General features: G+C 42.1%; 45 protein-coding genes and 6 tRNA genes (2 of these 51 running past the window's edge). 37 read left to right on the top strand and 14 right to left on the bottom strand.

Annotated features, from left to right (window positions below; translation table 11 throughout):
• Window positions 1-4,072, top strand: partial view of a hypothetical protein gene (locus L3V41_RS03160; protein ID WP_237127150.1) — the 3' portion only. Its footprint begins 1,016 nt before the window's first position; only the last 4,072 of its 5,088 coding nucleotides appear in the window; the start codon falls outside the window, past its left edge; it ends in the stop codon at window positions 4,070-4,072.
• A gap of 249 nt (window positions 4,073-4,321) precedes the next feature.
• Complete coding sequence (locus L3V41_RS03155) at window positions 4,322-4,468, top strand: hypothetical protein (RefSeq protein ID WP_157066207.1); 147 nt, start codon at window positions 4,322-4,324, stop codon at window positions 4,466-4,468.
• On the opposite strand, the gene L3V41_RS03150 is transcribed toward L3V41_RS03155, so the two are convergent.
• Entirely contained in the window at window positions 4,456-5,583 is a 1,128-nt protein-coding gene (locus L3V41_RS03150; protein ID WP_062569559.1) for an FAD-dependent oxidoreductase, read from the bottom strand. The two genes, L3V41_RS03155 and L3V41_RS03150, sit on opposite strands and share 13 nt — an antisense overlap.
• Before the next feature lie 100 nt (window positions 5,584-5,683).
• Between L3V41_RS03150 and L3V41_RS03145 the strand changes: the two genes are divergently transcribed.
• From L3V41_RS03145 to rimI, 4 genes are all read left to right on the top strand, one after another.
• Window positions 5,684-6,586 (top strand): LysR family transcriptional regulator, encoded by a 903-nt coding sequence (locus L3V41_RS03145; RefSeq protein WP_062569560.1) that lies wholly within the window; start codon window positions 5,684-5,686, stop codon window positions 6,584-6,586.
• 185 nt (window positions 6,587-6,771) lie between these two features.
• Window positions 6,772-6,848: transfer RNA gene (locus tag L3V41_RS03140), tRNA-Trp, on the top strand.
• Between the two features lie 68 nt (window positions 6,849-6,916).
• On the top strand, window positions 6,917-7,219 hold the full coding sequence (locus tag L3V41_RS03135; protein ID WP_193987716.1) for a hypothetical protein: 303 nt from the start codon (window positions 6,917-6,919) through the stop codon (window positions 7,217-7,219).
• Window positions 7,206-7,652 (top strand): ribosomal protein S18-alanine N-acetyltransferase, encoded by a 447-nt coding sequence (gene rimI / locus L3V41_RS03130; RefSeq protein ID WP_062569562.1) that lies wholly within the window; start codon window positions 7,206-7,208, stop codon window positions 7,650-7,652. The genes L3V41_RS03135 and rimI overlap by 14 nt, the downstream gene beginning before the upstream one ends.
• Before the next feature lie 5 nt (window positions 7,653-7,657).
• Here rimI and L3V41_RS03125 read toward each other — a convergent pair whose 3' ends face one another.
• The gene (locus L3V41_RS03125) at window positions 7,658-10,312 is read right to left on the bottom strand and encodes a hybrid sensor histidine kinase/response regulator (protein ID WP_237114371.1); all 2,655 of its coding nucleotides are present in this window, start codon (window positions 10,310-10,312) and stop codon (window positions 7,658-7,660) included.
• Window positions 10,313-10,559: 247 nt separating this feature from the next.
• Here L3V41_RS03125 and prfC point away from each other — a divergent pair, with 247 nt between their 5' ends.
• The 4 genes from prfC (at window position 10,560) to L3V41_RS03105 (ending at window position 15,689) form a co-directional block, all read left to right on the top strand.
• Window positions 10,560-12,143, top strand: coding sequence for a peptide chain release factor 3 (gene prfC / locus L3V41_RS03120; RefSeq protein ID WP_237114370.1), 1,584 nt, complete (start codon window positions 10,560-10,562; stop codon window positions 12,141-12,143).
• A gap of 60 nt (window positions 12,144-12,203) precedes the next feature.
• Window positions 12,204-13,946: an arginine--tRNA ligase gene (gene argS / locus L3V41_RS03115; RefSeq protein WP_237127149.1), complete on the top strand. Its 1,743-nt coding sequence runs from the start codon at window positions 12,204-12,206 to the stop codon at window positions 13,944-13,946.
• A 330-nt stretch (window positions 13,947-14,276) separates the two neighbouring features.
• Window positions 14,277-14,915 (top strand): pyridoxamine 5'-phosphate oxidase, encoded by a 639-nt coding sequence (gene pdxH, locus L3V41_RS03110; RefSeq protein WP_237127148.1) that lies wholly within the window; start codon window positions 14,277-14,279, stop codon window positions 14,913-14,915.
• Complete coding sequence (locus L3V41_RS03105) at window positions 14,916-15,689, top strand: TatD family hydrolase (RefSeq protein WP_062569567.1); 774 nt, start codon at window positions 14,916-14,918, stop codon at window positions 15,687-15,689.
• On the opposite strand, the gene L3V41_RS03100 is transcribed toward L3V41_RS03105, so the two are convergent.
• A complete protein-coding gene (locus L3V41_RS03100; RefSeq protein WP_130149613.1) occupies window positions 15,656-16,276 on the bottom strand; it encodes an AhpA/YtjB family protein in 621 nt (206 codons plus the stop codon). The two genes, L3V41_RS03105 and L3V41_RS03100, sit on opposite strands and share 34 nt — an antisense overlap.
• Before the next feature lie 133 nt (window positions 16,277-16,409).
• Here L3V41_RS03100 and serB point away from each other — a divergent pair, with 133 nt between their 5' ends.
• On the top strand, window positions 16,410-17,429 hold the full coding sequence (gene serB / locus L3V41_RS03095; RefSeq protein ID WP_237114366.1) for a phosphoserine phosphatase SerB: 1,020 nt from the start codon (window positions 16,410-16,412) through the stop codon (window positions 17,427-17,429).
• Here serB and L3V41_RS03090 read toward each other — a convergent pair.
• Window positions 17,412-19,889 (bottom strand): PilZ domain-containing protein, encoded by a 2,478-nt coding sequence (locus L3V41_RS03090; protein ID WP_237127147.1) that lies wholly within the window; start codon window positions 19,887-19,889, stop codon window positions 17,412-17,414. The genes serB and L3V41_RS03090 overlap by 18 nt on opposite strands.
• A gap of 337 nt (window positions 19,890-20,226) precedes the next feature.
• Between L3V41_RS03090 and radA the strand changes: the two genes are divergently transcribed.
• A complete protein-coding gene (gene radA / locus L3V41_RS03085; protein ID WP_062569571.1) occupies window positions 20,227-21,612 on the top strand; it encodes a DNA repair protein RadA in 1,386 nt (461 codons plus the stop codon).
• A gap of 82 nt (window positions 21,613-21,694) precedes the next feature.
• Window positions 21,695-22,627 (top strand): hypothetical protein, encoded by a 933-nt coding sequence (locus tag L3V41_RS03080; RefSeq protein WP_062569572.1) that lies wholly within the window; start codon window positions 21,695-21,697, stop codon window positions 22,625-22,627.
• Window positions 22,628-22,667: 40 nt separating this feature from the next.
• On the opposite strand, the gene L3V41_RS03075 is transcribed toward L3V41_RS03080, so the two are convergent.
• Window positions 22,668-23,006, bottom strand: a complete 339-nt coding sequence (locus tag L3V41_RS03075; protein WP_062569573.1) for a hypothetical protein — start codon at window positions 23,004-23,006, stop codon at window positions 22,668-22,670.
• A 221-nt stretch (window positions 23,007-23,227) separates the two neighbouring features.
• Window positions 23,228-24,460 (bottom strand): ATP-dependent RNA helicase SrmB, encoded by a 1,233-nt coding sequence (gene srmB / locus L3V41_RS03070; RefSeq protein WP_062569574.1) that lies wholly within the window; start codon window positions 24,458-24,460, stop codon window positions 23,228-23,230.
• A gap of 76 nt (window positions 24,461-24,536) precedes the next feature.
• Between srmB and L3V41_RS03065 the strand changes: the two genes are divergently transcribed.
• Both L3V41_RS03065 and L3V41_RS03060 read left to right on the top strand, forming a co-directional pair.
• Window positions 24,537-25,235, top strand: a complete 699-nt coding sequence (locus L3V41_RS03065; protein WP_193987709.1) for a methyltransferase — start codon at window positions 24,537-24,539, stop codon at window positions 25,233-25,235.
• Between the two features lie 70 nt (window positions 25,236-25,305).
• Window positions 25,306-25,734, top strand: a complete 429-nt coding sequence (locus L3V41_RS03060; protein WP_193987708.1) for a DUF2147 domain-containing protein — start codon at window positions 25,306-25,308, stop codon at window positions 25,732-25,734.
• 44 nt (window positions 25,735-25,778) lie between these two features.
• Here L3V41_RS03060 and fldB read toward each other — a convergent pair whose 3' ends face one another.
• Window positions 25,779-26,300 (bottom strand): flavodoxin FldB, encoded by a 522-nt coding sequence (gene fldB, locus L3V41_RS03055; protein WP_062570025.1) that lies wholly within the window; start codon window positions 26,298-26,300, stop codon window positions 25,779-25,781.
• 92 nt (window positions 26,301-26,392) lie between these two features.
• Here fldB and xerD point away from each other — a divergent pair, with 92 nt between their 5' ends.
• From xerD to L3V41_RS03000, 11 genes are all read left to right on the top strand, one after another.
• Window positions 26,393-27,316: a site-specific tyrosine recombinase XerD gene (xerD, locus tag L3V41_RS03050; protein WP_228074317.1), complete on the top strand. Its 924-nt coding sequence runs from the start codon at window positions 26,393-26,395 to the stop codon at window positions 27,314-27,316.
• A gap of 59 nt (window positions 27,317-27,375) precedes the next feature.
• A complete protein-coding gene (dsbC, locus tag L3V41_RS03045) occupies window positions 27,376-28,110 on the top strand; it encodes a bifunctional protein-disulfide isomerase/oxidoreductase DsbC (protein WP_062569578.1) in 735 nt (244 codons plus the stop codon).
• Between the two features lie 71 nt (window positions 28,111-28,181).
• Window positions 28,182-29,903 carry a single-stranded-DNA-specific exonuclease RecJ gene (recJ, locus tag L3V41_RS03040; protein WP_237127146.1) on the top strand — a complete coding sequence of 574 codons (1,722 nt, stop codon included), beginning with the start codon at window positions 28,182-28,184 and terminating at the stop codon, window positions 29,901-29,903.
• Between the two features lie 143 nt (window positions 29,904-30,046).
• Window positions 30,047-31,145, top strand: a protein-coding gene (gene prfB, locus L3V41_RS03035) for a peptide chain release factor 2 (RefSeq protein WP_130149625.1) whose coding sequence is annotated in 2 segments (ribosomal slippage) — window positions 30,047-30,121 and window positions 30,123-31,145 — 1,098 coding nt in all. Because the reading frame shifts where the segments join, the coding sequence is not laid out codon by codon here.
• A gap of 26 nt (window positions 31,146-31,171) precedes the next feature.
• Window positions 31,172-32,707 carry a lysine--tRNA ligase gene (gene lysS / locus L3V41_RS03030; protein ID WP_062569581.1) on the top strand — a complete coding sequence of 512 codons (1,536 nt, stop codon included), beginning with the start codon at window positions 31,172-31,174 and terminating at the stop codon, window positions 32,705-32,707.
• A gap of 250 nt (window positions 32,708-32,957) precedes the next feature.
• Window positions 32,958-33,155 (top strand): hypothetical protein, encoded by a 198-nt coding sequence (locus L3V41_RS03025; RefSeq protein ID WP_062569582.1) that lies wholly within the window; start codon window positions 32,958-32,960, stop codon window positions 33,153-33,155.
• A 113-nt stretch (window positions 33,156-33,268) separates the two neighbouring features.
• Window positions 33,269-33,361, top strand: a tRNA-Ser gene (locus L3V41_RS03020).
• Between the two features lie 34 nt (window positions 33,362-33,395).
• Window positions 33,396-33,472, top strand: a tRNA-Arg gene (locus L3V41_RS03015).
• Window positions 33,473-33,494: 22 nt separating this feature from the next.
• A tRNA-Arg gene (locus L3V41_RS03010) sits at window positions 33,495-33,571 on the top strand.
• A 40-nt stretch (window positions 33,572-33,611) separates the two neighbouring features.
• A tRNA-Arg gene (locus tag L3V41_RS03005) sits at window positions 33,612-33,688 on the top strand.
• A gap of 98 nt (window positions 33,689-33,786) precedes the next feature.
• Window positions 33,787-33,863: transfer RNA gene (locus tag L3V41_RS03000), tRNA-Arg, on the top strand.
• Window positions 33,864-34,090: 227 nt separating this feature from the next.
• Here the strand turns inward: L3V41_RS03000 and L3V41_RS02995 are convergent.
• A complete protein-coding gene (locus tag L3V41_RS02995; protein WP_237127145.1) occupies window positions 34,091-36,106 on the bottom strand; it encodes a TonB-dependent receptor in 2,016 nt (671 codons plus the stop codon).
• A 264-nt stretch (window positions 36,107-36,370) separates the two neighbouring features.
• Here L3V41_RS02995 and L3V41_RS02990 point away from each other — a divergent pair, with 264 nt between their 5' ends.
• From L3V41_RS02990 to L3V41_RS02960, 7 genes are all read left to right on the top strand, one after another.
• Window positions 36,371-37,747 carry an SH3 domain-containing protein gene (locus L3V41_RS02990; protein WP_237127144.1) on the top strand — a complete coding sequence of 459 codons (1,377 nt, stop codon included), beginning with the start codon at window positions 36,371-36,373 and terminating at the stop codon, window positions 37,745-37,747.
• Between the two features lie 8 nt (window positions 37,748-37,755).
• The gene (locus L3V41_RS02985) at window positions 37,756-38,868 is read left to right on the top strand and encodes a dipeptide epimerase (protein ID WP_193987704.1); all 1,113 of its coding nucleotides are present in this window, start codon (window positions 37,756-37,758) and stop codon (window positions 38,866-38,868) included.
• A complete protein-coding gene (locus L3V41_RS02980; protein ID WP_083515321.1) occupies window positions 38,865-39,614 on the top strand; it encodes a L,D-transpeptidase family protein in 750 nt (249 codons plus the stop codon). Before L3V41_RS02985 ends, L3V41_RS02980 begins: the two co-directional genes overlap by 4 nt.
• 80 nt (window positions 39,615-39,694) lie before the next feature.
• A complete protein-coding gene (locus tag L3V41_RS02975) occupies window positions 39,695-41,263 on the top strand; it encodes a sodium:solute symporter (RefSeq protein ID WP_237127143.1) in 1,569 nt (522 codons plus the stop codon).
• Complete coding sequence (locus L3V41_RS02970) at window positions 41,264-42,175, top strand: BadF/BadG/BcrA/BcrD ATPase family protein (RefSeq protein ID WP_237127142.1); 912 nt, start codon at window positions 41,264-41,266, stop codon at window positions 42,173-42,175.
• Window positions 42,165-43,100, top strand: a complete 936-nt coding sequence (gene murQ, locus L3V41_RS02965; RefSeq protein ID WP_062569589.1) for an N-acetylmuramic acid 6-phosphate etherase — start codon at window positions 42,165-42,167, stop codon at window positions 43,098-43,100. Before L3V41_RS02970 ends, murQ begins: the two co-directional genes overlap by 11 nt.
• Window positions 43,100-44,278 (top strand): DUF1343 domain-containing protein, encoded by a 1,179-nt coding sequence (locus L3V41_RS02960; RefSeq protein WP_237127141.1) that lies wholly within the window; start codon window positions 43,100-43,102, stop codon window positions 44,276-44,278. Before murQ ends, L3V41_RS02960 begins: the two co-directional genes overlap by 1 nt.
• 324 nt (window positions 44,279-44,602) lie before the next feature.
• Here the strand turns inward: L3V41_RS02960 and L3V41_RS02955 are convergent, their stop codons facing one another.
• Both L3V41_RS02955 and L3V41_RS02950 read right to left on the bottom strand, forming a co-directional pair.
• Window positions 44,603-47,656 (bottom strand): carboxypeptidase regulatory-like domain-containing protein, encoded by a 3,054-nt coding sequence (locus L3V41_RS02955; RefSeq protein WP_237114354.1) that lies wholly within the window; start codon window positions 47,654-47,656, stop codon window positions 44,603-44,605.
• Between the two features lie 362 nt (window positions 47,657-48,018).
• Window positions 48,019-48,864: a MurR/RpiR family transcriptional regulator gene (locus L3V41_RS02950; RefSeq protein ID WP_062569591.1), complete on the bottom strand. Its 846-nt coding sequence runs from the start codon at window positions 48,862-48,864 to the stop codon at window positions 48,019-48,021.
• 327 nt (window positions 48,865-49,191) lie between these two features.
• Here L3V41_RS02950 and pbp4b point away from each other — a divergent pair, with 327 nt between their 5' ends.
• Entirely contained in the window at window positions 49,192-51,639 is a 2,448-nt protein-coding gene (pbp4b, locus tag L3V41_RS02945; RefSeq protein WP_237127140.1) for a penicillin binding protein PBP4B, read from the top strand.
• 94 nt (window positions 51,640-51,733) lie between these two features.
• On the top strand, window positions 51,734-53,110 hold the full coding sequence (locus tag L3V41_RS02940) for a Na+/H+ antiporter NhaC family protein (RefSeq protein ID WP_237127139.1): 1,377 nt from the start codon (window positions 51,734-51,736) through the stop codon (window positions 53,108-53,110).
• 151 nt (window positions 53,111-53,261) lie between these two features.
• Here L3V41_RS02940 and L3V41_RS02935 read toward each other — a convergent pair whose 3' ends face one another.
• Complete coding sequence (locus L3V41_RS02935) at window positions 53,262-54,398, bottom strand: PQQ-dependent sugar dehydrogenase (protein ID WP_193987699.1); 1,137 nt, start codon at window positions 54,396-54,398, stop codon at window positions 53,262-53,264.
• A gap of 278 nt (window positions 54,399-54,676) precedes the next feature.
• Between L3V41_RS02935 and L3V41_RS02930 the strand changes: the two genes are divergently transcribed.
• The gene (locus L3V41_RS02930) at window positions 54,677-55,423 is read left to right on the top strand and encodes a hypothetical protein (RefSeq protein WP_237127138.1); all 747 of its coding nucleotides are present in this window, start codon (window positions 54,677-54,679) and stop codon (window positions 55,421-55,423) included.
• Window positions 55,424-55,677: 254 nt separating this feature from the next.
• On the opposite strand, the gene L3V41_RS02925 is transcribed toward L3V41_RS02930, so the two are convergent.
• The 3 genes from L3V41_RS02925 to L3V41_RS02915 are packed head-to-tail and all read right to left on the bottom strand — an operon-like array spanning window position 55,678 to window position 57,472.
• On the bottom strand, window positions 55,678-56,277 hold the full coding sequence (locus tag L3V41_RS02925; protein WP_237127137.1) for a hypothetical protein: 600 nt from the start codon (window positions 56,275-56,277) through the stop codon (window positions 55,678-55,680).
• Window positions 56,267-56,818 (bottom strand): sigma-70 family RNA polymerase sigma factor, encoded by a 552-nt coding sequence (locus tag L3V41_RS02920; RefSeq protein ID WP_237127136.1) that lies wholly within the window; start codon window positions 56,816-56,818, stop codon window positions 56,267-56,269. The genes L3V41_RS02925 and L3V41_RS02920 overlap by 11 nt, the downstream gene beginning before the upstream one ends.
• Before the next feature lie 6 nt (window positions 56,819-56,824).
• Window positions 56,825-57,472, bottom strand: coding sequence for an energy transducer TonB (locus L3V41_RS02915; RefSeq protein WP_237127135.1), 648 nt, complete (start codon window positions 57,470-57,472; stop codon window positions 56,825-56,827).
• Between the two features lie 119 nt (window positions 57,473-57,591).
• On the opposite strand from L3V41_RS02915, the gene L3V41_RS02910 reads away from it, so the two are divergent.
• Window positions 57,592-57,671, top strand: the beginning of a protein-coding gene (locus L3V41_RS02910) for a DUF3087 domain-containing protein (RefSeq protein WP_237127134.1). The gene runs 427 nt beyond the window's last position; only the first 80 of its 507 coding nucleotides appear in the window; its start codon is at window positions 57,592-57,594; the stop codon falls past the right edge of the window.

The raw sequence follows: 57,671 nt of genomic DNA, 5'->3' as shown, positions 1-57,671 counted from the left end.
TCAAGTATACAATGGTCATGGTTCTGTTAGTTTGACTGCCGAGGTTAATGGTGGCAAAGGGCCTTTTACCTATAAATGGACGCAAACAAAAGGTCCAGACGCTATGATAAGTAGTGTTAATGGAAAAACTACCGAGGTTACGCCGCCAGAGGTTACAACCGACACCGATTTTCAATGGGTAGTACAAGTAACTGATGCCGATGGCCATCAAGTGAGTATTACACACGATATTCAAGTGAAGGCAACTGCGCCTTTGTCGGTACAGATTATTAAACCAAAGGGCTGCACCACCAACTGTTTAGTTGAAGAAGGGGATTTTGTATATCCTGCAGCAACTATCACCGGTACGCTTGATCGTGTATCAGTATTGTGGGAGAGTAGCGATGTTGCCTTTACAGATGCGACAACAGAGCACCCTGTGTTTGTTGTGCCTAATGTCAATTCAGAAACAGGTATTAGAGTCAATGTTACTGTGACAGATGGCACCAATACTGTTTCCGATTCGCTACTTTATACCGCTAAACCTGTATTTAAGCTGGCACCTCATCAAAACCAAATAGGTAGTCACTTGGCAACAGGCCCTGGAGTCAGTACAGCAGCTCCCGTTCAGGTAGAATCCGGCAAAACTTTTAAACCAAGCATCGATATCCATGTCCCCCCTTTAGATAACGGGGCATCTCTTTCTTACCTATGGACGGTGATTGAGCCAAATCCAAAACCTAATGACTTGATAATTGCTGGTGACAATACAGCTCAGCCCATCATTAATGCGCCATCAGTAAGCAGTAATACCAACATTAAGCTTCAGGCAACCATTACCTATACCTCACCTGAAGGTAAAGTGATTACTAAAACTACTGATACTCAGTTTCAGGCAGTACCTGTTAATGCGCCAAGCAGACCCACACTTGCGCTCAGTATGGCTGGGCATGAAAGCGTATACAGTGGTCATGTGGTGCACCCTAAAACGACAGTGATGAACGCCAGTGGTCCCTTAAACTATCAGTGGGCGCAATTAAGTGGCCCAACCATTACGATTGCAGATGATAAAACGGATTCGCCAAGTTTCACTGCTCCTAGTGTGAGCGGCCATCAAGATATTGTAATAGAAGTCGAAGTGAGCGATGGGTCAGCCGTAGCAAAAGCACAAATGACTGTGACAGTTGATCCAGTAGTCGCACCACCGAAGTTGCCGTTAATGGTAACCGCCTCTAATGATGCGACCGTAACTGCAAATGAGACAGTGAAGCCGAGAGTCAGTCTTGGCAACACCTTTGGTTCACTCAGTTATTTATGGGTAGAAACCACTAGTATAGGCATTAGCCTTACAGATCCAAACACCGCTACTCCAAGCTTTATCGCACCGAATGGCCCTGCTACTGTGACCCTTGAAGTGACAGTAAATGATACGGCTAACGGCTCTGCTACCGATAGTGTCACTTACCATGTGAACAATGCTTTGCAAGTAACAGCTGGTGCAGCAACACGCACATTGGCTGAAGGTAATACCCTCAATTTATTGGCATCGGCTAAAGATGCCGATGGTGCGGTAAGCTATGCATGGACTCTTGCTGATGCCGGCACAACATCACTGACGACAACAAACATTATCAACGGATCCTCAGCGAATGCAAGCTTAGACCTTCCCAATGTGGATGCTGATACTACGATCAAACTGCAAGTTACGGCAACGGATTCGGTCAATGCGGCTACCGCCACGGTTGCAGTGACCATTCAAGATCGCCACATGAGTGTCGACTTGGGCGCCGACTTTGATTTATCACCCACACAAACGGGGTACTTAAATGCGAATGTTGCAGGAGGGAAACCGCCCTACACCTATAGTTGGACAGATGATACGAATGCCGCACTAAGCAGTATCAGTGATGCGAACCCATCATTTATCGCGCCGTCTCTGACCCATGAAGTAGAGCTTAACTACAACCTGACGGTAATCGACAGTTTGGGTAATACGGCTAAAGATAGCGTTGTCGTGACCGTACCCGCTTTACCTTTACTGGTCAGCGCTGGTAATGATTTTTCTATTGCTGAAAGTTTAAGTGATGTACAGTTGCACGGCAGTGTGCAACATGCCAATGAACCAGTTTATACTTGGACGCAGATTTCAGGCTCAGATGTCACCCCTTTAAAAAATGCAAATACTTTGAATGCATCATTTACCTCTCCAGCTAAAGCTGCGGGCACCAGCGAAGACCTGGTATTTGAACTCTCGGTTACTAGTAATGGTCGAGTCAAAAAAGACCAAGTAACAGTTACAGTGCAAGGCCAGCCCGATATATCGGCACATGTTACTCCTGTTCTTTATGTCAATGAAGGACAAATCGTTAGTTTAGTCGGTACGGTGATCGATGCAGACTCAAGCAGCCCTGCAACGGTGCAAAGTTTAACGTGGAGCCAACTTCCTACGGCGGCCAGTACCATTACGCTCAGCAATAGCAGCGTCAAGGGCGATGTTCGCAGTTTAACCAGTACCTTTATCGCTCCAGCCTATGGAAACGAGAACCAATATATCTTCACTTTTGCCGCACAAGGAACAGGTAATAAAGTATCACAAACGGCGATGGTGGAAGTATTGGCTGCGCCTAGTATTAGTGCTGGTGCTGATCTGCGCGTGCGCGCAGGGCAAACAGTTATTCTAAATGCAACGGGCAGCAGTCTCGCCAGTTATCAATGGACGCAAACGGCAGGAATACCAATAGTTGCGCTAAGTGGTGCCAATCAATATAACGCCTCATTTACGGCACCTGATGTGACGAGCGATACAACGCTCACTTTTACTGTGGTCGGGATGCCAATAGTAGGTGGTGCTTCGCAGCAAGACATGATAAATGTCGTGGTTTATGAACCGACTATTGTTGTAATGCCAAAAAGTGCAACAGACATAACCTTAACTGAAGGTGATCCAAAGTTAGATGTTACTGTAGATTTTATAAGCAGCGTAGGTTCTGCACCGATAACGCCAACGACTATTTCGTGGACCGTTACGCCGAGTACCGCGCCAGCCGATACCTTCGCTCCTCTAAATGCAGCTACCATCAGCATCAACCCGCAAACAGGCACTGCTGGTACCTATAAACTCGACATAGTAGCTGGTGATACGCCAGGTCATTATCAGGCTGGCAACCAAAGTTATACAGTGCTGATCAAACCAGCAGCTCCGGCAACTTTACCGTTAGTCGACAGTCGCAAACTGACAGCCGCACTTAAAAGCATAAACGCGGATCTGACTTCGCTAAATGGTATCGATAAGTTAGTAAGTTTGCATGCACCGGTAATTACCGGTGGCACACCACCCTACACCTATAGCTGGACACCGCCAGCCAAAGGCGTGGTGCTAAGTGGTGAAACAACCGACAACCCAACGGCAACCATTAGCAAACCTGCGAGTGAATGCACCTATATCGGAGGGGATATTACGCTGACGGTCACTGATACTAAAGGTCAAACGGTCAGCGCCACCTTGCCTATCAAAAACAGCCGTGGAGGAGATGCGGTTAACCCAACACCGACATCACCAGTATCATGCGATGTGTGCCGTGGACCGAAATTTATCTGCGAGCGCTCGCACAAGACTGCTGTTTGTGGCTCTGATGCTGCTGGTAATCCTGAATCATTGGCTTCCGCTGAGTTTTACAAATATCAATATTGCATCAATGATGTCGAAAACCTCATTGATGGATCACGTTATGTGACACGTCGATGTGCCACCGCTGAAACAGTGAATAAAGAGTTGGAGAGTCGGGCAAAAAACCCTGCATGGTTAGGTAAACTCATTTCCGTTGGCACTGACCCCGCTGTTGGCTGTCAGCAGTATAACGTGCACGATTTACAAGATGCGCACTTTAGTTGCTCCTTCATTTGTAAAGGTAAAGTCGGTGGTGGCTTCGATTCAGGTGGCGCTCGCGGGTGTAATATTGAAACCGTACCGGCAGTCAACCACAATTCCATACAATTACTAGAGAGCGATTACCCAGTGCCAACAGTGCCGGCCACTATTCCAGGCACAGGCTCACCAGGTGCTTGCCCTAACGGCATTCAACCTGCTATGTAAATAGCCTATTACATAAAGTTCCCCACACATCAGAGAGTGTGGGGTTTTATCTCGAGCTTTGTAGCGGTCAACTAATTCCCGACAGTAAGTTAAGCCGATTCACGGCCTAAACAGAATTATCGTCTCCAATATATCGATGGGACGGTATCGATTGTAATAGTGGATATATGAACCCTTTGAGGCTTCTTGCTGGTAACCAATGTTTTGATGCGCTATCTAAAATGTACAGCGACAAGTTGGCGACACAAGGTGGATAGAACCACTTCTGCTCCGTGGAGGCTTAGTATTAAAGAGAAACAAGAACTTCGTCGTGATATGACAGAATTTTCTACTTGGGCCAAAGCCCGCTTTTTTGAAGCGGGTTTTTGTTATTTAGACGGTTATCATTTGGTATGAGTTAAGTCTAGTCCTTGCATATAGAGTTGACTGAGCTCTTCTGCGGATATACTTGGTGCATCTGTGGCCGAATTAGATGATTGTTGAAAGATATGCTGAGCTATTAGTCTACCCATGTTTTGGGCGCTGGAGGTTTTATGAATACGAGTTTCATAAAACTTCTTCAAAATAACATTGAGGCTAAATTCGGTCTTAAATAATTGAGCTAGATGCCAAGCATCTTCAAGCGCTTGGCTAGCACCTTGCCCCGATGTGGGTAAGGAAGCATGTGCAGCATCTCCGATAATAATGAGATTCTCCTTGTGCCAATAGGGAAGTGGGTCGATATCATGTACAAATATGCGTTTTAAACTGCGTGGATTATAACTATTAAGTACCTGTTGAACTTTTTTAGGCCAATCTTGAAAACGCTCATGCATTTCTTCAAACCACTGCTCCATTGGTTTCGTTTTATCAAGGTTACTAGGCCATGCAGCAGCCCAGTAACAATGTTGGTTTGCTACAGGTACTATACCAAAGCGTTCATTATTAACTCTAAAGTCATGAATTGTCTGCTCAAAAGGGGTCAGATCAATTTCACTGGTACCAATTATATTAATGAAGCCTTGGTATTTAGTTGGCATAGGCACTTTATACAGATACTCTCGAGCTTTCGATTGCATTCGTCCATCGCAGCCTACTACAAGATCAAACTTATCTTTTAATTGCGCAATGTCCTGAGTATTGACGGCTTGGTTGAAGTGAATAGTGGCACCCAGTTTCTCTAGTCGCTCGGCGAGTATCTTTATTAAGTCACGACGTAATATGCTAATAGTTGGAAAGCCGCACAGAGAGTTTAGTGTTTGAATATTAAACTCACCCAATTGAGTGGCTTGTTTGTCGTACTGTCGCATAGCAACTGGCTGACCCCCACACTGGGTGAAATCATCTATTAGACCTAGCTGCTCAAGCACAAAAGTCGCATTAGGCCATAACGTAACGCCAGCACCGATTGTAGAAAAGCTGGTGTTTCTTTCGAATAAGGTAACCTTGATACCTTGTTTTCTTGCAAATATCGCTAACGCAAGGCCTGCAACACCTGCACCTATAATGGCTATATTTTTAATTGAACTCATTTAAATCTTCCCAGTTTAAGAAAAAAATGATTATTACTGGTCCAATAAATAGGATAAATATGGTAGTTTTGGTTTGTAAATCCCATTTGATGAGATAGTTTTGCTAAACAATATTGAATTACAGTGGCTTCTTAGCTTCCAGAAGGTATTTGAACAATTAAGTTTTAAGCGGGCCGCAGAGCTGTGCCAAATTCCCAAATCAAATGTGAGCCGTCATGTTGCACTTTTAGAACACGCGTTGAATGTACGGCTATTGGAACGTACAACACGAAAAATGGTCGCGACAGAAGCGGGAGAACTTCTTTATCAAAACTTAACTCCGCTGCTTGTTGCGATGGGGGATGTTTTACAAGAAACCTATCAAAATAGTGATTTAGTTTCGGGGCATTTAAAAGTCATTACACCTGATTTACCGTTTTTGGCAGAGGCTATGGCTGAGTTTTGTTATAAACACCCTAACATTCAGTTAAGTTGTGATACTCAGCTTAATCCCGAAGAGGGGCTATTAGAAGGGTTTGATATAGTGATACGTTTTGGACGAGGCCCTGTGGAGGATTCTGGATGGGTTGCAAAAGAGCTAGTGCGTTGGCCAAGTTGTGTCGTAGCTTCTCCTTTTTTACTAGATAAACATCCTAAACCAAATTCAACGACTGAACTTGGTAAGCTTCCCTGTATTACAAGTTTATCAGTCTTACAAGGAATGCCATGGAAATTCAAACGAGCAGGCACAGTTAATGTTGCATCCCGTTATAAAGTAAATAGTGGGCATATGGCAAAGTCTGCTGCACTCAAAGGGTTAGGTTTTGCGATACTTCCTTTTGAAGCGTGCAGACAAGAGCTAGAAGAAGGGCTGTTAACAAAAATAGATTCCTTAGCTGATGAGCCTGAAGATTTGGTTTTGTATGCTTTTTATTCTGGGCGTAGATATCCGTTCAAAAAAGTAAAAGCATTTATTGAGTACCTTCAACTTGTTATTCAGCAACATTATCTTTCAAGCGAATGAAGTGCTTTAAATGATTATAACTGTGTTTGGCTCTTTTACTTTTTGCAGATAGCTTGGGTATGTTTAAAAAGAGCTTTGTTAGCTTGCTAATTCGCCGTTTTGTTTATTTTGAAAGCAATTGAACTGCAAATCGTGTTTTTTTACTTTACCTTTATAAAAAGCTCTATATAATTCACCGTCATTGCAGGGGCGTAGTTCCAATTGGTAGAACAGCGGTCTCCAAAACCGACGGTTGGGAGTTCGAATCTCTCCGCCCCTGCCATTTCTTCCTACTTTACTTTAATCGCAAATCTTCTTATATTACTTGCTCTTAATCATGATTGAGTCGTTATGAACCCAAGTTACGCTGCGATATTTTCTGTACAACCTTTAGAGTTAAATCAACACTTTCAAACTGTGTCTGACGCTCCGCTTGAACACATATCTACGCCTCAACAAACACCCATAACGCTTCCGTTACAGCTTCATCAAGATCTTGAAAAAGCGTTGTCTCCTTTAGTAATAACGCAGATTGTTAAGGCTACCAGTATAAGTTGGCAAGAGGGCTGTTTAAGCTTGCCAAGCGATAAGCTCACTAATGAGCAGAAAAAGCAACTTTGGTCTTTAATTGGTGAACAACTTGATAAACTTTAGAGCTGTTGATGCAAATGATATTGCACAGCTAATGGTCATTGAAAATGCCTGTCATAGTCATCCGTGGACAGAAAAAACCATGTTATCGTGTTTAGCGGGTCGTTATTTTAATCTTGCTGCTTTTCAAGGCGACGACATGCTGGGTTTCTATATCGGTGAGAAGGCAGGCCCTGATTACACCTTGATGGATATTTGTGTTGCACCTAAATACCAAGGGCAGGGAATAGCAAGGCAATTACTAGCGGCGTTTATTGAGTATGGCGAACAGCATGAAGCTGAGAACCTATTTTTGGAAGTACGCGAATCTAACAATCGTGCGATTGCTTTATATGAACGTGCGGGCTTCTCACATATGTCAGTGCGAAAAAATTACTACCCAACTGCAACAGGCAATGAAAACGCAATTTTAATGGGGTTAACGCTGCGTTTTTAAGCCCATTAGGCGGCGTTTTCAAGTGCACTGATAAGTGATTCATAGCTTGCATCAACCTGCTCAGTATCATTACTACGTAGCGCGCTTTCAAGTTGCCCTGCGGTTTTATGAATAGCTTCAAAGCCAAAACATCCCGCACTGCCTTTTAAGCTGTGTGCTAATGAGCGCAGTGCTTCCCATTCCTTAGCACGATAAAGCTGAATAACTTGACCCAAATAATCTGGTAACTTTGAGCGGTAATTTTCATTAATTTGTTGAAACTTATCACTTTTTAGTAAGTTTTCCCACTTATTCTGGCTGTCTTTTTCTATATTTAAATAACTAACTAAAACTTGTTCTAGGGCACTTTTGTCAATGGGTTTTGCTAAAGCTTCGTTGCAGCCAGCTTTGATATACCTGTCTACATCAGTCTTCATGACATTGGCTGTTAACGCAATGATAGGGCCATCATAGGCTGCGTGTCGAAGCATTTGGGTCGCTTCTAAGCCACCCATTACAGGCATTTGCATATCCATTATAATTAGTTGGTAGTCATTAACTAATGCCATTTCTACAGCTTCTGCGCCATTTTTGGCTATATCAGGCTCAAGCCCCCATGTCTGCAATAATAGCTTGATCAGTAACTGATTATCGGGATTATCTTCAGCAACCAAAATACTGGCATCAAAGTTATTTTCAGCAAATGATAAGAGTAAGTCTTTATCCGGTGAAAGCTGTTTATGGTCATAGATAAAGGCGTCATCCTGTAATTGTTTAGCATTTAGGTGGCAAGCTACTTGAATTGTGAAACAACTTCCATTGCCAGGCTCACTAATTAGGTGCACATCACCCCCTAATAATTGCGCTAAATTCTTTGAAATACATAACCCAAGTCCCGTGCCACCAAAGCGGCGAGTTGTCGTCGCATCAGCTTGTTCGAATGGCTTAAATACCCTTTCGACTTCACGCTCAGACATGCCAATACCGGTATCTTTAATTGCAAATTCTAAGAATTGTTTGCTGCTGTTGTAACAAATGCTAATAGAGATAGAGCCGTGCTCAGTAAACTTCACCGCGTTACTAGCAATATTGATCAAAATTTGTTTTAAACGAGTAGTGTCGCTGTTGATGATTTTGGGGATGGGTAAACTGTAATCGATATCAAATTGCAGTTGTTTTTCATTCGCCAAAGGGCGAATAATTGAGTCTATGTCATGTACAAGCTGCACAACGTGACAGGGGCTACACTCTACGGCCAGTTTTTCGGCTTCAATTTTAGACAAGTCGAGAATGTTATTAATCAGTTCAAGTAGGTGTTTTGAATTACGTAAAATGGTGCTTAAGTGCTGCTCATCATTGACTGCATTTTTATTATGTAAGAGTTGCTCTGTAAAACCCATAATTGCGGTGAGTGGTGTACGAATTTCATGACTCATATTAGCTAAAAAGCGGCTTTTTAATTGGTTTGCTTGTTCAGCTTGCGCAATGGCCACCTCAAGCTTGCTGTTCATAGCTTCAAGGGCTTTTGTACGGCTTTCTACCTTTTCTTCTAAGTGATGTTTATATTCTTCAAGCTCATCTTGATAATGACGAATTTGATTCACCATGTGGTTAAAGTCGTTGAAAAGCACGCCGACTTCATCGTTTGTATGGGCTGGCAGATACACGGATAAATCGCCATCCCCAACACGGTGGCTCGCTTCACCAAGTAACTCAACAGGGGTGAGGAGTAGGTTGCGAACAACAATATAAATAAGAATGGGTAAAGCGATCACTGAAATAATGACAATTAAAGCGGTGATCAGGCTAATCGCTTTGCCAGACTGGTAGAGAAGGTTTTTAGGTGTGGTTGATACAAAGTAATCACCATCGGTCATTTGTACTGCGTAAATAATACGCTCTTCTTTATCAATGCTAGAAAGTTCAATACTGGCAAGTTTGCCATAGTCAGCAAGACTCTTAATTTGCTCTAGTTCATATTCACTTAAATAACTACCCCGTAAATCATAGTCAGAGCTAAAAAGAATTTGCCCTTTAGTGGTTAAAAACAAATTTAAGGTGTTATTAAAAGGCGCTTCGAGGATGCTGGTGTTTAAAATCGAGGGCTCAACATGTACAACAATAAAGCCTAGTTGCTGCGGGCGCTTCAAATAATAGTCTATGTTGTAAATTGGATGCACAAAATACAGGCTGGTGGAGCCATCCTCTTTTGGGATCATAAACTGTTGTTGTCGTAAGTTTGACTGCTGTACTTGTTTAAAAAATGGATACTCTTTTGGAGCGGGTGTTAATTGACTCGAATAGAAAGCATCACTTGTCCCATCTGGCGCTAAGTAGTTAATACTTACGATATCAGGATAGGCTTCCGAATAGCTTGCAAATACATTCATTAACTCACCCAAATGTTCAATATATTGGGTTTTTGAGTCTGTATCGCGAGCTAAAAAATCAGCAAGCACAGGGGATGTTGATAAAAGTCGGGTGATCGAGTGGAAGGAGTCAATATAGTTAAATATTTTTTGTTGTTGTTGCTCAACAAAGCGGCTGACAATAAGTTCAGCTTGTTTTTTTGTGGAGTTAGTTACATTGGTCAGCGTAAACCCGCCTAAAAATAACAAAGGTAATATCACAAGTGGCGTGATATACCATAATAATCGAATGCTGAGTTTACTGGTTTTCATGACCTAACTTTATTTCCCTCCGTGTAATTTACCAATAGTATGCGTTACAACTTGATTACACAAGCTTAGAAAAAGATGAACAACTAAAACAACAAAAAGGTTGAATAATTACTTACAATCGCTGCTTTTTTGGCTAAGACAAACAGGGTATAATGGCCACAATTCTATTTTATTTTTACAGTGTGCGCTGCTTACTTTTTATGGAGTGAGTATCAGTGGCACTTTGTTCTGACTAAAAGCGGCTTACATGTCTAATTTAACTACCGAAATTAATAAACGACGCACCTTTGCGATCATCTCGCATCCAGATGCGGGTAAAACCACCATTACAGAAAAAGTTCTGTTATTCGGACAAGCGATTCAAAAAGCCGGTACCGTAAAAGGCCGTGGCTCAAACCAGCACGCAAAATCAGACTGGATGGAAATGGAAAAAGAACGTGGTATCTCGGTAACCACGTCTGTTATGCAATTTCCTTACAATGAGCGTCTAGTTAATTTACTTGATACCCCAGGACACGAAGACTTCTCTGAAGATACTTACCGTACATTGACTGCGGTTGATTCATGTTTAATGGTAATCGACGCGGCGAAAGGTGTTGAGGATCGTACTCGTAAATTAATGGAAGTAACACGCTTACGTACTACACCTATTGTAACCTTTATGAATAAGTGTGACCGTGATATTCGTGACCCAATGGAGCTATTAGACGAAGTCGAAACTGAGCTAAACATCGCCTGTGCGCCTGTTACTTGGCCAATTGGTTGTGGTAAAGAATTCAAGGGTGTGTATCACATTCACCGTGAAGAAACGATTTTATACAGCACAGGCCAAGGCCATACAATTCAAGAAGTGCGCGTTATTAAAGGGTTAGACAACCCTGAACTTGATAATGCAATTGGTAGTGATCTTGCTGAGCAACTACGTGAAGAGCTCGAGCTTGTTATTGGCGCATCTCACGAGTTTGATTTAGAGCTGTTCTTAGCAGGTGAACTATCACCTGTGTATTTTGGTACCGCACTTGGTAACTTTGGTGTTGATCATGTTCTTGATGGCTTAACTGAGTGGGCGCCTGCGCCATTACCGCGCGAAACAGAAGACCGCCAAGTTGTAGCAACCGAGGAAAATTTCTCTGGTTTCGTATTTAAAATCCAAGCGAACATGGACCCTAAACACCGTGACCGTATCGCCTTTATGCGTATTGTATCGGGCAAATATAGCCAAGGTATGAAAATGAACCATGTGCGTATTGGTAAACAAGTGAGTATTTCTGATGCGGTAACCTTTATGGCCGGTGATCGTGAGCGAGCGCAAGATGCTTACGCGGGCGACATTATTGGTTTACATAACCATGGTACGATTCAAATTGGTGATACTTTCACGCAAGGCGAAAAAATGAAGTTTGGTGGTATTCCTAACTTCGCACCAGAATTATTCCGTCGTATTCGCTTAAAAGATCCATTAAAACAAAAGCAATTGTTGAAAGGCTTAGTTCAGCTCTCTGAAGAAGGCGCTGTGCAAGTATTCAGACCGCTTATTAATAACGACCTTATCGTTGGTGCGGTCGGTGTACTACAGTTTGATGTAGTTGTTGCACGCTTAAAAGCAGAATACAACGTTGATGCGATTTACGAAGGCGTGAGTGTTAACACTGCACGTTGGGTAAGCTCAGACGATACCAAAAAGCTTGAAGAGTTTAAGCGTAAGTGCGAAAGCAACTTAGCGCTTGATGGTGGCGATAACCTTACTTATATCGCGCCAAGTCGTGTAAACCTAAACTTGTCGATGGAGCGCTATCCAGACATCAAGTTCAACCATACACGCGAAAACTAATACGCTAAGTCTGCTTCAAATTTAAGTGCCCGCACAGCGGGCCATAAAGGTAAAATTACAATGAATATTCGTACTCTTTTAATCGAAAAGGCAATTGCTGCTATGGTTGCAGCAGGGTTACCTGAAGACACTAACCCAGCGGTCACGCAGAGCACACGCCCACAGTTTGGTGATTACCAAATCAATGGCGCAATGGGCGCGGCTAAAAAATTAAAATCAAACCCGCGTGAACTAGCACAAAAAATAATCGATAATCTAGACCTTGCTGATATCGCAGAAAAAACTGAAATCGCAGGCCCAGGTTTTATCAACATTCATTTAAAGCCTGAGTTTTTATCAGCTAGCTTAAAAGCAGCAAATGAAGACGAAAAGCTGGCTGTTGCGCCACATGCAACGGCGCAAAAAGTGGTGGTAGATTACTCATCTCCTAACCTTGCGAAAGAAATGCACGTAGGTCACTTACGTTCAACCATCATTGGTGATGCAGTTGTTCGTGCCCTTGAGTTCCGTGGCGATGACGTTGTTCGTCAAAACCACATGGGTGACTGGGGTACGCAGTTTGGTATGCTAATCGCGCACTTAGAAGATCAAATCAAGCAAGGTGTTGATTTAGAATCTGTGGCGTTAGCTGATTTAGAAACCTTCTACCGTGATGCGAAAAAGCGCTTTGATGATGAAGAAGGCTTTGCTGATAAAGCCCGTGATTACGTTGTTAAATTACAGGGTGGCGATGCACACTGTGAAAAACTATGGAAGTTATTTATTGCCACGTCTGTAAAGCACTCTGAAGAAGTTTACAAGCGTCTGAACGTGACACTTACGCAAGATGACATCATGGCAGAAAGTGCCTACAACAGCGAACTTGCCAACATTATCGCGCTATTAAAAGACAAAGACATTGCCGTTGAGTCTGAAGGCGCACAAGTGGTGTTCTTAGATGAACTGGCTAACAAAGACGGTGAGCCTTCAGTGTTTATCGTACAGAAATCAGGTGGTGGTTTCTTATATGCAACAACTGACTTAGCTGCTTGTGATTACCGTTCGAATAAACTGGGTGCTGATCGTATCTTAATCTTTGTAGATGCTCGTCAAAGCTTACACTTCAATCAAGTTGAGCTAACAGCACGTAAAGCGGGTTTATTACGTGATGAAACAAGCTATGAATTTTGCCCATTCGGTACCATGATGGGTGAAGACGGCAAGCCATTCAAAACACGTACGGGCGGTACAGTTAAACTTGCTGATTTACTTGAAGAGTCAATTACCCGTGCAGCAGCTAAACTTGCTGAGCGTGAGTCAGACTTAAGCGACGAAGAGCGTAGCGAAATTGCCCGTAAAGTAGGTATTGGCGCAGTGAAATATGCGGATCTGTCTAAGCACCGCACAAGCGACTATATTTTCAACTGGGATACTATGCTGAGCTTCGAAGGTGCGACAGCGCCTTACTTACAATATGCATATACGCGTGTTCGCAGTATCTTCCGTAAATCAGGTATCGATGCTGCGTCATTAATAGCAGACGTTGCAATCAACGAGCCACAAGAAAAAGCGTTGGCACTTAAACTTCTTCAGTTAGAAGAAGTACTTGATCTAATGATCAGCGAAGCAACACCGCACGTATTATGTGGATACCTATATGAACTAGCAAGCCTATATATGACGTTCTACGAAGCCTGCCCAGTTCTAAAAGAAGGCGTAGAGCCAAGTGTTCGTGACAGCCGTTTAGTACTGTGTAATTTGGTTGCGAAGACATTGAAAACAGGGTTGGATCTTTTAGGTATCGAAGTCATGGAGCAAATGTAATCACCGTCGTATTTTAACCTAATACTGCGTTGTCAAACCGACTGACCCTAATCACATACAAACCACGTATGCTCATAGGGATAAGTCGGTTTTCCGCCTTGTCTTAAGCTAAACTACTTAGGTGAATTCTGCTTCGTGTAGTTCGCTTTGACAGAACACTTGCAGGAGGCTTAAGTACTCAACGATAAGTCGGTTTTTCGCCTTGTCTTAGGCTAAACTACTTAGGTGAACTCTGCTTTGTGTAGTTCGCTTTGAGCGCAGCGAAACCCAACAAAATTGACAGCTCAATAACCTTGATTAATCTTTAGCCGATAGCGTAGAGGGAATTTTATGAAACTTGAAGATATTCGCCGTGAATATTTACAGGATGGTTTATCTGAAGAGATGCTTGATGCATCTCCAATCAAGCAGTTTGAAAAATGGCTTGAGCAAGCTGTTGCAACTAACTTACCTGATCCTACGGCGATGGTGGTAGCAACGGTTGATGAACATGGTCAGCCATCGCAGCGTATCGTGCTGTTAAAGCATCTTGATGAAAATGGCTTTGTGTTTTTTACCAATACCGGCTCGCGCAAAGCGCAGGAGCTCAAAGGTAATAACAAAATTTCTCTTCACTTTCCGTGGCACCATATGGAGCGACAAGTCATTGTCTATGGTGAGGCTAAATCCTTACCAACAACGGCTGTGGCTAAGTACTTTTTATCGCGTCCTAAAGAAAGCCAGTTAGCTGCATGGGCATCAGAGCAAAGTCGCCCAGTGTCATCACGCAAGGTGTTGATGGAAACATTCGCGAAAATGAAGCAAAAGTTTTCTGAGGGTGAAATTCCACTCCCCGATTTTTGGGGAGGCTATTGTGTTGAACCGACTAAAATCGAATTTTGGCAAGGTGGTGCGCACCGCTTACACGATCGCTTTATGTATCAACGCCAAGCCGACGGTAGTTGGCAGTTTGGTCGTTTAAATCCTTAAATGCGTTTTATCGATTCCCACTGCCACCTTGATTTTAGCGAATTTGATGAGACTCGCACAGAGCTCATCAAAGCATGCAAGCAAATAGGGATCGAGCACTTTATTGTGCCGGGTGTGAGCTTGGCACAATCTACAAAACTATTCTCTTTTGCTAAATCAGAGCCAAGTATCTCAGTTGCTTTAGGCTTACATCCTTATTTTTTATCTGATCACCAATCTCATCACCTTGCTGAATTAGAGCAGCTAGCAAAAGCCCATTTAGGGCAATTTATTGCCATCGGTGAATGTGGCCTAGATCGTAGTATTGATGACCTTGATAAACAAACGCAGCTTTTTGAAGGGCAAATAGAGCTTGCAAACCAACTTGCTTTACCACTGATTGTGCATCACAGACAAAGTCACGATTTAATTGCTCGCTCATTTAAGCGCTGTAAACCCAAATACGGTGGTGTTATTCATGCCTTTTCAGGCTCTGAACAACAAGCCCAGAGTTATATAAAACAAGGTTTTAAGTTGGGGGTCGGTGGCGTGATAAGTTACCCACGTGCAGCTAAAACTCGTAAAGTTATAAGCGCAATTGAGCCTCAGCATTTAGTGCTTGAAACCGATTCACCATCAATGCCGTTGGCAGGGTTTCAAGGGCTGGTAAATACACCACTTAAAGTGCGTGATGTATTTACTCATTTGTGTGAACTTAAAGATGTAACGGGCGATGCGCAAAAAGAGCTTGCTCAGGCACTTTATGAATCTTGCTCCGCACTTTTTCGCATATAACGATTGACTTGCCAGCGTTTTAACCCTCGGCCAAGTTGCCAAGTAAAAATACAAGTAATTACAAGCATAAGAAGCACTTGGCGGCCTAAATCATGAAAGCTGCTGTGGCTTGTCGCTATAGAAGCTTGTGTTAAATAAGTAATAGCAACAAAGCCAATAGGGCGCTCGTCATCACTTATCACAGGTTCTACGAAAGGAGTTTTTAAGCGGCTAATACCTGGTGTTGAATCTGGCAGTAAGCCAAAGGTGTGATGGCTTTGCCAGTTATCACTTGCGGCTATTTGTATCCCTTGTTGATCATAGATGGTTGCTGCTAAAACAAACTCATCTTCAGCAATGTTATTGCACAGCATATTCAGCGCAGGCTTATTCTTCTCCTGTAAAGGGGTCTGTGCATTGAGTGCCATAAATTTAGTGAGGCTGATAGCGGTGCTATTTGAACTGTCATAAAGTAGTTGATGAGATTGAAAACTACTATTAACCGCAACCCAACTTAAAAGCACAAAACATGCGGCCGCTAAGCTTAATCGCACCAGTCGTTGGCGATAGCTGGCGGAAAAAGGAGGCTTAAGATGGTTATTTTTCATAGTCACCGAATGCGCTGCTGACAGCTTTTATGATTGATGATACAACTAAGTCTGTATAATAACCTTATTAGTTAATTGATTACGAGTAGCAAATACGCGTTTAATCACAGACATAAGTCTAATTGGAGCCACTATGTCACAGCTTAGCTTAGCTGCAACCAGTTCAGCAAATTTAGCCGAAGAAATAATACTAAATTGCTGGTATGAAATTAAAAATAATCATCTTATTCAGACCAATTTACTACCTAAAGCAAATCATGGCGTAGCAAGTGTTGCATTTGGTTGTGAATTCTCAGCAGCTAAATTGCTTAACCTTGTAGAGTTTTTGTCGCAACATGGTTTTAGTAATCTCTCTATTTGTTGCTATCAGCCTACAGAAACACTGTTACCAGCATGGTGCCTATACAGTGATTCAGCAAAGCCATTGAGTCCTTTGTTATTGCAAGCGTTTTCTGCTGAGCAAGGTTATCAGTTAGTGCAGCTTACAAACCCTGCTAATGTGAATGAAGCAGGGCTCTTATTAATGGATATGGACTCTACAGCGATTACGATAGAGTGTATTGATGAAATAGCACGTTTAGCTGATGTGTACGATGAGGTTGCAGCTGTCACTGCGCAAGCGATGGCAGGTCAACTTGACTTTACACAAAGCTTAAATCAACGAGTAGCAAAGCTTGCAGGTATCGATGTAGCGTTAATCAATGAGCTAAAGCTAAATCTACCTCTGATGCCTGGCATTACCGAATTGTGCCAGTATCTAAAAGCGCATAATTGGCACCTTGCCATTGCTTCTGGTGGTTTTGTGCCATTTGCAGAACACGTTCAATCACTTATTGGTCTTGATGAAGTGCACGCCAATACGCTCGAATTTAAAGATAACCGCCTGACAGGTAAAGTAACTGGAACGATTGTTGATGCCGAGCAAAAAGCACGCGTGCTCGAGCAAATTCAACAAAGACTCGGGCTTGATAACCGTCAAACCGTTGCCATGGGTGATGGCGCGAATGATTTAAAAATGATGGCTAAAGCAGGGCTTGGCGTTGCTGTTCATGGTAAACCTAAAGTAGTCGAACAGGCAGATACAGCAATTAATGAAGGTTCTCTGTTACAAGTTGCATACCTACTAGCAATCCCATTAGATTACACGCTTTAACCATATTTTTTTACGCTTATTCATTTCTGTTTTGAGTACCTCATCAATATCAAAATGAGTAAGCGCTTCATCTGTTATGTCAATTACATCCCCAACCCCTGCAACAGCCCAGAGTGCTTCTTCAAGGTCTTTTGCTTTATGTAGTGCATACTGGCTTACATATTTAAGCTCATTTGATAAATAGTCTATGTCTGGACGGCCAGTGCGAGACACATACAAACGAAAGATAAACACTAAATCATTTTTGAGTGCTTTTTTTATAAATAAGGTCTGTGGCTGATAGTCATCTTCACTAATACAGCGGCTGGTTATTGCTTCGTTGATTGTTGCTTTACGTGGATCAAAACGTACAAATAAAGTAAATGGTAAAGGTGGATCTTGGCGACTACGATCTTTAATCAGTGGTGTGATCACCTCTGTGATCTGATCGGTAGATAAAAAGCCATCGATCTGCGTTTGCTCATTTAGCAGGGCAAAGTTTTGTAAAAGTATATGTAATGGCGTCGGGTATAAGCCAAGCCCGATCGCGCCTGCTTTAAAATGAGCGGCTTCCTTATGGAAGTACAACGGAAGCTGGCAAACACTTTTAGTCACCATGTTTCTTAGTGCTGTAGAAAGCCCTGGTATTTTGGGGGACTCTTCACAGGCGTGCAACTTATCTTTATTGTTTTCAATAAGTGCCGTGAAAAATTGAATGCCCATATGGGGTAAGTCAGTAAGACGGTGTACTTTTAAGTTAACAGTTGTTAGTGATTTGCTTATCGCCATCACTTCATAAGCAAGGCTTGATAAGTCATGTTTTTTAGTTATTTTTTGTAAATCGGGAAGGCTTAACTTAATTATATCGCCTTTTTTAAACTCAACAGGGTTATCACACTCAATTTGTAGACCCATGACCGATAGATCACGAGTATGGCCTGAAATTATTTTGTCATTATGAGTAACAGAGACCGCTGTTTTATATAAATAACGTTTATGAGCGCGTAAATTGACGTATTCAAGCGCGACAGGTGTAAGTGGCGGCGGCGTTTTATGTTTAGTATGACCAAACTGCTTTAATTGATTCACTAACCGCTTGTCGAATGTACGTTGCTGGTAAGTGTGTTGCTCATACTTCGAACCAACAGCAGTTAGAATTAATAAGTACTTAACATCTTTAATAAGCCCCTGAACTCTAGGGCTTGGTGGCTTATTTAGCTTTTCGATATCCTTACCTGCACTACTCGGTAAAGATAGCGGAATATATGAATCTTCAGGGTGGCTTGGCATTAATTGTAACTTAAAGCATTGCCAGCTCTCTTTTTGGCTACCAAAACCAAAAAATAAATTTCGAATTTCAGGTTGGCTATCAAGTTCCGTTCGTGTGGCTGAGTAATAATAAATTTTTCCAGCGACCACATGCGTAAAGGTATACAGGTACTCCTCTTTTACTGCATCGACAGTACTTAAAAGATGACCTATTCGCTGTTGGTTTATAATGCTATATAAGCATGACAGCTTACGTTCATCACAAAAATAACGATGTATAAATGCATTATTTTCGGTTGTTAACGCTAAAGTGGGGTATAACTTATTACCTTGTAAGCTTAAAAAAGTGTAAAGCGAGGTAACACGCGGGATATAATATTGTTCATAGCCTTTCGAAACAACTGCATCCAAGGTGTTATCGAGGTTAATCTTGTAGCGGCGCTTATTGCCGTGAATAAAGCTTTTTAGAAAGCTATCGAATTGTTCATTATTCTCAATAAAGGTGCGTTTTAAGCGAACATGATTGTACTCACGCGACACTTGCTCTACAGCAACAACTTCGTATTGAATGCCGTTTTTTAAACCTAACTCAAAGTCTTGTTCAAGCCCAACTAAGCGTAAACCAATTAATTGTCCCTTGGTGACTTTATATTTAGGTGAGAGCTTGATTTTTGCGCCGCTTAGGGAGATGTCTGAAGTCGAAGCCGATATTTTGCCGCTCTTATCTAGCTCAACAGTAATTTTTATTGAGTAGTTCATGCGCTCTTCACGACGACTTTCATAAGAGGCAAATTTAATTACTTTGGCAGGTAAGTCGCCGTTATCTTCGATTGAAGAGGTATTTTCGTTTGCTTTTTTTTGCATTACTCTGTGGTTATTTTCGGTATTCATAACCGCTTCGTATACAGCAAGCGTGTAACCACCGTGGCGTTTGATTGCGTCTTCGAACACCTCAATGGCCATGTCGTCCATAAAATGTTGCTTGCCTTCGTGTTCGTAAGGCCTAACTTGACCGGTAACTTGACCTCGTAAATCTATAAAGCGAGCCACAGGCTGAGATAAACGTGACATTTCCATTTTGATCAAAAACTGCTCTGGCTTTGTTAAGCTAGCTGTCTTTGATTTAAATAGTTTGTCGAACTGGGGAGTGCCTAAATGTGCCTTGAGCTCTTCAACAAGGTCTTCATATTTAAGCAGTATGTCTTCAGCCATTTATAAAACCATCACCGTCAATCGAAAAAAGTAGGTATACTAGCAGGCAACCACAGTGTTAAAACGCCTTGCGAACCACTTTTTATTTCATTAGTTATTGTTATAGGTATTCGCCAAATAAATGGCAAGCACTGTAAAACTTTATTTGTAAGCAAAAACTATGCCCTAAAATATAGCGTTATTACGCAGTTAAGCGAATAAAGCCTTAAGGGAATTGATTTGAGGTACGTCCGTTGTGTGTCGTCTCTAGAGATGCCGACATCTTAAATCGTTAGTTCAGTTGTCTATTGTACATTTAAATACATCACAAATCAGCGACCAAAATAGGTAAAGCTCAATGGCAAAATCAGCAAAAATCGAATTTGTCTGCACAGAGTGCGGTATGAACTATCAGCGTTGGCAGGGGCAGTGTAAATGCGGTGCTTGGAATACACTGGCAGAATTTAAACCTTCAGCAGGGCAATCTAAACAAGCTGCAAGTCGCGCAGCGGTGGCAGGTTATGCCGGAGGCGCTGGTGGCGGTTCTAAAAAAATTAATGAGGTCGAAACGGCTGAAGCTGAAAAACGTCTGACTGAAATTGGCGAACTTGATCGCGTGCTTAGTGGCGGTGTCACCACAGGTTCGGTGAATATTATTTCTGGTGATCCAGGAGCAGGTAAAACGACCTTGTTGTCCGATTTAATTGCGCGTATGTCAAAATTAATGCCCTCTTTGTACTGTACCGCTGAAGAATCATTATCGCAGTTTAAAAACCGAGTTAATCGCTTGCGTTTGGATTATAACCAAGATGAGCTTTACTTACTGTCTGAAACCAGTGTTGAAGCGATTATCGAAGAGCTTGATAAAAATAAAATTAAATTTGCTGTTATTGACTCAATTCAGGCTGTGGTAACTGAAACGGCAAACGGCAGCCCCGGTTCACCATCGCAAGTTAAAAGCGCAGCACAAGCGTTAACACAATACTGTAAGCAACATGACGTGACTATGTTTATCATTGCTCATGTTAATAAAAACAATGAAATAGCGGGTCCACAAACGTTAGTGCATATTGTTGATGCACTGCTTCATATAGATACTAACGACGGACAAATACGTACCTTACGTGCTAACAAAAACCGTTTTGGTGATATTGATACGGTGGGGATTTTCAGAATGTGTGAGCGCGGTATGCTCAGTGTTGATAACCCAAGTGAGATATTTTTATCGGGTTCAAGTACTGAATCGCCAGGTTCAGCAATCACTTGTATTCGTAAGGGGAACCGTAACCTCCTCCTAGAAATTCAATGTTTAACAACAGAAACCGAAGCAGAGTTTCCACAACGTGTTTGCGTTGGATTGAATATGAATCGAATTAAAATGCTTACCGGTATATTACGCAAACATACAAAAACGAAAATTTTCCATGATACTTTTTTCAATATTGTTGGCGGCTTAAAGATAGATGAGTCAGAGACTTGTATTGACCTTGCTTTAGTCGCGGCACTGTTAAGCAGTCTCAATGAATTTGTTGTGCCTAGGACAACTTGCATCATGGGGGAACTGAGCTTAAACGGTGATGTCAGACCTATAGATAGTGGTGTGCCGCGAGTAAAAGAGGCTGCACAGCATGGTTTTACAGAAATATTTATTCCATATCGAAACTACCATAAATCAATGGAAGGTTTAGGAGCAAAAATTACGCCTGTGAAAACGGTGCATGAGCTCTTGTCATTAATTAATTAGTGACAATTTGATAAGCTAGGGTTGTGTTGAACCTTTAAGCTCAACATTCTCAAGAAATTAGCACCAACTTAAAGGAAATAAAATGAAGAAGTTAGTAATTGCAGTTGCTGTCGCAGCTGTTGCCGGTGGCGCATATTATGCGAACTACACAGCAACACAGGAAGTGAAAAAAGTGGTTGATCAGCAAATTGCTGCACTATCAGCCCAAAGTGGTGTTGAGGTGATGTATGATGATATTTCAGCGAGTGTATTTAATAACAGTGTGCAGCTATCTGGCATCAAAGTGCAAAGTGTTGAAGGTGATGAGCAAGTTGCCAGTATTGATACCATTAAAGTAACAGGCTATGAGGAAGATGCCATTCCTCCGCACACTGGGTTTGTAATGACTAACTTTCGCTTTAGCGATTCTTTCTTGGCACAGCTGCCACAAAGCGCCAACAGTAAGCTAGCCTCTAAAAGCTATAATGTAGACTCATCGCTTGATTACAATAAAGACTCAGGTGATAGTGACTTTGCGCTGAAAGTAACCGCAGCGGATGTAGCTGATGTGACGTTTAATTTAGGGTTAGCCAAGTCTACCCCTTTGATGGAAGCATCACTTGCTATTAGCCAACAACAAAAAGCTTCTGGCGGTGCACAACCAACTCTTGAGCAACAGCTTCAGCAGCAGTCAAAGATGATGGCTGCCATGTCTGAGTTGGAGCCTCGCAGTGTAGAGTTTGCGATTGAAAATCAAGGTGAATTAAAAGCGGTAGTAGAAAGCTTTTTAAAAGCGCAAGGTATGACCCACGAGCAATTTCAGCAAATGGTCACAATGCAGCTGCAACAAGCTCCTGTTAGCGCAGATTTAGCGACAGCGATTACTAATTTTGCCAACGGTTTATCTTCATTATCTTTGTCTGCAAGTTTACCTGAGGGCAAAACGATGCTAGAAATTAACCAACAAATTATGAGCCTAGCAGGTCAACCAGAAGAACTTGCTAAATTTATCAATTTAGACGCTAAAGGAGAATAAGTAACTAACGTTAAGTTACTTATTCTTTTAGAAAATAACCTTAAAACTTAGCGGTATCAGACTGGCTGACTTTAAGGTTATTTTTCACACGGCTAACTCCTTGGCTGTGCTCTAAAAACTTTTGTGCCAATGCGCGTTTAAAGCCCGTTTCCGTGGAACCGTATAATTCAATCGTATCACCGTTAACAATAACTTGTAGGTTCTCGATAGAAAAATTAGGATTACTCATCAGCTTGTGAAGTGCTAATTGCTGAAGTCGAGGTTGAGCCGATGTGCTAGTAGTTAATACACTGGTATTAGCGCTAACTTGTGTTGCGCATGCAAGTAAAAAAATACAACAAAATGATGTAAGTACTACTGTTAGTTTAAAACGGTTCATACGATTCCCTCGTGAATGATGAGCATATGCTGAACCAGTTACAATTTTTATTCCAATATTTAATATGTTGATTTTAAAGGATAATATATTTTAACTAGTTATTTCAGGAAAAAAAGCTATGAATTAATTACACACTAGTTAGTAAAAACGGCAGCAAAAAGTACACACAAAAATGCCGTGACAAGCACGGCATTTTTTAGTTATTACAGTATCTACGAAGATTATTTTTTCTTTTTCGCTTTTACCTTTGCTTTCTTTTTAGCCTTCATCTTTACTGGATCCTTTTTCTTTTTCGACGGGATCTTTGCTTCTTTGTGTTGTGGCTCTAACCCTTTAATAACACGACGCTTTAACTTTTGTTCAATATAACGTTCAACCTTACCCAAAATAGCAACGTCATGTGCTTCTACAAATGAAATTGCTGTGCCTTTTTTACCTGCACGACCTGTACGGCCAATTCGGTGCACATACACATCTGCTGTACGGGGCATATCAAAGTTAATTACATGGCTAATATCAGCTACATCAATACCACGTGCCGCTACGTCAGTTGCAACTAAAATTTTATTGCGACCAGAATGGAAATTTTCCATTGCTTTCATGCGTTTATCTTGTGGCATTTCACCACGTAGCCAAGCTACACGAAGTCCTTCGTTGTTTAGAGCGCCAATCAGAGTTTCAAGGCGCTCACGTGTTTTTACAAAGACAATGGCTTTTTGCAGCTCGTCACTGTTAAGCGTATCAATGAGCATCTTTAATTTGTGATTATAATCATCAGCTAAGTGCACCCACTGGTGAATTTTGCCTTTTTCTTTACGTGACGACTCTGCTTCGAGTAGTGCAGGGTCATTCAAAATACGCTCGGCAAACAACTCAACGCTGTCGCCTTCTAACGTGGCAGAGAATAAGAAGCATTGACGACGATTACGTGCTTCATCACAGATACGTAGCATTTCTTTACGAAAGCCCATATCAAGCATGCGATCCGCTTCATCGAGAATAAGCATTTCGACGTTTTCAGCATGGAAGTTCTCAGTTTCAAGGTATTCCATTAAGCGACCTGGTGTCGCAATAAGAATGTCGTTATTGCTTTCAAAAATCTCTTTATGTGTCCCATAGTTAATACCGCCCGTGACAACACCTATTTTTAAGTGCGTTTGTGCAGCTAGCAGTTCACATTGCTCATGAATTTGATAAGCAAGTTCACGAGTGGGGGTCATGATCAGCACCCGTGCAAAACCTGGATCGCGACGTGGGAAGTCAAGCAAGTATTGAATTGCAGGAATCAAAAACGCGGCTGTTTTACCCGTACCTGTAGGGGCAGATGCCAAAATATCACGACCTTGTAGTGCTTCAGGGATCGCTTGTTGTTGAATACTTGTTGGCGTATCAAAACCCATTTTATTGATGGCATTTAACAGCTTGTTATCGATATCAAATTCAGAAAATTGCATAGAGTGACATAAATAGAGGACAATTAGAGTTGATTATACTAGCTATCAGCACTGTGGTGAATGAAAAGGTGAAAAAATGTCAGGCTTTGTGTTTAAACAATTTACAGTTGAGCAAACTCGTTCTGCGATGAAGGTTTCGACAGATGGTATTTTATTAGGTGCTTGGGCTGAATTGGCAAATGCAAAATACCTTCTCGATATAGGAACAGGAACGGGATTGCTTGCTTTGATGGCAAAACAGCGTGCGCCAAAGGCGAAAGTGGTGGCAATCGAAGTAGATGCTGAGGCGTGCATTGATGCTAAGTTTAACTTTGCAAATAGTCCTTGGCCTGAAATTTGTTTACATCATGGTGCCATACAGTCTTTTCAATCAACACAGCCCTTTGATGTAATTATTACTAATCCTCCGTATTTTAATGCGAGTCTAAAAGGGGACAATGAAGCACGTAATACGGCGCGTCATACAGATGGTCTTGGTTTTTCCGAGTTAATTGAGTGTTGTACTAGGTTAAGTCACGCCAACACCTTACTAAATGTAATTTTACCCTGCAAAGAGGCATCTTCTTTTATTGAACAAGCTAACTGTAAAGGGTGGAACTTGGCGCGTATGTGTAATGTACGCACCACATTAAAAAAGCCACCCAGCCGAAGTTTAATGTTATTTTCTTTACAGTCTGAGTTGTGTCAGACACGTTCTTTGACTATTCATGCTGCAGATGGCGGCTATAGTGATGAGTATGTTTCTTTGTGTAAGGATTTCTATTTAAAAATGTAACTATCTAAAAATAGAGTGTTTACTCAAGCCTTGCTATAGTGGTGGCGTTTTAAAATTATAAGAGCTGTTTATGTTACGTTTATCTATAACTTTAAGTGCATTACTTTTCTCTCAATATACTTTTGCTGCGTTGAATCCTGTGGGACTTTGGAAAACAATAAATGAAGAGACAAATGAAGCAAAATCACTGGTACGCATTAGCGAACAAAATGGCGTATTAACAGGCAAAGTAGAAAAAATTCTAAATCCAGCAAAGCAGGATGCTGTCTGTGAAGAGTGTGATGGTGATAAGAAAAATCAACCAATTCTTGGCATGACAATAATCGAGGGTGCAACTGATGCGGGAGATGGAAGCTGGCAAGATGGTGAGATTCTTGACCCGAATAGCGGTAAGACCTATACCTTAAAACTGACGCCACAAGAACAAGGTCAAGTACTTGAAGTTCGCGGTTATATTGCTTTTTTCTACCGTAACCAGTATTGGCAGCGTGTAGAGTAAACACTAGAAAAGCCAAGCAATGCTTGGCTTTATAGGCGTTATTTTTACAAGCTTTCGCTATATTCAGTCATGACTTGTTCAACCCACGAGGCAATGCGTTCATCGCTCAGTTCATATTGACTGTCTTCATCAAGTGCTAAGCCAACAAACTGTTTACCATCTTCAGTGAGTGCTTTTGAAGCCTCGAACTCGTAACTGTCATCATTTGGCCACTTACCTAATAAAGTGATCGTTTGGTCGCAAATTTCATCGTGTAACATACCGAGCGCATCTTGGAACCACTGGCCGTAACCTTGTTGATCGCCCATGCCAAACAGAGCCACGGTTTTACCATTTAGGTTAACATCTTTAATGTCGTCCCAAATTGATTCCCAATCTTCCTGTAATTCACCGAAGTCCCACGTTGAAATGCCGAAAATAACAAAATCGAATTGCTCAGCATTTTTTAATGGCTCATCTTTGATATTGTGAAGACTCACTATGTCTTGGCCGATAATATCGCGAATTTTTTCAGCTGCTATTTCTGTGTAGCAGGTTGTAGAACCATAAAATAAACCAATCTGCATCGTATTTATCACTGTGTATTTGCCTGATATGATAGGCGTAAGTTTACCGTAAGGTATAATCAATTGATACCTTGATAAGGATGAGAGTACGCGTGGCTGATAATAATTCCCAAGCCCAAAAAGGTGTAATAACAGCAAATAACGCCGAACATTTAGAGTTATTTTTAGATACGCTGTATCTTGAGCAGGGAGTCAGCGAAAATACACTCGCTGCTTATCGCAGTGACCTTGAAAAGTTTTGTCAATTTTTAAAAGATAAAGATCTTCTAGCTGTGAGTAATGAAGATATTGAAGCGTATTTAGCATATCGCGTTGATTTAGGCCTTAAATCACGCAGTACCGCGCGTAGTATTAGCGCACTTAAACGTTTTTATCAGTATTTTGTACGTGAAAAAGCGATAGCTGATTCGCCGATGGTCAATATTGCTCAGCCAAAAGCAGGGCAGTCATTACCTAAAACGCTGTCAGAAGCCGAGGTTGAAGCACTCCTTGGGGCTCCTGATATCGAAGATCCAATGGGGCTTCGCGATAAGGCCATGCTTGAGCTTTTATATGCAACAGGACTTCGTGTTACTGAGCTGGTGGGGCTTCGAATGGAGCAGATTAACTTGCGTCAAGCTGTGGTGTTTGTAAAAGGTAAAGGTAATAAAGAACGTTTAGTGCCCCTTGGTGAAGAAGCCATGTATTGGCTAGAACAGTTTCTGAAAGTAGGCCGTTCGCATATGATTAAGCATGCCACTGATTTTGTGTTTCCATCTAAACGTGGAATCGGCATGACACGACAAACCTTTTGGCATCGTATTAAACACTATGCTATTTTGGCATCAGTTGAATCACCATTATCACCACATACGCTGCGTCATGCGTTTGCAACGCATTTGCTTAATCATGGAGCTGATTTGAGGGTGGTACAAATGATGTTAGGTCATAGTGACTTATCAACAACTCAAATTTATACCCATGTAGCCAATGAGAGATTGAAGTCGGTACACGAGCAACATCACCCACGTGCGTAGTGCAAGATTTTTAAAGATGTACCGGTCTATACTAGAAATGATCAGGATATAGGATAGTTATGAAAAAGTTAGTTTTAGCCACGGCATTGCTTGGCACAAGTCTTAATGTGATTGCCAATGGTGTATCGACCACCGACGCTGCAGATGCGCCTATCATCGCTAAATTTGCCGAATTAGGTGTAACCGTAAAGCAAATAAATCCAAGCCCTGTCGCTGGTCTTAAAGAACTGATTACAGATAAAGGGGTACTTTACGCAAGCCCTGATGGTCAATTTCTAATGCAAGGCACATTAATTGATTTAGAAAATCGCGTAAACCTTACAGAGCATGCGTTGAGCGATGTACGTAAAGCGGGTATTGCTGAGTATGAAGATTCAATGATCGTTTATAAAGCAAAGAATGAGAAACATTCTATCACCGTATTTACTGATATCACCTGTGGGTACTGTCGCAAATTACACCGTGAATTAGATGACTTTTTAGATGCAGGTATCACAGTTAAATACCTTGCTTTCCCACGTGGTGGCTTACGTGGTAAAGGTTACCAAGATTTAATGAATGTATGGTGTGCAAAAGACCCCGCTGAAGCGCTTACAGAAGCCAAAGCGGGTGCAGATGTTGCCACTGTTGAAGGGTGTAGTGCGCCAATCGCTGAGCATTACCAACTTGGTCAAAGCTTTGGTATGTCGGGTACGCCGGCTATTATTTTAGAAGATGGTACGATGATCCCAGGTTATCAATCAGCAGCGCAAATCAGCCAAGCACTTGATGCATTGCCAAAAACATCTTCATAATCTTTTTTATAAAAAGGCCTATTTAGGTAGGCCTTTAATCCGCTTTAAGCTAAGAAAGTAATACGTCCAACATGGAAAAAATAATCCAAGTTCGCCCTCGTGTTGATGACTCATATCTTCCACATCACTTACATCCTGTTATCAAGCAAATTTATGCCTCTCGTCAGGTTCAAGATGCCAAAGAATTAGATAATAGTGCAGCAACATTACATGACTTTAAGCTGTTTAAAGACATAGACAAAGCTGTGTTGTTATTACAAGACGCGCTGGCATCACAAAGCCGTGTGCTAATAGTGGGTGACTTTGATGCCGACGGTGCAACGAGCACCGCAACCTTGATGCAAGGTTTGGCTATGTTTGGTTTACAGAACCTTGACTATTTAGTGCCGGACAGATTTAGCCTTGGTTATGGTTTGAGCCCTGCACTTGCTGAGCAAATCGTGACAATGCAGGCTGAGCTGGTGATTACCGTCGATAATGGCATCTCCTGTATTGATGGCATTGCTATTGTAAAGCAAGCAGGTATTAAAGTGCTGGTTACTGATCATCACTTGCAAGGTGAGGCATTACCAAATGCCGATGCGATAGTGAACCCAAATCGCCATGACTGCTCATTTCCATCAAAATCCATTGCTGGGGTTGGCGTGGCGTTCTATTTATTGATTGCACTGCGCAGCCATTTACGTGAACAAGGGTATTTTCAGCATAATCCAATGCCTAATCTGGCCGAATTACTTGATATTGTTGCTCTTGGCACCGTTGCTGATGTGGTCGCGCTTGATGCCAATAACCGCACCTTAGTGCATCAAGGTTTAGCACGTATTCGAAGTGGTAAAACACGCCCAGGGATCAGTGCGTTAATCGAAGTGGCAAATCGCAATGCAGCTCGTTTAAGTGCCAGTGACTTTGGCTTTTCATTGGCGCCACGCTTAAATGCAGCAGGGCGTTTAGATGATATGAGTTTAGGCATAGCCTGTTTATTATCAACCGATATAAATCAAGCACGCCGTATTGCCGGCGAGCTTGATAGCCTTAACCATGAGCGCCGTGAAATAGAGCAGGGCATGCAAACTGAAGCACAAGCCGTACTTGATCGGTTAGCATTTAAAACTGAGTCAGTGCCGGATGCCATTTGTTTATACCAAGCCGATTGGCACCAAGGTGTGATAGGCATATTGGCAGGGCGCTTAAAAGAGAAGTATCACCGTCCTACGGTTATTTTTGCAGCTGGCGATAATGGTGAAATAAAAGGTTCCTGCCGCTCAATTGAAGGGCTGCATATGCGCGATTTACTCGAGCGAGTAAATACCCTGTATCCACATCTTATTAGCAAATTTGGCGGTCATGCTATGGCGGCGGGGCTGAGTATCAATGAGCAATGCTTTAATGAATTTAAAGCGGTGTTTGAGAAAATGGTGACCGACACACTGACTGATGAGCATAAACAAAGTATTTTGCTGACCGACGGTGAACTGCCCAATGACTGCTTTTCGATGGAGTTTGCCAATCAGCTAAAAAATGCAGGACCTTGGGGGCAGCAATTTCCCGAGCCTGTGTTTGAACATGTTTTCGAAGTAATACAGCAGCGTATTGTCGGTGAAAAGCACTTAAAACTGGTTTTAAAGCATCAATCAGGGCGCTTAGTTGACGGTATTGCATTTGGTGTTGACGTACGTGCATGGCCAGACACTGAAGTGAGGTACGTCAAAGCTGCTTATCAGCTCGATATAAATGAATTCCGTGGCAAATTTTCGTTACAACTGATTATTCGAGAGCTACAAAAAGTGACATAAAAATATCGTCTTTATCGGCATAAAAGGCTAATAAAACGCTCGGTTTTTTGTTAAAATCGGGCGTTTTTAATATTTGTAGATAATTTACCGTAATTATTGTCGTAAGCTGTGCGCGGTAAATCAGCCATTTTGGAGTAATGTACATGTTTGAAGTGAATCCTGTGATTAACCAGATCAAGGAAATTCGCGAACGTACTGAACTGCTTCGGGGGTACCTTTGACTACCCTCTTAAGAAAGAGCGGTTAGAAGAAGTTAACGCAGAACTTGAAGATTCAGCAGTATGGAACGAGCCAGAGCGTGCGCAAGCGTTAGGCCGTGAGAAGTCATCACTAGAAGCTATCGTCGAGACCATTGATAATCTCGTTACGGGCACAGACGATGTTGAAGGTTTAGTTGAACTTGCAGTGGAAGCTGAAGACGAAGAAACTTTCCAAGAAGCTGAAGCTGAACTTGAAGATTTAAATGCACAACTTGAAAAGCTTGAGTTTCGTCGTATGTTCTCTGGCGAGCAAGATCAAAACGATGCGTACCTTGATTTACAATCAGGCTCAGGCGGTACTGAAGCACAAGACTGGTGTAACATGTTACTGCGTATGTATTTACGTTGGGGTGAAGCAAAAGGCTTTAAAGTTGAACTTGTTGAAGCAACTGATGGTGATGTGGCTGGTATCAAGGGCGCAACTGTGCGTTTCGTTGGCGAATATGCATACGGTTGGTTACGTACAGAAACAGGCGTTCACCGTTTAGTGCGTAAGAGCCCGTTCGACTCAAGTGGTCGTCGTCATACCTCGTTTGCATCGGCATTCGTTTACCCAGAAATCGACGATAATATCGAAATTGATATTAATCCGGCTGACCTACGTATTGACGTTTACCGTGCATCTGGTGCCGGTGGTCAGCACGTAAATACCACTGAATCAGCGGTACGTATTACTCACGTGCCAACCAATACGGTTGTTCAGTGCCAAAATGAGCGTTCACAGCACAAGAATAAAGACCAAGCAATGAAACAGCTAAAAGCGAAATTGTTTGAACTTGAGCTACAAAAGCAAAATGCAGAGAAACAAAGCCAAGAAGATGCAAAGTCAGACATTGGCTGGGGTAGTCAAATTCGTTCATACGTGCTTGATGACTCGCGCATTAAAGACTTACGTACAGGCGTTGAAAACCGTAATACTCAAGCGGTTCTTGACGGCGACTTAGATAAATTTATTGAAGCCAGCCTTAAATCTGGCCTATAACCACCAAGCTAAAAAAGAGCTAAAAAATGACTGATCAAATCCAAGACGAAAATAAGTTAATCGCTGAGCGTCGTGGCAAATTAGACGCAATCCGCGAAAATTGCCCTGCCAACGGTCATCCAAACCAATTCCGTCGTGAACATTACACGGCTGATTTGCAAGCTGAGTTTGGTGATAAATCGAAAGAAGAATTAGTTGCTGAGCAGCACGTTGTATCAGTAGCAGGTCGTATTCTTGCAAAACGTGGTCCTTTCCTTGCGTTACAAGACATGAAAGGCCAAATTCAAGCGTACGCCTCAAAAGATGTACAAAAAGAATTAAAAGCAAAATACGGTCAACTTGATATCGGTGACATTATCGGTGTTAAAGGCGCACTAAATAAATCAGGTAAAGGTGACCTATACGTAGAAATGACAGAGTACGAGCTACTTACTAAGTCATTACGTCCGTTACCAGAAAAGTTCCATGGTTTATCTGACCAAGAAACTAAATACCGTCAACGTTATGTTGACTTAATCACTAACGATGCGACGCGTGAAACATTCCGTATTCGCTCAAAAGTTGTCGAAGGTATCCGTCGTTTCTTAGCTGATCGTGACTTCATGGAAGTTGAAACACCGATGCTACAAGTGATCCCTGGTGGTGCGTCTGCACGTCCATTCGTAACACACCACAACGCACTTGATATCGACATGTACTTACGTATTGCCCCTGAGCTTTACTTAAAACGTTTAGTTGTTGGTGGTTTTGAGCGTGTATTTGAAATCAACCGTAACTTCCGTAACGAAGGTTTATCAACGCGCCATAACCCAGAATTCACCATGATCGAATTCTACCAAGCATACGCTGATTACATTGACCTAATGAATATCACAGAAGACATGCTACGCACTGTTGCGACAGACGTACTTGGTTCACCAATTGTTGTTAATACAACGAAAGACGAAAACGGTGAAGTGGTAGATTCAATAGAATATGATTTTGGGAAACCTTTTGCACGCCTAACAATGAGCGAAGCTATTCTTAAGTACAATCCAGACTTTGATGCGGCTGTATTTAATGACCCTGAAAATCATTTTGAAGAACTTAAAGCGTACGCCAAGCAAGTACACGTTAAAGTGCCAGAAAACTGCGTTTGGGGTCCAGGTAAGTTCTTATGTGAAATCTTCGAAGAGACAGCTGAGCACAAGTTAATTCAACCAACTTTCATCACAGCTTACCCGTGGGAAGTGTCACCACTTGCACGTCGTAACGATGAAAACCCATTCGTGACTGATCGTTTCGAATTCTTCGTAGGTGGTCGTGAATTAGCCAATGGTTTCTCTGAGCTTAACGATGCACAAGACCAAGCTGAGCGTTTCTCGCGTCAAGTTGAAGAAAAAGACGCCGGTGATGATGAAGCAATGCACTACGATGAAGACTACATCCGTGCATTAGAATACGGCTTACCGCCAACAGCGGGTGAGGGGATTGGTATTGACCGTCTAGTGATGTTATTTACAGACTCACCAACCATTAAAGACGTGATTTTATTCCCACACATGCGTCCTCAAGCTGACTAATCAGCTAATGTCTTTAAAACGCCGCTTTTAAGCGGCGTTTTGTTATCAGAAAATTCTGAAATTTTCCGCTTGTCCCCTTACATTCTTTTTTTAATTAGCTGATCTAAAAAGAGTTACAGAATTGCTGTTTTGTAATAGTCACGTATTTTTAACTTTTTATTCTAAAGTGTAATTGTAATAGTGTTATTTTTAACCTGATTATGAGAAAATTGCGCGATTATCATCCAATGCGTAAATGGACTTTATAATAATGAAAAAGAAGCCTTCGCAGTTGTCTACTGAAGCTAATAAAAGCGAGCACCAGCGTGAAGCGTTTTATCGTGCGTGTATTGCTGAATTTCAACAATTGGGTTATCAAGATCAATATCTCGCAGAAATGACTGATGAGCTAATTCCTTTAACAGGCTTAGATATATTGACTAATAAGGAAAAACCAGCGAAAGACTGAGCAAAAAATTGCCTGTTTTTTGTTGTTATGACCATTCTGTGACCATCTACACTATTTTCCTTGAAAAGTGTTTGACATATTGCCTGAAATCTTTATTATACGCCCCACAAGATGGAGAGGTGGCCGAGTGGCCGAAGGCGCTCCCCTGCTAAGGGAGTATAGGGTTTGTAGCTCTATCGAGGGTTCGAATCCCTCCTTCTCCACCATTTTTTAAAATGGTTTTCTTGTAAAGTAAAGAATGGGCGCATAGCTCAGCTGGATAGAGTACCTGGCTACGAACCAGGCGGTCGGAGGTTCGAATCCTCCTGCGCCCACCATCCTTTACTAAAATCAAAAAGTGGGCGCATAGCTCAGCTGGATAGAGTACCTGGCTACGAACCAGGCGGTCGGAGGTTCGAATCCTCCTGCGCCCACCACTTTTGAAAAATCACTGCAAGATTATAAAATGCAATTTGCGGACGCGTAGCTCAGCTGGATAGAGTACCTGGCTACGAACCAGGCGGTCGGAGGTTCGAATCCTCCCGCGTCCGCCACTTTCTCTTAGAAAGTGACATAAGCCGACAAGCAGTCGGTTTTTTTGTGTCTTTAAGATACAGTCAATGCAAGACTCAAACATGCATCACTACACTGCGGACGCGTAGCTCAGCTGGATAGAGTACCTGGCTACGAACCAGGCGGTCGGAGGTTCGAATCCTCCCGCGTCCGCCACTTTCTAATAGAAAGTGAACAAACCGACGAAAGTCGGTTTTTTTGTGCCTGAAATTCGCGAATCACACACTTTTCACACCACAAATTAAACTCCCAACTCAAAATACGAAAAATGTACCCCGTAGGCGTGAAACTTGTTTCACGCGCATTAAGGATAGTTTCGCCATAAATGACGACCTCACACGGTAGGGCTCTATACGTAGGTTTTAAAACGTATAGAGCGATTATTAAAACAATAAACTTAGATTAAGTCTCACTGTACGAGGTTCAATAGGGTGAAAATGGTTATCTTCTATTCCTTCTGCTGGCTCTCCCGCTAAGCGTGAAGCATAGTAATAATCGATATCATGGTCGTTACTATCGAAAAGATTGAGTAGCTCTAAGCCCACTTTCCAATGAGTTTGCTGGTAGCTAACAAGACCATTTACGACTGTAAGCGGCTCTGAGCGCTTGTCGCCATCATCACTTAACATGCGTTTACCAATATGACGTAAGCGTAATGAGGTTTGCCATTGCTCAGTTACTTGCCAGTTTATACCGGCGCTTGCAACGATAGGAACAGCTCCTTCAATACGGTCATTGTTACTATCAATATCCAAACGAGAGTGAGTGAATGATGCCTCAGCATCTAGGCTTAGTGTATCGGCTAGCCAATAGTATGCACTAAGCTCTAAGCCGTAACGTTTTGAAGCATCACTGGCTTCTGTATTACCAGCATCGCCAACAAACAATAATTCAGAATCAAGCTCTAGCCACCAAAGTGCGGCAGAAAAGTTGAATTGCTTTTCATCAAAGTAGCGCATACCCACTTCTGCACCATTACTTTTAACAAGTAAGTCCACAGTGTCAGCAGCTTCAAGCGTGACGGGGTCTAGGCTAATTGTCGCGCCACGAGCATCATTTGAGTGGAAGGATTGCCCCCAGTTTGCATAACCTGCCAAGTTATCGCTGAATAAGTAGGTTAGGCTCGCTTTAAAACCAAGCAAGTCGTCATCAGCTTCTCCTGAGTTAGCCGTATTGTTGCTATCTACACTGGCATCTAAATAGTCATAACGAACACCGATAGTCGCCTCAAGCTGCTCGCTTAATGTTAATTGAGTTTGCCAAAATGCGGCATAACTTGTTTCATCTACACTGTCTTCACGAACAGTAGATAAAAACTTACGGGCCTTCGTATTATAAAGCCCCACATTATCGATATTATCATTACGAAGCTCTATACCAACACTATGATTTACAGGTATAGCGTTTAATTTATCGGAAAATTGATAGCTCAGAGCTCCGCCTGTAATTGTGCGCTTATCTTGTTGGTTGAATTGGTCACCATTAATAGGGTCATTTAGCAAATAAGAGAAGTTAGAAAATAAATTTAGCTCATAATCAATAATATAAGCGTTAGCTGCAAAGTGTTCGTTTTGCCAGTTCGTCGATAAACTATAACGACTCGATTCACCACCTAGCGTGGTGTCCAGCGACCCTAGTTCAGAGATAATACCTTGAGCAATAGCTCTTTGAGGGATTTGATCAGCAGAGTTCCAGCTGTTGTCGTAAGCCATAGCTGTAATTGATAAGTTGCCACTTTTTGATTCGTTCACATAGCGAAGTAGGGCGTTCTTTTTATTTACGTCTTCATCAATGTCTTGCCAAGGGCCATCATAACCTTGCCACTCTGTTGCAGCTATTAATTTTCCGTTGCCAACTTTTATATGGCCTATGGCAACTGCTCTTAAGTAGTTATCTTCACCAACAGTAAAGTCGAGTTGCTGGTGTTTTGGATTATCTGTAAGGTGAAAATAGGCACTGCCGGCTGTAGAAAAGTCACCTTGTCGAGCATCATAACTTCCTTTTTGGTAGCTAACGGTGGCAACCGTTTCAGGAATGATGAAGTTTAAATCTGTATAACCTTGACCATGGCCATGGCTACGCATATTAATGGGCATACCATCTATATTGGTCGCAAAATCAGTCCCATGATCTAAGTTAAAACCACGAATAAAGTATTGATTTGCTTTACCTGAGCCACTATGTTGCGTTACCGCCATACCTGGAATGAGTTCAAGCATTTCAGTACTTCTTAGCATGGGACGGTTTTCAATTTCACCTTGACCAATAACACCGCTAGAGGCACTAATTGATTCACCTATTAATCCTGTGCGATGCCCATACACAGTGATTTTTTCTATATTTGCTAACGCGTTTCCTGAGCAGCTAATGCAGCCCAGCAATAGGTATAACTTGTTCATTTTTATAAATTCCTTTTCAAGGGAGGTTTACACTATAAACGTAGTTGCTAACACCTTGGATGCAAATAAGTTAATAAGTATGAAAATTAAGTTACCTTGCTTCATAATAAATTTGTGGTAAATTTAATAAAATATTCCAAAAAAAATAATAATTGTGAATTTTGTTTTGTGTATGCGGAACAGCTTATTGGCCTGCAAGTAAGGGGCAGCATGTATTTGCTAAATTGTTAAATTCACGCATTTACTAAGAATTAAGGAACAGCTATGCGTCGTTCAATTATCGCTTTATCAATTACTTTAGGTGTTGCTTTTAGTGCACCTATGCATGCTGAGGGTTGGCAATCAGATGTTATCGGGGTCACCCAGTCACAGCTTTCACCAAGTTACTGGTTAGCGAAAGGTGCATCAGCAAAAATGATCATGACGAGGGCGCAAATTGCAGCCTTCAACGAGAAATTAATTAAAGATAATAAATACATTGTTGATCCACTGTCATTTCAAAAATCGCTCACTAAAGACGAGCTAACACGCGCCATTCATTCGGCAAGCTCAATTCCAAAAAGCCCGCGCTTTTTTACCGACGGACGGCAACTCACCGCGAAAGATTTTGCAAAATATCAGGCTAATTTAGACCTTAATAAAGTCGCTAATAACAATGAAGTACGTTTTGCTGTGGTCGTTAAACGCACTGCGTTACGTACTTTTCCAACTTGGGATCGGGTTTTAAATAGTGGCCTTGATCAAGACTTAGATCGCTTTCAAGAAAGCGGTATGTTCCCTGGGGAAGCGGTTGCTGTATTGCATCAAAGCGCAGATAAAAAATGGTTGTTAGTACGTGCTTACAACTACTTAGCGTGGACGCCTGCCGAAGATCTTGCCTTTGCTGATGTAGATAAAATAAAAGCCTATCGCGAACAAGACAACTTTTTGGTGGTAACTGGTGCAAAAGTAAATACCGCTTATGTGCCAAGCGATGAAAGCCTTTCAGAAGTGCAGCTCGATATGGGGGTACGCTTACCCTTAGTTGATAGTGAACAAGTACCGTATTTACTCAACGGCCAAAACAGCTATGCCAGCCATGTTGTTCAGTTACCAACCCGTGATGAGCAAGGCCAACTTGTTATTAAACCTGCAATGATTAGCAAAGCTGCTGATGTAAACTTAGGCTACCTAGACTACAACGAACAAAACCTCATTAAGCAAGGCTTTAAATTTTTAGGTGAGCGTTATGGTTGGGGGCATGATTACAATGGCCGCGACTGTACTGGGTTTGTTGGTGAGATTTATAAAAGCTTTGGTCTATTAATGCCACGTAATTCAGGCCAGCAAGGCAGCAGCGAATACGGACAAAATAGTCGTTTTGATAAAAATACCGCGGCGGATGCTAAGTTGCCGACGGTTAAAAACATGGCGATTGGCGATCTAATTTATATTCCTGGTCATGTGATGATGTACTTAGGGGAGCATCACGGCGAGCCTTATGTTATTCATGACGTTAAAGGCTTAGGCTATAACAAAGGCGATGGTAGCTTTTATAGTAGTGCCTTGAATGGGGTGTCGGTCACGCCCTTATTGCCACTTAGATTATCTCAAGAAACCAGCTATTTAGACCGTGTTTATAACATTAAGCGTATTCGCTAGAGGCCAATATGAAAATTAAAGCTGTTCGCTTTGCAAAGCTCAAAGTGCCATTAGTTACCCCATTTAAAACTGCACTGAGAGAAGTGAGTTTTATCGAAGACTTAGTGGTTTTAATCGACACCGAATGTGGCCAAATCGGCTATGGCTCTGCGGCCTCAACACCGGTTATTACAGGCGATACCCATCAAGGGATGATAGCGGTCATTCAGCAATTTATTGCCCCTAAACTAGTCGGGCAAGAAGTCGAAAACATCAATCAGCTTACTCACATTATTCAATCAACGGTGATTGGTAACAACAGTGCAAAAGCGGCCTTAGAGCTGGCGGTTTATGACTTATGGGGTAAGCTCTACCAAGCGCCTTTATATAAGTTACTAGGTGGTGGTAAGTCAGCGCTGAAAACTGATATCACCATCAGTGTCGACAACATAGATAAAATGCTCAGTGACTGTCAGCGCGCGGTTGAGCAAGGCTTTGATGTATTAAAAATAAAAATCGGCAATAACCTTAATCAAGACATTGAACGTGTAAAAGCAATCCATGCAGGCTTTGCCGCTAAGGTGCAGTTACGTTTAGATGTAAACCAAGGCTGGGATGCCAAACAAACTGTGTTTGCACTGCTACAACTAGAGCAAGCAGGCGTGGTATTAGAGTTGGTTGAGCAGCCAGTAAAAAGCAGTGATATTCAAGGTCTCAAATATATTACTGAGCGAGTGAACACCCCGATTATGGCCGATGAAAGCGCCTTTTCACCTAAGCAAGTGATCCAACTTTTAGAACTTGGTGCAGTTGATATTATCAATATTAAATTAATGAAAACGGGCGGTTTAAGCCGAGCAATTGAGATTGCTAATATTACAGCCCAATACCAAGCGGAATGTATGATTGGCTGTATGCTAGAGGGCAGTATTGCCGTTGCTGGTGCTGCACATTTAGCCTCAGCCAAAGCGCAGCAAATCAGTAAAATCGATTTAGATGGCCCTGCCCTTGGTCAGTATGACCCTGTGCAAGGGGGCGTTGAATTTAGCGGCCCACAAATACGCTTATCCGATGCACCAGGTCTTGGCATTGAATCAATAGCGGGACTTGAACCAATTACAAACGGAGTATGGCCAGCATGAAAAAACTAGTCAGTCTTATTGCAGCTATGAGTTTATCGGCTTGTGCCAGCAAAGAGTTACCTAAACCTGTTATTGATAACAGTCATCAGCAGCTCGTGGTGGTGGTCGCTAATGATAGTGATGCTATTGATGCCACACTGTATCGTTTTGAAAAAAGCGCCGGTAGCTGGCAACAACAAGGCGAGCAACATGCGGTGGTGCTTGGCCGTACAGGTCTTGCTTGGGGAGTGGGGCTGCATCCTGCACAACCTGGCCTGCAAAAACAAGAAGGGGATGGTAAAGCACCAGCAGGTGTTTTTGAACTAGGTACTGCCTTTGGCTACTTAGATTCACTGCAAACGAACCTCAGTTATCAAGCAATGACCGCCAATGATTATTGTATTGATGTAAAAGGCTCGCCGTTTTACAACCAATTGGTTGATAAAGCACAAGTAGGCGAAGATGCCGTAAAAGACTCTTCAGAATGGATGCGTCGTGATATTTACAGCCAAGATAACCTTTATAAAAAAGGCATTGTAGTTAAGCATAACCCAAGCAATATTAATGGTGCGGGCAGTTGTATCTTTATGCATTTATGGCGAGCGCCAAGTAAGCCTACAGCAGGTTGTACAGCAATGACAGAAAGCGATATGGATGCTCTACTTGCTTGGTTAGATGAGCGTAAAAAGCCGTTATTAGTCAGCTTGACCAAGGCGCAATATCAACAAAAGCAAAGTCAGTGGCAATTACCTAGCTTAGCTGAATAAAAATAATAAAATAAAACTATTTTAATTTTGTCATAATGGTGGAATAATATATTCCACCAAGGTTTGAGTTAGGATAATAAATGAGTGCAAATTACGCTTTTCTCGATTGGCTCGTATTCGCAAGTTACGGTGCAATTTTATTGCTAAGTGGCTGGTGGTTTAATCGCAAACGCGCTAACTCAAGCCAAGATTTTTTTCTAGGCGGAAATAGTATGCCAACTTGGATGGTGGCTATTTCTGTTTTAGCTACCTCACAATCTGCAGCAACCTTTATCGGTGGGCCAGATCAAGGCTATCAAGGTGACTTTTCCTACATAGCCACTAATATCGGTGCGTTTATTGCCGCCTTTGTCGTATCGGCATTTTTAATTCCAAAGTTCTATCAGCAAAAAGTATTTACTGTTTATGAGCTACTAGAAAAACGCATCGGTCCAAAGGCAAAGCGTCGTAGCGGCTTGATGTACTTATTTGGCCGAGTGTTTGCCAGTGGCGCCCGTTTATACATGGCAGCCATTGCTGTGGCGATGATTCTATATGGCAATATCAATGCTGACAGTGTGGTTATCGCGACTTTAGTGCTGGCACTTGCTGGTTTGCTTTATACCTTTTTGGGGGGGATTCGCAGTGTTATTTACTCAGATGTGCTGCAAAGTATTGTTTATGTTAGTGCGGCTATTGCGGTTATTTGGTGCCTGCTGAGTGTAATTCCGGCTGATTTTTCAACCATTATTGCAACGCTGAATGAGCCAAGCCCAGGTGCAGATTCAAAACTTGCGCTGTTTAAATTTGATTTAGATTTTGGCCCGTCAGGGGTGTTTAACATGGCCTCTGTATTAACAGGTTTTGTGCTTTTAAACATCGCGGCTTTTGGTTTAGACCAAGATATGACGCAGCGTTTATTAACCTGTAAAAGCCCAAAAGAAGGCAGTAAAGCGTTATTACTATCGGTGGTGATGGTGATCCCAGTTATGGCTATTTTTATCTTTATTGGTTTGCTGCTTTATATTGTTTATCAGCAACCTGTATTAATGAATAGCGAGGCAGGGAAAACGGTTGTACAAGAATTTAATGGCGAAAAAATCACAATCTTTATGTACTACGTATTAAACGAAGTACCAGCTGGGGTTAAAGGTTTAGTCAGCGTTGGTATTATTGCTGCCGCTATTTCTACGTTGAACTCTGGGCTTAGTTCGATGTCTTCAGTCATCGTACAAGATATCTATCGCCCGTACTTAGAAAAACAAAACAAACAAGTAAGCGACCATCACTTTGTAAAAGCGGGTCGTGTAGGGATGGCACTGGTGAGCCTTGCCCTAGCGCTAATGGCTATTCTTTGTTATTTCTGGCAGCAATACAGTGATATGCCATTATTAAAATTTGCGCTAAGTGTAATGGTGTTTTCGTACAGTGGCTTACTAGGTGTGTATTTTACGACCTTATTCACCAAACGAGGCAGTGAAGGTTCAGTGTTAGCAGCGCTAATAGCGGGCTTTATGGTGACCTTATTAATGCAGCCGTACATGATTGACTGGTTACTACCTGAGTCAATGCGTTTTTACTTAGGCTTTACTTGGCAGCTATGCATCGGCACTTTGCTTGCGACATTGGTGTGTTGCCTAGGTAAAGCGGCGCACGAGAAGAGCGCATAAATGGCCTTACGCTATATTTTAGCCATCGATGGTGGCGGCACTAAAGTGTTAGCTGAGCTAAAAGAGCAGGCAAGTGGTGCTACATTTCATGCTCAAGCTGGTTCAGCATCAATCTCGAATGATCTTGATTTAGCGTTAGAAAACATTGTTAAAGTGACCCGTGATGTTTGCCAGCAAAGTGGCGCAGAGCCAAGTGAAATCGTCACCGTTATGGGGATTGCCGGTGGTTCATCGCAGAGCCTTGCTGAGCAATTTAAAGTGATGCTGAAACTGGTGTATGAAATAGAGTTTGCCAGTTTACAAATCACCAGCGATGCCATTACGTCATTATATGGTGCTAATCTTGGTGAGCCATGTGTGGTTATTGCCCTCGGCACCGGTGCTGTTGGGGCACGATTAAACGCGCAAAAGCAAACTAAGTTGGTGAGCGGCTGGGGTTTTACCGTTGATGATTTTGGCGGTGGTGCACGTATCGGCCTGATGGCTGTGCAGCAATTATTAAATGATATAGATATTTACAATTTACCAAAAAGCCGATTAACGATTCGTTTGAGTGAACAGCTAGGATGCACTCGTCAAACAATTAGTAGTTGGCTTAAACAAGCAAAACCCGCGGATTATGCAGCATTTAGTCCGTTGGTGTTTAGCTTACAAAACGACTGTGAGGCGGCAAAAACGGTATTAACAGAGCACACCCAATCGGTGGTTAGGTTAATAAATAAAAGCCGAGGCAACTCGCCATTACCGGTGATTTTAATTGGTGGTTTGGCGAAAGTTAGCCAGCCGTTATTGCCACTCGCTTTACAAAACGAATTATCTCCTTGTAAAGGAGATTCATTAACTGGTGCCGCCATTTTAGCGGTAAAGCATTACCATGACATTATTGAAAAAGGACAACCCAATGAGCCCTGAGCACGTCTTTAAGCAACAACGTGAGTTACTCGAAGAGTTAAACGGTATTGTCTCTGAAGGACAAAACCCAGACACTTTGGATATCGATCTGCTCAGCTCCACTGAGATCCTCACTAAAATCAATAATGAAGATCACAAAGTAGCGGGTGCCGTGAAACACGTGATCCCACAAATTAGTGAAGCTGTCGATCATGTAGTTGAAGCATTTCAACAAGGTGGCAGGTTAATCTACATTGGTGCTGGCACCAGTGGTCGCTTAGGTATTTTGGATGCGGTTGAATGTGCGCCTACTTATAGCGTGAGCGATCAGCAAGTGCTCGGCATTATTGCTGGTGGTGACACTGCGGTTAAAAAAGCCGTAGAAGGCGCTGAAGATAGTACAACACTTGCTATTGAAGACTTAAAAAATGCCAATTTAACCAGTAAAGATGTCGTAGTTGGTATTGCTGCCAGTGGCCGTACTCCTTATGTTTGCTCGGCAATTGAATACGCTAAATCACTTGGTTGTGTCACTGTGGGTGTCACTTGTAACCCTGATTCAGCAGTGATGCGTTTACCACAAATTGGTATTTGCCCCGTGGTGGGGGCAGAAGCTGTGACTGGTTCTACACGTATGAAATCGGGCACCGCGCAGAAGCTCGTACTTAATATGCTAAGTACAGCCAGCATGATCCGCACCGGTAAAGTCTATAAAAACCTCATGGTTGATGTGAATGCCAGTAACGAAAAGCTACATGCTCGTGCTATTCGTATTGTCATGCAAGCAACAGATTGCTCTCAGCAGCAAGCCGTGGATGCATTAAAGCAAGCTGAGCAAAGCGCAAAACTGGCTATTTTAATCGTATTAACCGGAAAACCTGCACCTGAAGCAAAACAACTACTTTCAAAAGCGGGTGGCTTTTTACGTAAGGCGGTTGAAGAATAATGCGTTTTTTAGCTGCTTTACTCGTTAGTTTTTTTGCGCTTTTAGGTTGCCAAGAAACGCCTGTACAAGCGCCTAAAAATGCACTGCCTCTACAGGTGGGGGCAGCCAATTTTCAAGCCTATGTACCAGCATTAAAAGGAAAACGTGTTGGCTTAGTGGTTAACCAAACATCAGTGGTCAATGGCCAACATTTAGTTGATGCATTACTAGATAAAGGCGTTGTCGTTAGCAAAATATTTGCCCCAGAGCATGGTTTTCGCGGCGATCATGACGCTGGCGCTCACGTTAAAAGCACAGTAGATGCTAAAACAGGTATCGATGTTGTATCTATTTATGGCAGCAACAAAAAGCCAAGCCCTGAGATGCTCGCTGATTTAGACGTTATTATTTTTGATATTCAAGATGTTGGTGTGCGTTTTTATACCTATATAAGCTCAATGCATTACGTGATGGAAGCCGCCGCTGAAAATAATAAAGAGGTTGTGGTACTAGACAGGCCAAACCCGAATATTGCCTATGTTGATGGGCCTATCCTTGAAGCAAAATTTCGCTCGTTTGTTGGCATGCACGAAATTCCTGTTTTACACGGTATGACAGTGGCTGAACTTGCCCAAATGATCAAAGGTGAAGGTTGGATAAATGACGCAGGTAAGCTTGAGCTAAGCGTCGTGCCTGTTGTGAATTATGATCGCACTATGGCTTATGAGTTACCAATAAAACCAAGCCCTAACTTGCCAAATGCCCAGTCAATTGCGCTTTACCCATCATTGTGCTTCTTTGAAGCAACCCCTGTGACTATTGGCCGTGGCACTGACTTTCCGTTTCAAGTTGTCGGTTACTCGCCAGTTAAACTCGGCGAGTTTAGTTTTACGCCAAGGGCGATTAAAGGTGCTTCAATGCACCCTAAATTCAAAGGAGTCGAAGTATTTGGTCAAGATTTACGTGACTCAACAATACATGGTCTAGATTTAAGTGTATTTATATCGGCCTACCACACGTTGCGAGAGACCAAACAGACTTTTTTTGAACGTCCTGACTTTATGGATAAGCTCGCAGGCACTGATAAATTACGTTTAGCCATTGAAGCAGGCCAAACTGAGCAGCAAATTAGGCAAAGCTGGCAGGAGGATTTAGCTACCTTTAAACGACAGCGACAACCTTATTTACTTTATCAGTAATAATTACTAAACGAGGCAGAGGCCTCGTTTTTAGTTTTAGCCAAACCTGACGATTCAATTAAATCTTAAAATAGATACACAACAGCTATGAAACGCCTTGGCTTTGGTTATATGTCTTGACAGGCATCAGAATACTCCTCGCTTAAAGCTACCTTTAGGGGCTGCTTTTCTGCTTTCTATAATTCTATCTCTACATTTTAATATGCAGGCTCTATCCGTTAAAAAATAGAGCAGCGAGAACGTAATCAAGGTAGGTATGTTACTCAGTTTATTGAGTATAAAAAAGGGCCGCATATGCGGCCCCCAACAGGATTTAACTGGTTTTTAGAACTTAAAGTTAACTGATAACTGTAAGCTGCGAGGGTTATAGTAGCTGCGTGATTCACCGTAGTTTTCATCAAATACATATGGGTTTTTGTTATAGCCCGTTTGACGATTAAACACATTGAATAAGTCAGCACGCAATTGTAATTCCATATCACCTGAGAACTTAAAGTCTTGCGTGTAGTTTAAGTCAAGTTGCCAATGACTTGCTGTTCTGCGAGAACCAGCTGGTTCTGCATAGCGGCTAACGTGGCTAGATATTGTGGTTGATGAGTAACCATATCGAGTACCATCCCAGTTCTCCCATGCACTACCAGATTGGAATACGAAATAAGCACCTAAGTTGGCTTCCCAAGGCAATGTGTAATAACCATACACTTTTAATAGATGTGGTTTATCGCCTGAGAGCTTACCGTAGCGGTTATCCCATGAATAACGGCCGCGACCATCACCATAGTACGACGAGCCGATGAAGTTGTTGGCATCGTTGGTTGTGGTGGTGTTGTCTTGGTCAAAGTTGCCGTAGTAATGGCTCCATACATAAGAGGCATTGATATAGCTATTTTCACCCATGTACTCAGCTTCGATGCTTGCTTCCCAGTACTTGGTTTCACCACCATCAACCTCGGCGATTACATACGAAGAACCACCGATTTCATCGCGAATCGCATCTAGGTTATCAATATATAAACCTTTGTCTGCAATATGCTGTGGTACGCCGTCAGCATCAACGCCAGAGTAGTCTGTTAAGCGTGCTGTATTTGGCATATCTTCCCAAAAGTGCATACCTTTACGGTGACGTACGTGAGCACGCAATACCAAGTCTGAGCCAATATACTTGGTTGTACCCAATGTAAACTCGTTAATACGACGAGGTTTCATATCTTCTTGAAATGCTTTACCCGATGAACCACGGCGCGGAGATGCCGAAAGAATATTACCCGATTCATCTAAAAGCAGTTCGATTTCGGCGCGGGTATTACGGTCCCAAGATGCTGCCCGTGAAAGTGAGCTTGCTTCTGGGTTATAGATTGCAAAGTTGGCAAATATTGAGTCTTCACCTGAGTAGGTCCATGTTGCACCTAATCGCGGTTGCAGCATATCTTTCCAATCTGTTTGATACATTTCATATTTGTGGCCAGGAGCGACTTCGTAGCCAGAGATTGTGCCAGATTTCTTTTTCAAGCCTTGGCCATACCAAGTGTCTTGGCTAACAAGTAAACCTAAGTTATAGGTCCAATCCCCATGCTCAATGGTATCGTTAATTTCAAAGTTGAGGCTTCGCGTTTCTGATTTAATCCCCGAAACTGTTGTGCCGCCATCGGTTGCTAAGCTCATTTGCTGTACATGGGCACGGTAAACCGCATCAGCAGGGTCAAAGCCTTCAGTATCGGCATCAGGATCAACTAAGCCACCAATGTATGCAATACGTCCCCAACCATTTGATAAGCGTGTAAGTTGCTCTTCACCTTCTTCCCACTTCGCACCAAAATGAAGTGTGTGATATGTATCGCCCCAGTCAAATTCATGCTCTAGGTTTATTTCAAAAGAGTCACGATAGAAGTTTTGATTATCATAAGTTGCAAATGCACCTACACCGCCACTGCCTTTCATCACGCCATCTTCTAGATAACCATAGGTGTTGATGAGTGCTGAGGCTCCAGCGTTGTGTATCGCAATTTGCTCTTCGGTGAACCCGTCAGCGGGATCATAGTCTATTAAGCTAGGTACTGAAAAATAACCCATTTCCGTTAGGTTATTGACATCAAGTTGGCCGTTTAATGAAGGAACAACACTAAGCGGGTTATCAGGCTGTGAACCCGTTTCTAAATCAAATTTACTGTACTGGAATGATAGGGTGGTTGCAGAGCCTAAAATCCATGAACCATCTAGTGTAAAGATATCTTGATCAGCTTTATCACCTGCAGAGACGCTATCTGTTTCGTAAGCACCAATTGAGCGACCTTTAAGTGTTTTATCCGAGGTTCGTTGTGAAATATTAATTAAAATATCGTCGGTCGGTGCCCAAGTTAATTTACCAAAGTATTCATCTCGAACACTTTCATAGTCTTTAACATCACCGTAGGCCGTGCCTTTATTAGAGCGTGTTTCTTCAGGGCGATAATATGAGGTATAAAAATAGAGGGTATCTTCGATAAGTGGGCCGCCTAAACTTGCTGTTAGCCAGCTTTTATCCATCTCATAGCTTTCTTCTCCCACTGGCGTTGCAACAAAGCTTTTTGGCTGTGCTTTGTATTCGATGTTACCGTGGAATTCATCAGTACCAGACTTAGACACGGTATTAACAGAAAAACCACCAGAGCGGTTAAAACCAACCGCTTTCGCGCCACCGCGGTCCATGGTTACATAAGCAACATCGTGGGTTGAAGGTTCAGACGCCAAGTTACCATACATAGGCAGCGATACATTTACCCCATCAAAGCCATACGAATTGTCTACACCAGAGCCACCTGCTGAGGGGCCTAATGTTGTATTTGCTGAAAGCTCTACCCCTGGCACAAGTTTTAATAAATCACGGTAATCTTGGCCTACAGGTACATTATTAATACCTTCTTGACCAAGAGAGTTTGTTAGTGCTGACTTACCTTGGCGGTATAATTTACTACCGGTTACGGTGATAACTTCAACATTTTCGTCTGCGCCACCTAACGTAATATTGAGACTCGATGTTTGCTCAAGCAAAACATCAACCGTCATGGTTTGTGAAACGCCGTTTTTGTCGGTGAAGGTTAGTTCATAAGTACCAGGTTTTAACTGTGGTAAGTCGTAGCTGCCATCTTCACGTGTAGTAACGGTTCGTGCTTTAGGCATGACATTACTTTTGGCTGTAACTGTGATCCCTGCCAATGATTGTTGTGCCGCTGGTGTTGATACTTTACCTTTGATCCCACCCGTTAGATTAGCTAAGGCTGGTGCGCTTGTTAAAGCTGCGGCCATAACGACACCTGTTAAGGCTGTTTTTTTTGCGCGAAGTGCATGATTGGTCGCTTTTGCTATGTAGCTTAGCGCGAGAGAGGATGCATGTTGTTTCATTGTTTCCCGTCCTTATATTTATATGCTTTGGTGGACTACTTACCCAGTTGAGACATGAACTTTAAAATTATGTTGCCCACATATTAAACAGGTGTTATTAGTGTTGGTCAAGAATATTTTTTCATTTAAATGTTGTTTGTTGGGAATAAAATATATAAGTAGTTTTAGGTAAAAAATAGGCAGTTTGTATACTATGCAAGGGCGCTATGCTGTTTGTGCACTCTGTAATACATTCTCACTGCTTTATAGTGTATAAATTTGGGGCTTGGAGTTGTATGGGGGTGGGGAGCGTATTTAAAACAAAAATCATTAAAAAAGCAGCCTAAGCTGCTTTGTTATTCAAATAAGCGTAAAAAACTAAATTAGTTATTCTTAAACTCGCCAACAACTTCGTTAGAATGTTCCAGCAATTTACGGCCTTGGCGACTCGATTGTGTAAGGGCGATAAAAAGAATATCAATTACAAAGTCCTGAGCTGTTCGCGCTAAAATAGATGATAAGCGAACAGATTCTCCTTCAGCGACAGAGTAGAGTTTTACATCTGCTGAGTCGGCGACTAGGCTGCTACCAAATTTTGTTACTGAGATCACTGAGCTTGCGTTTTTCTTGGCCTGTTTAACTACTTCGGCAATTTCGCGGGTCATGCCTGACTCACTAATAGCAATAACTAAGTCGCCCTTAGAAAAGGTGGCCACATAGGCAAGTTGCGCATGTCCATCTGGCTCAGCGATTGCTGGCATACCGAGCTTTTGTAATTTATATGAAAAGTCTTTTGCAACCAGTGCTGAACCACCCACGCCACAAATAAGAATGCGTTTTGCTGATTTTAATAGCTCGACAGCTTTTTCAATTGCAGCAGCTTCGTTAAGGTTTTTTGTTTCAGTTAAAACAGCAAGCTTACTGCTCAGTAATTTTTCAGCGATTTGCTCAAGCGAATCATTTAAAGTAATTTTGCCATGGAGTTTGGGTTCGCTACTTTCATCATTAAGGGCATCAATCACCGCAAGCTTAAAAGCTGGAAAACCTTTATAACCTAATTTTTGTGAAAACTTCACCACGCTTGATTGACTCACACCAACCACTTTAGCTAATTCAACCGATGACAAATTACGAATAGCGTTAGCCGAATTTAATGTGAAATCAGCCAGCTTAGCTTCGCTGCTCGATAAAGATTGGCGTAAGGCTTTAATTTTTACAAAAGTAGACATAGGGCTCACTTTGTTTATTTAACTTAGTCTTGCTTATTGCATGCTTCAAATATGAATATGGCACATTGGCTGTTTAACATGACGACTTATTTTTGTTTTAGCTGACTTAAGTTTGGAATATTTTTCTTAATTTAGATGGAATAATATAGTTTTATTCCATAATAGATACAACACTAATTATTGAGTGTACTCAATATTTACCATGAGAAAGATAAAATATGCTTTTTATTCCATTTATGTAAAATAAAATATTTTACATGTTACATGGGTGTTGCTACTGTATTGCTGAGAATCGTCAACGCTTAAATCATCAGGTATGAATCGGTTATGAGTTTTATCTCTTTGAAAACATTACTTAAACAGCTGTGCTATCTTTGTAGTGCGGCATTATTAGTTAGCTGTGCCAGTAATCAATATACCTATACGCAATCAGCCAACTACAGTCATCGGGTAAAGTTTTTAGTGATGCATTACACCGCCATTGATTACGAAAAATCGATGCGTGCATTAGTCGATGAAGGAGGCCTAAGCTCTCATTACTTATTACCTGAGTCGGGCGATTCAAGTTACCCAAAAGACGATTTAGAAATTATTCAGCTCGTTGATGAAAAAGACAGAGCATGGCACGCAGGACGTAGTTTTTGGCAAGGCAGAGAAGACTTAAACGATCACTCAATTGGTATTGAAATCGTTAACGTACCTACCTGTCACACACCTGAACAAAGTAAACCTGCGATGCAAAATGATGCAAGTAAACTATGTATCTACCCTGATTACGATGCCAAGCAAATTGAGTTACTTATCAAATTAAGTAAAGATATTCTTGCTCGAAACCCTGATATTGGTCCAACTCAAGTGGTTGGTCATTCTGATATTGCCCCAAGCCGTAAGAACGACCCTGGCCCGCGCTTTCCTTGGTATCAACTTTATAAAGCGGGTATCGGTGCGTGGTACGACAGTGACACCGTTGATAAATATTGGCAGTTATTTAGTGCATCAAAGCCTTCAACAGAGCTTGTGCAAAAAGCGCTGCGCAGCTACGGCTATGAGGTGATTGCAACAGGGCAGCTAGATTTTCAAACCCTAGATGCTTTGAGTGCCTTTCAAATGCACTTTTTACCTTGGCATGTAAGTGGTAATAATGATGCTAGAACTGCATCCGTCCTTTTTGCATTATTAGAAAAGTACTTTCCTAAAAAACTTGAGCGGTTATTTACAGAATATCAGCAGCAACAGCAAGCGGTTGAGCCAGAGCCAAAAACACTGGCTAATGCACAAGTGATAGCACGTATTCCTGCACTTGATCCGAGTAGTCGCGCGCTAGTAAACGACAGGGGCACATTTACAGCTTTTAAAGGTCGTGGTGAAATAATTATTGAAAATCACGATGCGATTAGCGCAGACATTTATATTAATGGTGAAAAAATTAATATTGCCTCGCCACTTACCGCAGAGCAAACCTACCAATACAGCTTGTATAAACGTACTCATGATGGCATCAATACGTTTAAAGTTGAAAATATCCAGCCTGCGGATGCAAGCTTAACCTTACGTTTCCCTTTTCCTAAACTTGTTAAGAGTAGCAGTCAACATAGCTTTAACGCCGTTGATGAATTAATTAATCAAGAGATTAAAGAGGGCTTTCCAGGGGCTGTGCTTGCAATTGTTAAAGATGGCAAACTGATTAAATTAAGCCATTATGGCGCAGCTAAAAAGTACCATGCTGATGGCAGTGAGCTTAAAACCCCACAAGCCATGCAAAACGATACTTTGTTTGATATTGCCTCGAACTCAAAAATGTTTGCCACCAACTTTGCGCTGATGAAACTTGCCAGCGAAGGTAAACTCGACGTAGAAAAACCGCTGTTTTATTACCTACCAGAATTTAGGGGCAGCGGTCGTGAACAGCGCTTAGTGAAAGACTTACTTACCCACAGCGCAGGTTACCCCGCTGTGGTTGATTTTCACCGTAAAGACAATAAATTTGGTGAGCGCTTTTTTTCACAAAATAGCCTGCGTACCAAAAACCTACTATTAACTGGTGTCCCCTTTGTGGCGGGTCGTAACGTAAAGCACTTATATTCTGATATCGATTATATGTTGTTAGGTGTGCTGGTTGAACGCATTAGCGGTATGCCCCTAGATGCTTATGTTGAAAGCCAAATTTATCAGCCACTTGGTTTAACGCACACGGTTTATAACCCATTACAAAAAGGCTTTTTAGCCTCGCAAATTGCCGCCACTGAAATAAAGGGTAACACTCGCGGTGGGCGTATTGAATTTGAAAATATTCGTACCGATGTACTGCAAGGTGAAGTACATGATGAAAAAGCGTTTTATGCCTTAGGTGGCGTAGCAGGACATGCGGGGCTTTTTAGTACCGCAGGAGATTTATCTGTGTTAATGCAAGTTTTGCTAAACGGCGGTGGCTACGCTAATAAACAGTTATTTACCCCACAAGTGCTTGCGCAGTTCACTCAGCCGCAAGCGAGTGATGAAACGTATGGCTTAGGGTGGCGCAGAGCAGGACACCAAGCGCGTAAATGGCATTTTGGCCCTTATGCCAGCCCCCGCGCCTTTGGTCATACAGGTTGGACTGGCACAGTAACTGTGATTGATCCCGAATATGACCTAGCAATTGTACTTTTAACCAATGCACGGCATACACCCATTGAAGGCTCACTAGAAAATTACGAATTTGTCGGAAAGCGTTTCGAAACAGGCAAGTATGGCTCTATTATCTCACTGATTTATGAGAGTATATTAAATCACTAGTCGATTTAAGTTGAGTTTAGCGGTAAAGCCATTAAGCTTAGCGGGTTTTAGCATAATAAAAATAAAATATTGATCTTAATTTAAAAGGGTTTTTATGTCTTGGTATTCAATTTTACCACCCTTGATTGCTATCTTAATTGTGTTTTGGCGCAAAGAAGTGATCATGGCGTTATTGGTCGCGGTTGCGTCGTCTGAGTTTTTACTTGCTCTGAATGGTGAAGGTAATACCTTGTTTTTCACCTTTATCAATACCATTGAGCGGGTTATTGAAGTTGCCAGCTCCCCTGGTAATAGCCGTATTCTTATTTTTAGTATTTTAATAGGTGCTTTACTTGCCTACATTCGTGAATCGGGTGGTGTGGCTGCAACGGTTAATTTATTGATGAATAAGGGCGTGGCAAAAAGTAAGCGCCAAGTGGGTTACTTAACCATGTTCTCGGGGATTGCGGTATTTATTGAATCGAACTTAAGTGTTCTAACTTCGGGTATTTTGTCTCGTGGCTTATTCGATAAATTTAAAATGAGTCGAGCGCGTCTTGCCTACATTATTGATAGTACCAGCGCACCTGTGTGTATCTTAATTTTACTCAATGGCTGGGGCGCATATGTGCTTGGTCTGCTGAGTAATTACGAAATGGAAGAGTCTGCGGTATCTGTGCTGTGGGGCAGCATTGGTTATAACTTCTACGCTATTATCGCGTTACTTATCGTGTTTTATACGATTACTTTCGACAAAGTACATGGCCCTTTAAAGCAAGCAGAAGAAAATTTTGAACAGCAAGAAACGGAGCTTGCAGAAGAAGTAAAAGGCTCTAAAGCCCGTTACATGCTTGTTCCGCTTATTACTTTAATCGGTAGTATGGTTGGCTTTATGTTCTGGACTGGCGATGGCGATATTGCCAGTGGTAGTGGTTCTAAATCAGTGCTATATGCTACTATTTTAGCCTGTGTTGTGGCGTACTTTCTAATGATTAGCTCTCGTGAATTTACTCACCATAAGCTTGTTGATATTGGCTTTAAAGGCATGGGTGAGTTACTGCCATTAGTGTCTATTGTATTGCTATCGCTCACCTTAGGTGCAAGCTTAAAAGACTTAGGTACGGGTGTATTTGTGGCAGGCCTAGTAGGTGACTTTTTACCTATTTACTTAGTTGTGCCAGTGTTATTTTTAACCGGTGCGGTAATTTCATTTACCACAGGTACTTCATGGGGCACATTCGCGATTCTGATTCCAATCGGTGTACCGCTCATTCAAGCTTTGGGTTTACCACCTTCATTAGTGATTGCGGCTATTTTAGGTGGCGGTGTGTTTGGCGATCACTGCTCGCCAATTTCAGATACCAGCGCGGTATCGGCCATTGCATCAGGGTGTGATTTATTAACTCACGTGAAAACCCAAATGCCGTATGCTTTATTCGGCGGTGCGTTAACCTTCATCGCTTACCTAGTAACGAGTATTATTGTTTTATAATTAATAGCTCGAAGTTAATCGCTGTAAGCTATACGTAAAAAACCACAGAACTTTCTCTGTGGTTTTTTATTGCTTGATATTGCAAAAACCATCGCGCGGAATAAATTTCACACCTACAATACGCGATAGTCCGCACGTTCACATCTTACAGTTATATCTTAGGTACAACCTTATAAACACCCACACCATCAACACCAAGATATAAATCACCATTAGGATGGGTGGCAAGGCTGCGTACGCGACCAACCCCTTCAAATACCTTACTGTGACCAGTTACTTTGTCACCATCAAGTTTCACCAAAACAAGGTGGCCAAACTTCATCGAACCCACGGCAATGTGACCTTGCCACTGTGGGTATTTGTCACTGGTGATAAATTCCATGCCAGAAGGGGCAATTGAAGGCACCCAATACCAATCAGGTTGCTCCATTCCTGCGCGGCTGGTTTCGTCGGTAATTGTTGTGCCAATGTAGTTGATCCCATAGGTGATCTCAGGCCAACCATAGTTTGCACCCGCTTTAACTATGTTAATTTCATCGCCGCCACGAGGGCCATGTTCATGGCTCCATATAACCCCCGTTTTAGGATGCATTGCCATACCTTGAGGGTTACGGTGTCCATACGAATAGATACTTTTGTGAGTCGTTTTATGGTTATAAAACGGGTTTGATTTAGGGATAGAGCCATCGCTATTGATACGGTGAATTTTACCCGCATCATAGTCTAGGCTTTGTGGGTGAACGTCTCTTTTACCACGGTCGCCAATAGAGAAGTACAAGTAACCGTCTTTGTCGAACTCAATACGCGAACCATAGTGTTTCGTTGTTTTAATATTTGGCTCGCCATCAAACAACAGTTGCTGGTCAACAAGTGTCATATCTTTAAAGCGGGCGCGCATAATCGAGGTATTGTAACCCTCACCATCGCCTTCATAGCCTGAGTACGAAAAGTAAATCCAACCATTGTCGGCAAAGTTCGGATCAAGCTCTATATCTAATAAGCCGCCTTGGCCTTCGTCATGTACTTTAGGTGTGCCTTTAACGACTTGCTCAACGAGTTTGCCATCACGAATTAACCTAAGCTCGCCACGTCTGTCGGTAACGAGTAAGTCACGCTCGTTAAGCCAAGCCATACCCCAAGGAATTTGAATTCCTTCGCTTACTAATTCTAGTTTGTAGTTATTCGCGCTGGCATCCAGAGGAATCTTTTGCTCCGGCTGGGCACAGGCTTGCAAACTCGGCAAGCTAATCAAGGCGATGATTAAACTGTTAAACAAAGACCTTTTCATGGTAACTCCATAATATTTAAACACGATGTTACTAGCCTAGCTGGTTCAGCATTAAAGTGTTATTAACATTAGAGCAATGTGCGATTATTGGTAGGAAAAGCGAGGTAAAGAGCGGAGGCTTAGCCGTCAGTCTGAAAGCTGATGGCTCGTTGAACCATCGCGCGAAATAAATTTCACGCCTACGGTACTCCTTTACTCTTTCCCCTTGTAACTCGCTAACTTGTTTTAAATCTGCTAGCTTAGCAAGTTCTTATTCTTAAAAGGATTTAACAAGTCGTATGAAGTCAGAAAAGTTTTTTAAATGGGTGTGGAATGTTAACGGCATAATTTTACTTTTAGGCTTAATCATTGGAGCAGCAGCAATAGGGTATAACTTTGTTGCTTACTTACTAAAGTCCGATAACTATGTACAGCAACAAACACTAAACTTAGCTGAAGATGAAAAGCAGCAAGAAAAGTGGAAACTGGGTTACCCCCGTAAGGTCGAGGGGAGTGATTTTTACTTTATCCCGTTGGAATCAGAAAAACTGGATATTGAGGTGAAAGCTGACGTAACAGTTTACAATAATTTTAGCGGTGGTTATAAATACAGACCTACGCGCTCAAAGAACATCTTGTTTCTTAATGACAAAACCAATCACGCTAAGTGGCTATTTAACACAACGGATCAGTTGATCATAGAGTTTGGTGCTTTAAGCCATTACAAAGAGTTTGATACTCGTCCTTACAAGGAGCAAAAAGTCTATGCTCCTAAGGCAGTTTCGTATGAAGTTATCAAAAACGATACCAACAACGACAAACTGCTCGATGGCAAAGATAAGCGCACCTTCGCGCTAAGCAAGGTTGATGGCTCAAACTACAGCGAAGTTATTTCAGGTTACAACCGCATTGTAGAGTCTAACCTCAATGCTGAAGGCAATTTATTCGTTGTATTTATTAACAACGATGAAGTTTACTCAATGCTGATAGACCTAGGTAAATTTGAAGTGATTAGTAAAAGCATTCTACCGAAGGTAGGGGAGTGAGATTGATATTAGGTATCAGATGTCAGAAGAATGATCTGACATCTGAAAACTAACTACGCGGGGTAAACCCGCTGCTACTTAAAAACTTGCGACTTTACTCTCGTAGCCCGCTAACTTGTTTTAAATCTGAGAGCTGACGGCTGAAAGCTGATGGCTCGTTGAACCATCGCGCGAAATAAATTTCACGCCTACGGCACTCCTTTACTCTTTCCCCTTGTAACTCGCTAACTTTGTTTTAAACCGGATAGCTGTTTTCAAGCTTCACATTTTTTCGCCTCTTGGGTTAGCTGTTTAAGTGCGATGATTTGGCCTTGTTTGTTTTGGTCTAGGGCGAGTAGGTCACCTTGGTGAATATGGGTATCTAGGGTGCCGTGTTTTTGTAGCTCTTCTAGTAGTGATTGTTTAATTTGTACTATGACATTTTGCTCACAATCTGCGATATACCAGTCGTTATCAACGCTTACTAAACGGCCGGTGAAGCGGGTACGGGTTTGGTGATTGGCTAATGCTTGTTGGTAGTTAGCATCTAGGTTTTGTTTTTGCTGTTTAAGATTACTCACATAGCTGCCTTTGGCGTCGAGTTCGTGTACCTCAAGCCATTGGTAATCAGATAAATCCACGGCATAAACATCGGTTAACTCGCGGTTGTTGTATTGCAGCATGACAAAACCAAGAATTACTAAAGCAGCAAAAACACCGGTCATTTGTAGGCCTAAAAAGCGCTGTGATCTTGGCGTTGCTGACAGTGGCTTTTGCATGCGTGAAAGCTCGTCGCTGCTTAAGCTATGCTCTGCCTTACGTTTTTGAAAATGTGCTTTTAAATCAGCATCGAGTTGCTCGTCGTTACGCTTCATGATGGCCTCCTAGTTGTTGTTTCAGGTTTTGACGGGCATATCGCAGCCGAGTTTTAATGGTCTCTGGGTTACTTTGCGTGATAGCAACAATATCTTCGAGACTAAAGCCTTCTTGTTGTAAGGTCAGCGCTTCTCGTTGTACAAAGCTAAGTGCCATGAGTGCTTTATCAAAGGCTTCGTAGTCGTAGTGATAACTTGTATCCTGAGATTCAGTAAATAGTTGGTTGTCTTCTAACTCAACGAACTTTTGCTGCTTACGAAATTCATCAATTAACAAATTGCGTGCTAACCGAAAAAGCCACGCTTTTGGGTTGTTTTGAGCAGTGTAAAAGTCGCGTTTATCAATGACTTTTAACCAGGTTTGCTGGCATATATCGAAGGCAAGATCTTTATCACTTTGTGTGACTAGGTAGTGATAAAGATCGTTCCCGTATTGAGCAACGAGTTGGTTAAGATAGCGGTTGTCGCCCGTTTTGGCATACTGCGCCAAACAATCTGTGTTTGGCTTGTCAAATAACCATATCTTGATGCTCATTAGCATAGGCAGTTATCCATCTATTTTAAAGTCAAGTTGAACGCTTTGGTTTGTTTGTAATTGTGCCACACCTTCAACAACTTTAGGGCGATATTTCCAACGTTTAATAGCGCGAATTGCTTCACGGTCAAATACCCGCTTAGGCTCAGCATCAATAATAACAGGGTCAATTACTTCGCCCGTTGGTGAAATGCTAAAGCTAATTTGCACCCAGCCTTCAATACCATCGCGGGCTGCGACCGGCGGATATTTCGGGTTTATACGCACGATAGGCGTTGCATCTCCCGTTGGTTGATTAATGGTTTTACTAAGTGTGTCGCCAATGCCATCAAAAGTCATTGTTGGTGTTGCATCGGAAATGACTATTGTATCTGGGGTTTCAGCCGTAGGGCGTGGTGGCGCTTTTGGCGGCATTTTAGCAACTGGCGGTGGCGGCAGTGTTTGTTTTACTTGTACTTTGGAGTCTTCAGGTACTTCATAAATTTCAACTGTGATATCTGGACCTAGCTTTACATCGGCTCTTTGCTCAGCAGAAATTAAGTACTGCATGAAGGCAAATGCTGCAAAGGTCATTACACCGCCGCCAATAATTGCTGCGCTTGTCTTTAAAGCCGTATTGCTGTTATTCAAGCTTGCTGAGTTTAGTGGTAAAGTATGCATAGCCGTTCCTCTTTGGATAATTGCTTTCATAGCTAAAACGGCTGGCAAATAAAAAAGGGGTGAAAATTTTTTTCATTTTTTATTTTTTCACTAATTTTAGTGTGACTTTTTAGGTTGTTATGAAACTTATTCAAATAGATAAAGCCCGTTACCGTAAACATTTAAATCACGTGATTATTGCCTGCGTAATTGGTTTAGC

The organism is Pseudoalteromonas sp. L21 (assembly GCF_021728035.1).
GTDB classification, from domain to species: domain Bacteria; phylum Pseudomonadota; class Gammaproteobacteria; order Enterobacterales; family Alteromonadaceae; genus Pseudoalteromonas; species Pseudoalteromonas arabiensis.
Note: the sequence above shows the minus strand (reverse complement) of the source record. Positions and strands in the feature narration are given on the sequence as shown.

Bases quoted from the DNA above. Each gene is read 5' to 3' on its own strand.
- L3V41_RS03150 (WP_062569559.1), bottom strand. From the start codon at position 5,583: ATGAGTTCAATTAAAAATATAGCCATTATAGGTGCAGGTGTTGCAGGC.
- L3V41_RS03135 (WP_193987716.1), top strand. From the start codon at position 6,917: ATGAACCCAAGTTACGCTGCGATATTTTCTGTACAACCTTTAGAGTTA.
- L3V41_RS03125 (WP_237114371.1), bottom strand. From the start codon at position 10,312: ATGAAAACCAGTAAACTCAGCATTCGATTATTATGGTATATCACGCCA.
- prfC (WP_237114370.1), top strand. From the start codon at position 10,560: ATGTCTAATTTAACTACCGAAATTAATAAACGACGCACCTTTGCGATC.
- argS (WP_237127149.1), top strand. From the start codon at position 12,204: ATGAATATTCGTACTCTTTTAATCGAAAAGGCAATTGCTGCTATGGTT.
- pdxH (WP_237127148.1), top strand. From the start codon at position 14,277: ATGAAACTTGAAGATATTCGCCGTGAATATTTACAGGATGGTTTATCT.
- L3V41_RS03105 (WP_062569567.1), top strand. From the start codon at position 14,916: ATGCGTTTTATCGATTCCCACTGCCACCTTGATTTTAGCGAATTTGAT.
- L3V41_RS03100 (WP_130149613.1), bottom strand. From the start codon at position 16,276: ATGAAAAATAACCATCTTAAGCCTCCTTTTTCCGCCAGCTATCGCCAA.
- serB (WP_237114366.1), top strand. From the start codon at position 16,410: ATGTCACAGCTTAGCTTAGCTGCAACCAGTTCAGCAAATTTAGCCGAA.
- L3V41_RS03090 (WP_237127147.1), bottom strand. From the start codon at position 19,889: ATGGCTGAAGACATACTGCTTAAATATGAAGACCTTGTTGAAGAGCTC.
- radA (WP_062569571.1), top strand. From the start codon at position 20,227: ATGGCAAAATCAGCAAAAATCGAATTTGTCTGCACAGAGTGCGGTATG.
- L3V41_RS03080 (WP_062569572.1), top strand. From the start codon at position 21,695: ATGAAGAAGTTAGTAATTGCAGTTGCTGTCGCAGCTGTTGCCGGTGGC.
- L3V41_RS03075 (WP_062569573.1), bottom strand. From the start codon at position 23,006: ATGAACCGTTTTAAACTAACAGTAGTACTTACATCATTTTGTTGTATT.
- srmB (WP_062569574.1), bottom strand. From the start codon at position 24,460: ATGCAATTTTCTGAATTTGATATCGATAACAAGCTGTTAAATGCCATC.
- L3V41_RS03065 (WP_193987709.1), top strand. From the start codon at position 24,537: ATGTCAGGCTTTGTGTTTAAACAATTTACAGTTGAGCAAACTCGTTCT.
- L3V41_RS03060 (WP_193987708.1), top strand. From the start codon at position 25,306: ATGTTACGTTTATCTATAACTTTAAGTGCATTACTTTTCTCTCAATAT.
- fldB (WP_062570025.1), bottom strand. From the start codon at position 26,300: ATGCAGATTGGTTTATTTTATGGTTCTACAACCTGCTACACAGAAATA.
- dsbC (WP_062569578.1), top strand. From the start codon at position 27,376: ATGAAAAAGTTAGTTTTAGCCACGGCATTGCTTGGCACAAGTCTTAAT.
- recJ (WP_237127146.1), top strand. From the start codon at position 28,182: ATGGAAAAAATAATCCAAGTTCGCCCTCGTGTTGATGACTCATATCTT.
- lysS (WP_062569581.1), top strand. From the start codon at position 31,172: ATGACTGATCAAATCCAAGACGAAAATAAGTTAATCGCTGAGCGTCGT.
- L3V41_RS03025 (WP_062569582.1), top strand. From the start codon at position 32,958: ATGAAAAAGAAGCCTTCGCAGTTGTCTACTGAAGCTAATAAAAGCGAG.
- L3V41_RS02995 (WP_237127145.1), bottom strand. From the start codon at position 36,106: ATGAACAAGTTATACCTATTGCTGGGCTGCATTAGCTGCTCAGGAAAC.
- L3V41_RS02990 (WP_237127144.1), top strand. From the start codon at position 36,371: ATGCGTCGTTCAATTATCGCTTTATCAATTACTTTAGGTGTTGCTTTT.
- L3V41_RS02985 (WP_193987704.1), top strand. From the start codon at position 37,756: ATGAAAATTAAAGCTGTTCGCTTTGCAAAGCTCAAAGTGCCATTAGTT.
- L3V41_RS02980 (WP_083515321.1), top strand. From the start codon at position 38,865: ATGAAAAAACTAGTCAGTCTTATTGCAGCTATGAGTTTATCGGCTTGT.
- L3V41_RS02975 (WP_237127143.1), top strand. From the start codon at position 39,695: ATGAGTGCAAATTACGCTTTTCTCGATTGGCTCGTATTCGCAAGTTAC.
- L3V41_RS02970 (WP_237127142.1), top strand. From the start codon at position 41,264: ATGGCCTTACGCTATATTTTAGCCATCGATGGTGGCGGCACTAAAGTG.
- murQ (WP_062569589.1), top strand. From the start codon at position 42,165: ATGAGCCCTGAGCACGTCTTTAAGCAACAACGTGAGTTACTCGAAGAG.
- L3V41_RS02960 (WP_237127141.1), top strand. From the start codon at position 43,100: ATGCGTTTTTTAGCTGCTTTACTCGTTAGTTTTTTTGCGCTTTTAGGT.
- L3V41_RS02955 (WP_237114354.1), bottom strand. From the start codon at position 47,656: ATGAAACAACATGCATCCTCTCTCGCGCTAAGCTACATAGCAAAAGCG.
- L3V41_RS02950 (WP_062569591.1), bottom strand. From the start codon at position 48,864: ATGTCTACTTTTGTAAAAATTAAAGCCTTACGCCAATCTTTATCGAGC.
- pbp4b (WP_237127140.1), top strand. From the start codon at position 49,192: ATGAGTTTTATCTCTTTGAAAACATTACTTAAACAGCTGTGCTATCTT.
- L3V41_RS02940 (WP_237127139.1), top strand. From the start codon at position 51,734: ATGTCTTGGTATTCAATTTTACCACCCTTGATTGCTATCTTAATTGTG.
- L3V41_RS02935 (WP_193987699.1), bottom strand. From the start codon at position 54,398: ATGAAAAGGTCTTTGTTTAACAGTTTAATCATCGCCTTGATTAGCTTG.
- L3V41_RS02930 (WP_237127138.1), top strand. From the start codon at position 54,677: ATGAAGTCAGAAAAGTTTTTTAAATGGGTGTGGAATGTTAACGGCATA.
- L3V41_RS02925 (WP_237127137.1), bottom strand. From the start codon at position 56,277: ATGAAGCGTAACGACGAGCAACTCGATGCTGATTTAAAAGCACATTTT.
- L3V41_RS02920 (WP_237127136.1), bottom strand. From the start codon at position 56,818: ATGCTAATGAGCATCAAGATATGGTTATTTGACAAGCCAAACACAGAT.
- L3V41_RS02915 (WP_237127135.1), bottom strand. From the start codon at position 57,472: ATGCATACTTTACCACTAAACTCAGCAAGCTTGAATAACAGCAATACG.